This is a genomic window from Macrococcus psychrotolerans (assembly GCF_038095555.1).
GTDB lineage: Bacteria > Bacillota > Bacilli > Staphylococcales > Staphylococcaceae > Macrococcoides > Macrococcoides psychrotolerans.
In genome coordinates, this window is record NZ_CP124591.1 from 1 (window position 1) to 57,671 (window position 57,671).

Sequence of the window (57,671 nt, forward strand, 5' to 3'; positions counted from 1 at the left end):
ATGAGCGGAATAGATACCATTTGGGAAAAAGTACTCGCAAATATAAAGCATAGGCTTGCACCTGCAAGTTATGATACATGGTTTAAAGATACAAAAATTAAAGTGTTAAATAACCATCAAGTAGTGATTCAGGCACCTACTTCTTTTATTTCAGAATGGCTGCAAACAAATTATATTGATTTTATTCAAGAAGCATTTATCGAAGAGATCGGAGAAAAACTCAATATAAAAGTGATTTCTTCTGAAGATGAACTTACGAATAATGAAAAAGAAGTCCCTGTAAGAAAGATGCAGCAAACAAATCAGGAACTATTACCAAATCAGTTAAATACAGATAATACATTTGATACGTTCGTAATCGGCAGTGGAAATCGATTCAGCCATGCAGCAAGTTTAGCTGTCGCAGAAGCGCCCGCAAAAGCTTATAACCCCCTATTTATCTATGGTGGTGTAGGACTTGGTAAAACGCACCTCATGCATGCAATTGGACATTACGTGATGGAGCATAAAGAAAATGCGAAAGTTGTTTATATTTCTAGTGAAAAGTTTATGAATGAATTTATTAATTCGATTAAAGATAACAAGACTGAAGAATTCCGATCAAAATATCGAAATGTGGATGTTCTTTTAATTGATGATATTCAGTTTCTTGCTGGTAAAGAATCTACCCAAGAAGAATTCTTCCATACTTTCAATGAGTTACATCAGAACCATAAACAAATTGTTATTTCTAGTGACCGTGCACCGAAAGAAATCCCAACATTAGAAGAGCGCCTTCGTACCCGCTTCGAGTGGGGATTAATTACCGATGTAACGCCACCTGATCTGGAAACTAGAATTGCTATCTTAAGAAAGAAATCAGAAGAAGAAAATATTGATATCCCGAACGAAGCAATGCTTTATATCGCTACGCAAATTCAGTCCAATATTCGTGAATTAGAAGGTGCTTTAACACGTGTCTCTGCATATTCAAAACTTGTAAATCGTGAACTTAATTCCGATCTTGTCGCTGAAGCATTAAAAGATATTATTGCTACTAGTAAGCCTAAAAAAGTAACGATTAAGGATATTCAACTTGCAGTCGGAGAATATTATAATGTGCGTCTCGAAGATTTTAGTGCTAAGAAACGTACGAAATCGATTGCTTTTCCTAGACAAATAGCAATGTATCTTGCACGTGAACTAACAGACTTCTCTTTACCAAAGATTGGTGAAGAATTTGGTGGACGAGATCATACTACAGTGATACACGCACATGAAAAGATAAAAAATCAACTGGAAACAGACGAGAGCTTAAAGAACGAACTGAAAAATATCGAAAAAGATATCACCAGCTAATTGTGGATATTGTGGATAATAGTGCTGAGCTTACACACAAGTTATGCACATGTGGATACTTACAGACTCTAATCATTTATCCACTTATCCACCTATTCACAGCCCCTATTACTATTATTACTATTTTAAAAAAGATATTATATACTTATAAATATCAATTAAGGAGATTTATCTATGAAATTTACAATTCAAAGAGACTACTTTATAGCACAATTAAATGACACATTAAAAGCAATCTCACCAAGAACAACTTTACCTGTCTTAACCGGTATTAAATTAGATGTGTTTGATAACCGACTTGTCTTAACCGGTTCAGATTCTGAAGTATCTATCGAAATTACAATTCATTCAGAACTCAATCATGAAGAAATTCTTACAGTAGAAGATAAAGGATCAATCGTACTGCCAGGTAGATTCTTTGTTGATATCATAAAAAAACTTCCTGCTGACACAGTAACCATTGAAACGAATGATCAATTCCAGGCAAAAATCACATCAGGGCAATCAGAGTTCAATGTTTCAGGAATTGATTCTGATCAATATCCACTTCTACCACAAGTAAGTGAAGAAGAAGCAATCACATTACCTGTAAAAGTTCTTAAAAACATTATAAAGCAAACAAATTTTGCAGTGTCCACGTCAGAAACACGTCCAGTATTAACAGGTGTTAACTGGCTGATAAGAGATAATATATTAAACTGTACTGCAACAGATTCACATCGCTTAGCTTTACGTAAACTAAAACTAGAAGATACGAATATCGACGAAATTAATGTCATTATTCCTGGTAAAGCTTTAAGCGAACTCAATAAAATTATTGGAGATAATGAAGATACGATTGATATTTTCTTTGCAGCGAACCAAGTTTTATTCAAATTTGGACATATTAACTTTATTTCTCGTTTACTTGAAGGAAATTATCCAGATACATCGAGATTATTCCCTGAAATCTCAGAAACAGCACTTTCAATTAATAATGGTGACTTTTTCCATGCTATAGATCGTGCATCGTTATTAGCGCGTGAAGGCGGAAATAATGTCATTAAGCTATCTGCAACTGACAATGCGGTAGAATTATCATCTACGTCTCCTGAAATAGGTACTGTAAAGGAAGATGTAAAGACATCTAAATTCGATGGAACTGGAATTAAAATCTCTTTTAACTCTAAGTACATGATGGATGCGTTGCGTGCAATCGATGTTGATGATGTACGTGTTGAATTCTTTGGAACGATGAGACCTTTCATTCTAAAACCTGACGAAGACGATAATTTAATCCAATTGATTTTACCGATTAGAACATATTAAAACTGAGCGATTGCTCAGTTTTTTTTATTATATTTTGAAATTTTTATACTAAAAATTGTATAATATTGTTAGTAAATACAATAAAGGAGATGTCTATGTTAAAACTTGAAAATGTATCAAAGCAGTTTGAAGAGTTTAAAGCTGTGGATAATGTCAATATTGAAGTTCCTCAAGGAGAAATGCTCGGATTTCTTGGTGGGAATGGTGCAGGTAAGACAACAACTTTCAGGATGATTCTTGGTTTGTTAGAAAAGTCATCAGGGACAATTACGTTTGATGGAAAACCGATTAATTATTCAATGACAGATAATATCGGATATTTACCTGAGGAGCGTGGTTTAAATCCGAAATTGAAAGTTTCGGAACAAATTCAATATTTGGCACGTTTAAAAGGTATGAAAAAGTCAGAAGTTGATCAAGCGTTAGATTACTGGTTAGAGCGTTTCGAAGTACCGGAGAATAAACATAAAAAAATTGAAGAATTATCAAAAGGTAATCAGCAAAAAATTCAATTAATCGGAGCAATTATACATAATCCTAAATTATTAATACTAGATGAGCCATTCAGTGGATTAGATCCAGTAAACGTTGAAATTCTTAAATCAGCAGTAAAAGAGATGAACGACAATGGAGCAACGATTGTGTTTAGTTCACATCGTATGGAACACGTAGAAGAAATGTGTGATTATGTGTGCATATTAAATAAAGGCAAGACGGTTGTTTCGGGTAATATTAAGCAAGTGAAACACGATTTTGGAAAGAAAGAAATTATTATCGAAGGGGACCATGATTTTAGTCATCTCGCTGAAATTGAGGGTGTTATAAAGTTCAAACAAAATAAAAATGATGTAAGATTAACGATTAAAGATCAATCGATTGCACCCATTGTTTTTGAAGCGGTAAAAAACATAGGTTTTGTAACAAGATTTCAAGTTGATGAACCTTCTCTGAACGACATCTTTATTGAGAAAGTGGGTGGTGCGATTGGATAAATTTATACCGACATTCTGGCTGACATATTGGAAGAAAATATCAAGTAAATCCTTTATCTTCTCGACGCTATTCATGATTATTATATTCGTTGGATTAAGTAATGCTGATAAAATTTATGACTTCTTTGATAGGAGTGAAGATGAAATTACTGTAATTTCAAGCTCGGATAAAGCTTTGGCAACAGCTTTTAAAGAAAGTTATCATAATCTTGACAAGAAAAAGAAACTAAAAATTGTGGATTTTAAAAAAGGTGAAGAAGGGATTAAAGATGAAACTTATAAATATTTAATTGACATAAAGGAAAACGAAGATAAAACAATTGAAGCAAAAGTATATTCAACCGAATACGCAAGTGACAGTGTGATGGGTGCAGTGCGTTCAACTTTAACAGCATTTCAAAGTAACAATATTGCACAATCATTAAATTTATCACAAGATGATTTAAGCCGTGTGATGAGTGAAGCAAAAGTTACAGATAAAGTTATTAAGCCTAAAGATGCGAACAATAACGTATCAGAACAAAGTAAAGCGCTAAATACGGCACTAGTTTATGCAGGCTTATTTTTAATTTTTATTATTACGATTAATTACGGAAGTCAAATTGCTACCGAAATTGCTCAAGAAAAATCTTCGCGTGTGATCGAAATGATTATTACGAGCATCTCTCCGATTACCCACTTAATGGCTAAAATATTAGGTGTAATCGCTGTGGCAGTGACGCAGATGATGATATACGCCATTGCTATTATCATTTGTATATATGCATTTAGCCTGGAAGAAACCGTCAGTGAATTAGGGTTTACCTTTGGTCCAGAAAATATAAGGATATTAATATATACAATCATCTTTTTAATATTGGGATTACTTATCTATATAAGTTCTAGTGCGATTGTTGGATCTTTGACAAACCGTATCGAAGATATAGGACAGGCAATTATGCCCATAACGATGCTAAATATGATTGCTTTTTATATTGCGATGTTTAGTTTATCTAAACCAGATACATTACTTGTAAAAATTGCAAGTTATATTCCGTTCTTCACACCTCAAATCATGTTACTCAGAACGATTTCAACTAAAACGAGTGATATCGAGATTATGATAGGTATAATTGTTTGTATTGTTACAATCATTTTGCTACTCTTTATCGCCGCTAAAATATATAAAGGAAGTGTGTTCAGTACAGATAAAAGTATGCTTAAAAACTTCAAACGTGCACTTAAAACTAAATAATGTCACAAAATCTTAATGATTATTCACGTGCAAAATTTGGTTAATTAATATAAAATTTATACTATCAATTAATTTTATAGGAGATAGTTATGAAAAATAAAGGCTCACTGATTTTTACGATGATAATGACTCTGCTTGTTATTGGCGTCATTGCTGCATTGATCATTTTTAACCAGAATAAGAAAGAAAGTTCCGTAGATACGGAATCATTAGGTACTGCAGATACAAACAATCAGCAAGGATTAAAATTATTAGATCAAATCGATATTAAAGATCAACCAATGATTGGTAAAGATGATGCAAAGGTGACCATCATAGAATTTGGAGATTTTAAATGTCCTGCATGTAAGGTGTTTGAATTAGATATCAAACCAGATTTGAAAAAGAAATACATAGATAGCGGAAAAGCTAAGCTGTATTTCATTAATACACCATTTCATGGTGAAGGATCGATGCTTGGGAGTCTGGCCGCTGAAACATTGATTAAACAAGAACCTGACAAGTATAGTGCATTTCAACAGGCATTATTCGAAATGCAACCTGATACAGAAGAAGAATGGTTGACGATTGATGCTGTTAAGAAAGCAGCAAAAACTGCCGCTGTCAGTAATGTAGACCAACTTGTAAAAGATGTTGAAGCTTTAAAAGAAAAAGCAGCAGTTAAAAAGGATATCAATCTCGTTGAAAAACATAATGTGACAATGACACCGACGATCGTTGTAAACGGAAAAGAAGTTAAAAATCCAATGGATCCTGCTGAAGTGGACAAAGTAATCGATGAGGCAGTTAAACAATGAAAAATACTACATACTTCTATATTTCCTGGGTAATTGCACTTGTCGCCACATTGGGAAGTCTGTACTTTTCTCAAATACGTCATTTTATTCCTTGTGAGATGTGCTGGTATCAGAGGATACTTATGTATCCTATAGTGATTATTGCAGGGTTTGCAGTATTTAATCACACTTATCATTATAAATATTTAATAATGACTTTCTCTATCATAGGTTTCTGCTTCTCATGTTATCATTATATGGAGCAGAAGATACCAGGATTTGCAGAGGTTAAACCTTGTGTTGGAGGAGTGCCTTGTAGTGCTCAGTATATTAATTATTTTGGATTTGTCACGATTCCTTTTTTAGCGGGCATCGCATTTCTACTAATTACAATAACTATGTTGTGTGTAAAAAAAGAAAATTATGCAAATTAAACTTCAATAATTATGATTTATGTGTAAAAGCGTTGGAATATCTTATTCCAACGCTTTTTATTCTTTTAAAACACATGCATTTTTTGTGAATTAACGGTATAATTATATAATGACTGAATGATAGGAGTGAGCCGTGAAATGATAAATATTATCGAACTTGATAAAGAAATTACGCTAGGACAATTTCTGAAATCAGAAGGCATTATTTCTACAGGTGGACAAGCGAAATGGTATTTGCAGGATCATCCTGTAGTTTTAAACGGAGAACCGGAAAATAGACGTGGTAAGAAGTTGCTTCAGGATGATTTACTGGAAGTTGAAGGTGAAACATATCAGATCACGTATAAGACGACAGAATGAAATTAAAGACGTTAACGCTAACTCATTATCGAAATTATGAAACTGCGGAATTAAATTTTAGTGATGAAGTAAATATTTTCATAGGCATTAATGCACAAGGAAAAACAAACTTACTTGAAGCAATTTACTGTCTCGCAATGGCTAAAAGCCATCGCACTTCTAATGATAAAGAGCTGATAGGATGGGGACATGAATTTAGTCATATCGAAGGTATGTTGTCTTACAAACATGGCACTATGCCATTATCTTTATCCATCTCTAAAAAAGGAAAAAAAGCTAAAGTAAACTATTTAGAACAGAAACGATTAACGGAATATATTGGCCATATGAATGTTGTACTCTTTGCTCCTGAAGATTTGAATTTAGTCAAAGGGAACCCACAAATAAGAAGAAGATTTATCGATATGGAAATAGGTCAGATATCTGCCGTTTACTTAAATGACTTATCAAGTTATCAGCGATTATTAAAGCAGAAAAATCATTTGTTAAAGCAAATGAAATTATCGAGTAGTAATGATAAAACAATGCTTGAAGTTATCAATGAACAGTTTGCCCAATATGCAGTGAAGTTAACATTGAGACGAAAAAAGTTTATCGAACAGCTAGAAGCATTAGCAATACCGATTCATACAGGCATTACAAAAGATAAAGAACACCTCTCTTTACGATACAATGCAAGCTTGAACTATGAATTAGCTGAGCAGGAGATGTTTGAGGAAACGATTCGTATATTAAATGTGCATATGGACAAGGAGATTGAAAGAACTCAAAGCTTATATGGACCGCATCGTGATGACTTAAGCTTTAAAATAAATAATATTGATGTACAGACATATGGTTCGCAGGGCCAGCAGCGTACAACTGCATTATCTATCAAATTAGCAGAGATTGAACTTATTAACCAGGAAATTGGAGAGTATCCAATTTTATTGCTGGATGATGTACTAAGTGAGTTGGATGATGATAGACAGACGCACCTGTTAACGACAATACAACATAAAGTTCAAACATTTGTGACGACAACGTCAGTAGAAGGTATTGAACACGAAACAATCAATAGAGCGAAATTATTCAATGTATTAGAAGGACAGATTTCGACTAACTAAAGGATAGGTGAACATAGTGGAACAACAAAATTTAGATCAGTATGGTGCCGATCAGATACAGGTACTAGAAGGATTAGAAGCGGTAAGAAAACGTCCTGGTATGTATATTGGTTCTACGGCATCAAGGGGGTTACACCATCTTGTCTGGGAAATTGTTGATAATAGTATTGACGAAGCCCTTGCTGGATATGCAGATCATATTGAAGTGACGATAGAAGAAGATAACTGGATAAAAGTTACGGATAATGGTCGTGGTATTCCGGTAGATATTCAGAAAAAAATGGGTCGTCCTGCGGTTGAAGTCATTTTAACTGTACTGCATGCTGGTGGTAAATTTGGTGGTGGCGGATATAAAGTTTCAGGAGGACTGCATGGCGTTGGTTCATCAGTTGTTAATGCCTTATCGTCTACATTGGAAGTATATGTTCATAAAGATGGCAAGATTCATCATCAAGCATATCACCGTGGTGTACCAGCATTTGATTTAAAGGTAATCGGAGAAACCGATAAGACTGGAACTGTCATTCGTTTTAAAGCGGATTCAGAAATATTTTCTGAAACAACAGAATATGAATACGAAATTCTTCAAAAACGAACTAGAGAGCTTGCCTTCTTAAATAAAGGCATCAAGATTGAAGTTAAGGATGAACGAGATAAAGAAGAAATTCGTCATGATATATACCACTATGAGGGTGGAATTAAATCGTACGTTGAATTACTGAACAAATCTAAAGAAGTCCTATTCCCAGAACCGATTTATATTCATGATAATCGTGATGAGATTGAAGTAGAGATTTCAATTCAATATAACAATGGCTATTCAACAAATCTTCTGAGCTATGCAAATAATATTCATACTTATGAAGGTGGTACACATGAAGATGGATTTAAGCGTGCATTAACTCGTGTAATTAATAGTTATGGTGTAAAGAATAAATTGATTAAAGAAGCCGATGAGAAGTTATCTGGAGAAGATGTACGTGAAGGGATTACTGCAATCGTCTCCATTAAGCATGGAGACCCGCAGTTTGAAGGACAAACGAAAACAAAACTCGGTAATACAGAAGTACGTCAAATTACTGATAACTTGTTTGCAGAAAACTTTGAACGTTTCTTATTAGAAAATCCACCAATTGCACGTATTATCGTGGAAAAAGGGATTATGGCATCGCGTGCCCGACTTGCAGCGAAGAAAGCGCGTGAAGTGACACGTCGTAAGTCAGGACTTGAAATTTCCAGTCTTCCAGGAAAACTTGCGGATTGCTCAAGCAAAGATCCATCCCTTAGTGAATTATATATCGTAGAGGGAGATTCAGCGGGTGGTTCAGCGAAATCAGGAAGAGACTCTAAGACGCAGGCTATTTTACCGTTACGTGGTAAAATTTTAAATGTTGAAAAAGCAAGACTTGATCGAATTCTTGGAAATAATGAAATCCGTTCTATGATTACAGCAATGGGTACAGGTATTGGTGGAGAATTTGATATTTCTAAAGCTAGATATCATAAGATTGTTATTATGACAGATGCTGATGTGGACGGTGCACACATTAGAACATTATTGCTTACATTCTTCTACCGATTTATGAGACCTCTACTGGAAGCAGGATATGTTTATATCGCACAACCTCCATTATTTAAAGTGGAACAAGGTAAGAAAAAATATTATGTATATAACGAACGTGAACTTGATAAATTGAGAAAAGAATTGCCGACGACACCGAAATGGCAACTTGCCAGATATAAAGGTTTAGGAGAAATGAATGCGGATCAGTTATGGGAGACGACTATGAATCCAGAACACCGTTCAATGTTACAAGTGACATTAAACGATGCGATTGAAGCGGATGAAGTTTTCGAGATGCTGATGGGAGATGTTGTAGAACATCGTCGTACGTTCATTGAAGAGAATGCAGAATACGCAAACGTTGATGTATAAAGATAGTATTTTAAGGAGGCGCCATCTATGACTTTAGACCATGATTCAAAATTGAAGGAGCAAAATATCGTCAAAGAAATGAAAGATTCATTTCTAGATTATGCAATGAGTGTTATTGTTTCTCGTGCATTACCGGATGTACGTGACGGCATGAAACCTGTTCATCGTCGAATACTTTACGGTATGAACAACCAAGGAATGACACCAGACAAACCATACAAGAAATCTGCGCGTATTGTCGGAGATGTAATGGGGAAATATCATCCGCATGGAGATTCATCTATATACGAAGCAATGGTGCGTATGGCACAAGATTTCAGCTACCGTTACATGCTTGTCGATGGTCAAGGTAACTTCGGGTCTATGGATGGCGACGGAGCGGCTGCAATGCGATATACGGAAGCGCGTATGTCAAAAATTGCAATGGAACTTATGCGTGATATTAATAAGGACACAATTGACTTTACAGATAACTATGACGGAAATGAACGCGAACCTGTTGTATTACCATCGAGATTTCCTAACTTACTTGTAAATGGAGCTTCTGGTATTGCAGTAGGTATGGCAACAAATATTCCTCCACATAACTTAACAGAAGTCATCAATGGTGTATTAGAACTAAGTAAAAATCCTGATATTTCTATTCCTGAATTAATGGAGTTCATTCAAGGACCAGATTTTCCTACGGCTGGTCTTATATTGGGACGAAGCGGTATACGTCGAGCATATGAAACAGGACGTGGATCTGTAATTATGCGCGCAAAGACATTGATCGAGATGCGTCCGAATGGTAAAGAGACAATTATCATTTCAGAAATTCCCTACCAAGTAAATAAAGCGAGATTAGTCGAGAAAATTGCTGAATTAGCACGTGATAAAAAGGTGGACGGCATTACAGATCTTCGTGACGAAACAAGTTTGAAAGAAGGGGTACGTATTGTTATCGATGTACGTCGTGATGCAAATGCAAGTGTAATCCTTAACAATTTATACAAGCAGACACCACTTCAAACATCATTTGGTGTGAATATGCTTGCCCTTGTAAATGGTAAGCCACAAGTATTAAATATTAAACAGGCAATTTATCATTATCTCGAACATCAAAAGACTGTTGTTCGCCGACGAACTGCTTATAATTTAAAAAAAGCAGAAGATCGCGCACATATTCTGGAAGGATTAAGAATTGCACTAGATCATATCGATGAAATTATTGCTTTAATTAGAGCCTCTAGTAACGATGCTGAAGCATTACAAGGATTACAAGATCAATTTAAATTATCAGAGCGTCAAGCACAGGCAATCCTTGATATGCGTTTACGTCGATTAACAGGTCTGGAAAGAGATAAAATTGAGTCTGAGTATCAAGAACTGTTGAAGTATATCGACGAACTCCGCGCCATATTAGCAGATGAAGAGAAGTTACTGCAAATCATCCGCGATGAATTAATTGAAATTCGTGATAAATATGGAGATGAACGCCGTAGTGAAATAGTTGCTGGAGGATTTGAAGATCTTGAAGATGAAGATTTAATTGATGAAGAAAATATCGTGATTACATTAAGTAGTAATAACTATATTAAACGTCTTCCAGCTTCAACTTATCGTGCACAGCATCGTGGTGGAAGAGGAATTCAAGGTATGAATACTTTGGATGAAGACTTCGTCAGTCAAATGGTAACAACTTCTACACATGATAATGTCCTGTTCTTTACGAACAAAGGGCGTGTGTATAAAGTAAAAGGATACGAAATACCTGAACTTTCAAGACAGTCAAAAGGTATTCCAGTTGTTAACGTAATTGAATTGGACAAAGATGAATCCATCAGTACGATGATTGCAGTGAAAAATCTTGAGCGTGAAGATGCTTATATTATATTTGCGACGAAACATGGAGTGATTAAACGTTCTAATTTATCTCACTTCTCGCGTATTAACAAAAACGGTAAGATAGCTATTAACTTTAGAGAAGAAGATGAACTGATTGCTGTTAGACTAACAGATGGTAATAAGCAACTGATTATAGGAACAAAACACGCTTCACTTATTCGTTTCGAAGAGAATAAATTACGTCCTTTAGGTCGTACAGCTGCAGGAGTTAAAGGTATCAGTCTGCGTGAAGGTGACGAAGTTATCGGATTAGATGTAATAGAATCTAATGGCGAACATGAAGTGCTGGTGGTTACTGAGAATGGATACGGAAAACGTACGAAAGAAAGTGAATATCGAATTTCAAATCGTGGGGGTAAAGGAATTAAAACAGCCACGATCACTGAGAAGAACGGAAATCTTGTCTGTGTCACTACTGTGAATGGTAACGAAGATATTATGATTGTAACAGACCATGGTGTAATTATTCGACTTGATGTTACAGAATTCTCACAAAACGGTCGTTCTGCACAAGGAGTACGCTTGATTCGACTTGATGAAGGACAATTTGTTGCTACTGTCGCTAAAGTGGAAAAAGAAGAAGTGATGGATGCGGATAAAGAACCAGGAGAAGTTATTGCAGAACAAGGTGCAGATTTAACTGAAGTAGCCAAAGAATCGGTTGATGAAACTATAGAGGTTGAAGATGGTCATGTGATGGGAACCGTTGATGTGTCAGAGCAAGGTTCGTTAGAACGTTCTGAATTTCAATCAACATATAATGACAGTGAAGAATAAAGATTAAATTTATGAAATAAAATTTCTTAACCATTAAAATTTTAGAAAATTTTAATGGTTATTTTCTTACCATAAATAGCTTTAAAATAATGTTTTTTTATAAATAAATATCTCAGTTTAATTATTTGCCATTAAAAATGTTTAGTATTATTATAAAAATGTAATAAAAAAAAGTAAAATTATATTTAGGAGAGATGATAATGAAAAAATCTGGTGGAGATTTATTTGTTGATACTCTAATTAATCATGGGGTCACTCATGTTTTTGGTATTCCAGGAGCTAAAATTGATAAAGCGTTTGATGTACTTGAAGATAGAGGACCGAAAGTCATTGTGACACGCCACGAACAAAATGCAGCTATGATTGCACAAGGTATAGGACGTATTACTGGTAAACCTGGTGTTGTGCTTGTGACAAGTGGACCAGGCGTAACGAACTTAACTACTGGACTGATTACTGCAAACTCAGAAAGTGATCCGATTGTAGCCATTGGCGGTAATGTAAGACGAGAAGATAGTTTAAAACGTACACATCAATCACTTGATAATGCTGGATTAATGAAGCACGTTACGAAATATTCTGTAGAAGCGCAAGATGCGAAAAGTATTTCTGAAGCAGTGACGAATGCATTTCGTGAAAGTGTGGAAGGTCGTAAAGGTGTAGCGTTTGTAAGTATTCCTCAAGATGTTATTTCTGCTGATAATGTAGAAGGAGAAGCTATTAAAGTAAAAGAAGCTCCAATACATGGACCTGCACCAGTTCACGAAATTGATGCATTAGTTGAACGTATTAAATCAGCAAAATTACCTGTGCTTCTTTTAGGGATGAGAGCTTCTTCTGAAGCATGTACAGCATCTATTCGCGAATTACTCTCAAAAACACCAATGCCAGTTGTAGAAACATTCCAGGGTTCTGGTATTCTATCTCGTGAATTAGAACATAATTTCTACGGCAGAATTGGTTTATTTCGTAATCAGCCTGGCGATGAGTTATTAAAACATGCTGATTTAGTTATCACTGTTGGATATGATCCTATTGAATATGATCCATTTATATGGAATGCAGAAAATGAAAAAACAATCATTCACATTGATGAAGTACAGAGTGATATCGATAACAACTATGCACCAGTTACTGAATTGATCGGTAACACACCTTTAACAATTCAACGTTTGAATGAAAAACTTCAAAAAGATGATGTGGAATTAGATGATACAACTAAAGAGATATTAGAAAAGATTCAAAAGTTAATTGAAAAAAAATATGAGCTTCCTGAAAACTATAAAGACAGTGAAAAAGTTAACCCTAGACACATTGTTAAAGCAGTACGCGACATAATAGATGATGAAACAACTGTTACTGTAGATGTAGGTTCACTCTATATCTATATGGCACGTTATTTTAGAAGTTATGCACCAAGACATCTGCTCTTTTCAAATGGAATGCAGACGTTAGGTGTTGCTCTACCTTGGGCGATTGCCGCGTCTATTGCACGTCCTGGTAAAAAAGTAGTTTCGATGGCAGGAGATGGTGGATTTTTATTCTCAGGACAAGAATTAATAACAGCTGTTGAAATGAAAGCACCAATCGTTCAATTAATCTGGAACGATGGCTACTATGATATGGTTAAATTCCAGCAAGAAGGTAAATATGGCAAAGGTGCAGCCGTGAGATTACACCCAGTGGATTATGTTAAATATGCTGAATCGATGGGTGCTAAAGGATATCGTGTGACTCATGCTAGTGAATTAGAAGAAATTCTAGAAAAAGCAATGAAAGAAGAAGGACCAGTTGTAGTAGATATTCCTGTAGATTACAGCAATAACTCTAAATTAATGGCAGAACTTTTACCTGATAGCACAAACTAAGGAGGAACTTATGAATCATTTATATCAATATTCAACTATGGGTGCGTTAGTTGGTGGTTTATTTGAAGGCACGTTCAAGATGTCAGAAGTACTGAAATCAGGTAACTATGGTATTGGAACGATGGACGGTCTAGATGGAGAATTGATTATTATAGAAGGTAAGCCTTATCTCATCGAAAGTAATGGAAATATACGAGAGGTGGATGCTGAAGAGCGCACACCTTTTGCGAGCATGATTGAATTTAAACCTACACACACATTAAATTACAAAGAGATATTAAATAAAGAACAGATGGATGAGATTATCCTAGAAGAAATAGAGGGGATGAACTATTTCCATGCGGTTAAGATTACGGGTAAGTTTAAGCTTATCAAAGCACGTGCCGTGAAAAAGCAGAAGAAACCTTATCCAAAATTAGTGGAGGCAGTAAAAGAACAAGGATACTTTGACTATACTGACACTACCGGAACATTGTTTGGTTTCTACACACCACACTTCATTCAAGGCGTTGGTGTTGGTGGCTATCATGTCCATTATCTGAGTGATGATGGTAAAGAAGGCGGCCATGTATTTGATTATGAAATCGAAGATGTATCTGTAGAGATGGCATTAGCAGAAGATTTAATATTAAAGATGCCAGAAACAGAGACATATCGCCAGAATGACTTGAACAACCCTGACATGCTTAAAGATATAGAGGCAAGTGAATAATCGTTTTAGAAGAGGATGAGGCATTATGCCTCATCCTCTTCTAATTCTTTCATCATATAAGGTAGCTGATCTATAATAGCAGATGGTGGTACTACATACATATCACGAGCAAGTTTATCTCCTATAAGACTATGGATATAAACAGCCTGCTTTATCGCTTCCTCTGTATCGAATTGTCCAATAAAGCTTGCAATGATGCCTGCCAAGGCATCACCCATACCTCCTGAGGCCATGGCGGGATCTCCTACTGTAATCTTATAATCACCGCTTTTAAGGTATAGTTCTGTTTCATGTTGTTTCAATATAACATGTGCTCCAAATTCATTAGCTTTTATTCGATTGAGTTCTGGTGTCTGTTCATCGATGCTGATGCCGCTGATACGCTCCCACTCCATCTGGTGTGGCGTAAGTATTACATTACATTTAGGAAATGGATGTTTTAGTTTGCTTAAGATCGTTATTGCATCCCCATCAATAATCAAGCTCTGTTCTTCTTTAATGTGTTGAAATAGTAGCGTTAGAACATTATTTCCTTGGAAATCTAAACCGAGTCCTGGTCCGATGAGTATACAATCAGCATTTTCGATAAGTTTTGTTAAACGTTTAATATCATTAATATCTGAAACCATAGCTTCTGGGCAACGGGAATGCAGAGCAGTATGATTTGAATGATGGGTAGCTACTGTTGTTAAACCACCACCGCTATATACACATGCACGAGCAGCAATCATAATTGATCCGCCCATATTTTGATTACCACCGATGAGTAATATACGTCCGTAATCTCCTTTATGACTATAAGGTTTACGTCTAGGTATACGTATTTCATTGATTAACTGCATAACCATTCTCCTTTTATGTTTCAATGTCCATATAACTATAACAGATATAGTTGAAATTCTAAAATGAATTTGATAATATGAAATTAAATTTAAATATATTATTTGTCTGTTTGGGATAAGTAGTGAATACATTTTTATAAGAGACGTAACGGCTGGTGGAAGTTACGAAATGTATTGATGAATTTCTACCCATTGCATTGAGGATAAATCGGCTTAACCGTTATTTAATTGAGAGAATAGTCGTACTGACTATTAATTAGGGTGGCAACGCGTAAATACCACGTCCCTTTCAAGGGATGTGGTATTTTTTGTTACCCACATATAAAAAATATGAGGAGGCAATACAAATGTTAGACATTAAATTATTTAGAACAGAACCAGAATTCGTTAAGAAAAAATTAGAAATGCGTGCAATTGATACTTCCATCGTTGATGAAATTTTAGCGCTTGATACAGCAGCACGTGAACTTACAGCAAGAACTGAAGAATTAAAAGCAAAACGTAATAAAACCAGCGAAGAAATTGCACAGAAAAAACGTAATAAGGAAAATGCAGACGATGCAATTAAAGCAATGCGTGAAGTGGGTGAAGAAATAAAGCGTATTGATACTGAGTTGAACGAAGTATCTCAAACGTTGAAGGATAAACTTGTACGTTTGCCGAACTTAGTAAGCGATGAAACACCATTTGGCAAAGATGAGGATGAAAACGTTGAAGTCAAGAAATGGGGAACACCACGTACATTTGATTTCGACGCAAAAGCGCATTGGGATATCGTCGAAAATTTAAAAATGGCTGATTTTGAGCGTGCTGCTAAAGTTTCAGGTGCACGTTTCGCATTTTTAACGAAAGATGGTGCGCGTTTAGAACGAGCATTAATGAACTTTATGTTAGATACACATCGTGCAAACGGATACGAAGAAATGGTGACACCACAACTCGTAAATGCCGCTTCTATGTTTGGTACAGGACAACTTCCTAAGTTTGAAGAAGACTTATTCAAAGTTGAAAAAGAAGGTTTATATACAATTCCGACTTCAGAGGTACCACTAACGAACTTCTATCGTGACGAAATCTTAACAAATGATATGTTACCTACGAAATTTACTGCGATGACAGCATGTTTCAGAAGCGAAGCAGGTTCAGCAGGCCGTGATACACGTGGATTAATTCGTATGCATCAATTTAACAAAGTCGAAATGGTGCGCTTTGAACGCCCTGAAGATTCTTACGCTGCGTTAGAAGATATGACACGTTCAGCTGAAAGTATTCTGGAGAAATTAAATATTCCTTATCGTACGATTGCTTTATGTTCTGGAGATATCGGATTTGGTGCTGCAAAAACTTATGATGTTGAAGTGTGGCTGCCAAGTTATGATGCCTATAAAGAAATTAGCTCATGTTCTAATATGACAGACTTTCAGGCACGACGTGCAAATATTCGCTTCAAGCGCGATAAAAATGCAAAAGCTGAACTTGTAAATACATTGAATGGTTCAGGACTAGCTGTAGGACGTACTTTTGCTGCAGTAGTCGAAAATTATCAAAATGAGGATGGATCTATCACAGTTCCAGAAGTACTCGTTCCATATATGGGTGGACAAACTGTAATTAAATAATAAGCAGAGGCGGTTCAATGTTATCATTTGAATCGTCTTTTAATATGATGTTATAATAAGACAGAATTATCAGAATATAAAAACTTTTATTATATAGTTTTTATAGTCGAATATAATTTTTATATTTGATATATTAATTATAACGAAATGGAAGGTCATAATTATTTAACGATATAAACTGGCATTTCTGAATCGGTATAAAAAACTTAAAAGGTGGAACTTAATGATGACAAACTTTAAACTAGACCCAGTACACAGTAACGTAGAATTCTCTATCAAACATTTAATGGTATCAAAAGTGAAAGGTGAATTTACTGAATTTGATGGACAAGCTACAGGAGACATCAACGATTTAACATCTCTACAATTAACAGCTTCTGTAAAAGTAGATTCTATTAACACGAACAATGCAGACCGCGACGGTCATTTAAAATCTGCTGATTTCTTCGATGTAGAAAAATATCCGGAGATTAAATTTGTATCTAAGTCTATTACTCAAAACAAAATAACAGGAGACTTAACAATTAAAGATCAAACGCATGAAGAAACATTTGATTTAGAATTTAACGGTGTTCATAAAAATCCAATGGATGGAAGCAGTGTAACTGGATTTATCGTAAATGGATCAGTTAACCGTGAAAAATATGGCATCAACTTTAATCAAGCCTTAGAAACAGGGGGCGTTATGATTGGTAAAGAAGCTAAATTCGAAGTTAACGCTGAATTTGCAATCGAAGAATAATAAATATAATTGTAGCTGGGGCAAAATTGCCTCAGTTTTTTATTTTGTTCTGAAAAATTGAGACTTGAGAAAGAAAGTTGTAAAATAGAGTAGTTATCGAAATTTTTGTTTTAAGAAAGTGAGATTTTAATTTGAATATTGATATAAGAAAAACAATTGTAACTTCTATTATTATGCTATTAGCAACAATAATCATTCATTTTGTACCAGGGCTATTCTTAATTATTGCACCTTTTTTGCTTATTCCTGCAGTGACTTTGTATTATCACTCTAAAGAAAGTTACTATGTGATGAGTTTTGTAATTCTTATCGCTGTTATATTTGCTTCGATATTCACAATGCAAATTATGTTAAGCGTTATTTTTGGAGGTTATATTGTAGGCCAATTATTAAAAGAGAAAGCTTCTAAGGAACGTATACTATACATTTTGACTGTGTTTTATACCGTTTTTTCGTTAATCGCTATAATTATATTGCAAATGGCTGGTGTTATACCGAAAATGGCGGATATTTTTGCCCCTGCTACAGATGCTTACTATAACTTATTAATGGCAGAGGTTGAAAAAGGCACAGTTACTAAAACATACGCTGATTTATTTTTAACGAGTATGGATGCATTAGTGTTACAAATACCAGGGTTATTAATTTTATTTTTATTTATATTATCCCTTATTCAAATCAGCATTACTTTTCCATTTGTAAGAAAGTTTAAAGTATCGACACCAAATTTCCGACCGTTATATATGTGGCGTATTCCAAAAGTAGTGCTATATCTATACTTTCTTACGCTTTTTATTGCACTCTTCATTACAGATACGGATGTCGTGCTGTTAGGCATAGTCACAAACTTTAAGTATGTGTTAGAATGGGTTATATTCATCCAGGGACTCTCGCTGTTTAGCTTCTTTATAAAAGTAAAACGTACACATCCAGTATTAAACATTTTAATATACATATTTGCATTTATTTTCTCACCAGTGACACAAATCTTTGGAATGATAGATATGATATTGAATTTAAAATCTAATATTAAGCGCAAGTAAGATTATAAATTTAACGAAGAGGTGTCAACATGAACAGAAAGTATAACAGGCAGACATTGATCATACCCTTTATTGTGATGACGCTTGCTGCTATCATCGTGACAGGGATTTTGTATACTGAAGATGCGATGTTAGCTGGAGTGACCAGTGTGATTCTATTTATTATTATCTGCATTTCCTACTCTTACTTTAAACATAGTTTGAGACAAAATGAACGTTATATTGAGAATTTGTCCACTGTAATTGGTAATGGAAAGAACTATGCGATAAGTGAGTTACCAATAGGGATTCTGCTGCTAGATGAAAATGAGCATATTGAATGGTATAACCATTTTATGAATGAAAAAATTAGTGAGCCTATTATTTCAGAATCTATTCATGATATTTTTCCGAACTTGCTGAACCAACTTAAGGTAAGCGCGGTTAATGAGGCGAATGCTCAATACAAAGACTACAAATTTAAAGTGATGTTTTCTGAAGAGAATAATGTACTATATTTCTTCGATATTACTGATAAGATTGAAACACATCAATTATTTGAAGATGCAAAGCCTGTAATTGGTATTATGTTTTTAGATAATTTTGACGAAGTCACTCAAAACATGACCGACGCCCAACGTACCGAGATTAATAGCTTAATGTCTATGGAAATCAATAAGTGGGCAGAACTTAATAATGTTTATATCAAAAGATATCAATCGGATCAGTTTATGATGTTCTTTAATCAAAAAATATTGCACTCAATCGAAGAAACAAAATTTAATTTACTTGATAATATTAGAGATAAAAGCCGTGAAATTAAGACACATGTCACTTTGAGTGTAGGGATTGGTGAAGGTGCTGATAACTTAATTGAATTAGGTACACTTGCGCAATCAAGTTTAGATTTAGCCCTTGGACGTGGTGGAGATCAAGTAGCGATTAAACATATAAATGGGAATGTGAGATTTTATGGCGGCAAGACAGATCCTATGGAAAAACGTACACGTGTCAGAGCTCGTGTAGTATCACATGCATTGAAGGATATTCTTGTTGAAGGAGATAATGTGATGATTATGGGGCATAAACGCCCTGATATGGACGCTATTGGTGCTGCAATCGGTGTGGCACGATTTGCGAAGATGAATAATCTAAAGGCAAATATAATACTCAATGATCATGATATCGATGATACGTTATCGCGTGTAATGACAGAGATTGCTGAAAAGCCAGAGCTAAACGAAATCTTTATTAGTTCAGAAGATGCTTGGAATCTAATGACGAAACGCACAACTTTAGTCATCGTGGATACACATAAACCAGAGATGGTTATAGATGAAAATATATTAAACAAAGCTTCCAGAAAGGTTGTTATTGACCATCATAGACGAGGAGAAGAATTTGTATCAAACCCATTACTTGTTTATATGGAACAATATGCTAGTTCGACAGCTGAACTGGTGACAGAGTTACTAGAATATCAACCGACCGATTATAAATTAACGCGACTGGAAGCGACTGTAATGCTTGCAGGTATTATTGTCGATACACGCAACTTCACATTACGCACAGGTTCCAGAACATTTGATGCAGCAAGTTTCTTAAGAAATCATGGTGCAGATACGATATTATGTCAGCATTTCCTAAAGGATGATATGGAGACTTACATTAAGCGCTCAGAAATTATTCAGACAGTGGTTCTTGAAGATAACGGTATTGCGATTGCGCATGGTCCTAGTGATGAAGTGATTCATCCTGTTATTGTTGCACAAGCAGCAGATCAGCTACTTAACATTGAAGGTGTTGAAGCTTCATTCGTAGTAGCCAAACGTAAAGATAATGTTGTCGGAATATCAGCGCGTTCATTAGGTGAAATCAACGTACAGCTTGTAATGGAAAAGATGGGCGGTGGTGGCCATTTATCTAATGCAGCAACCCAAATTGAAGACATGACTGTTGAAGAAGTTATCAGTCAGCTTAGAAATATTATTCATGATGAAGGAGAGGAATAAAATGAAAGTTATATTTACACAAGACGTTAGAGGAAAAGGTAAAAAAGGTGAAATTAAAGAAGTACCTGTAGGATATGCGAATAATTTCTTATTAAAGAATAAATTAGCTGTTGAAGCAACACCAGGTAATTTAAAACAGCTAGAAGCGCAGAAGAAAAGAGTAGAGGCAGATAAGCAGCAAGAACTTGAAGATGCACAAGCATTAAAAGAAAAATTAGAAGCACTAGAAGTTAAAGTGACTGCAAAGTCAGGTGAAGGTGGTCGTTTATTTGGTTCAGTCAGCTCTAAACAAGTTGCTGATGCATTAAATAAACAACATGGTATTAAAATTGATAAACGTAAAATGGATTTACATGATGGTATCAGAAGTTTAGGCTATACAAATGTGCCTGTTAAACTTCATAACAAGGTAAGCAGCACATTAAAAGTGCATGTAACTGAAGCATAATAGATAAGGAGGATAATATGGCAGATTATCTTGAAGGTAAGAAACTCCCGTTTAATTTAGTTGCGGAACAGTCAGTTTTAGGCGCTATCTTTATCGATAATGAAGTATTATCTTCCGTTCTAGAAGTACTCGTTCCTGGGCATTTTTACAGACAGTCGCATCAACATATATTTGAAGCGATGATGACATTGTCTGAGAAAAATGAAATAGTAGATATTGTAACTGTAGTAGATCAGATGACATCAGACGGGACATTAGAAGCGGCTGGTGGAGAGATGTATCTTGTAGACTTAGCTGCAATTGTACCGAGTGCCCGTAATGTAGATTTTTACGCGGATATCGTCTATAAAGATGCTGTAAAGCGACGATTAATTCATACGGCAGACACTATTATGGCGGATGGTTATAATGAGACACTAGATCTCGAAACGTTACTTTCTGATGCCGAAAAGCGCATTATGGAAGTGTCTACTTCTAGAGGGTCAGAAGGTTTTCAGGAAATCAAAGATGTATTGACGCAAGTCTTTAATAATGCTGAAGAACTTGATAAGAACCAAGGGCAGACCCCAGGTATCCCTACTGGATACAGAGATCTTGATCAAATGACGGCTGGGTTCAACAGAAATGATCTAATCATTATTGCAGCACGTCCTTCGGTAGGTAAGACCGCTTTCGCCTTAAATATTGCAACACAAGTAGCAACGCATGATCGAGGCGATGAGACGCCTTATAGTGTGGGGATATTTAGTCTTGAGATGGGTGCTGATCAGTTAGCAACACGTATGATTTGTAGTACAGGGAACGTAGATTCTAATAGATTACGTACAGGAACAATGGATGGAGAAGACTGGAATCGTTTCACAGTAGCAGTGGGTAAGCTATCTAAGACAAATATATATATAGATGATACACCAGGTATCCGTATTACAGATATCCGTTCTAAGTGTAGAAGACTAAAACAAGAACATGGATTAGATATGATACTGATTGATTATCTTCAACTTATTCAAGGTTCAGGAAGTCGTTCCAGTGACAACAGACAACAAGAAGTATCAGAAATCTCGCGTATGCTGAAAGCTTTAGCTAGAGAACTAGAATGTCCTGTAATTGCGTTATCACAGTTATCTCGTGGCGTGGAACAAAGACAGGATAAACGTCCAATGATGAGTGATATTCGTGAATCAGGTTCGATTGAGCAAGATGCAGATATCGTTGCATTCTTATATCGAGATGATTATTACAATCGTGGTAATGGTGAAGATGGTGAAGAAGAAGTAGATGCAGGGGCTCAAGAGGAAAACGGGGAAATAGAAATTATTATTGCGAAGCAACGTAACGGTCCGACAGGAACAGTTAAACTTCATTTCTTAAAGCAATATAACAAATTTACAGATATTGATTATGCACATTCAGATGTATATTAATGAGTAAAGTGTATAAAATGAATAAAAACCGTACATTAATTTTTTTTATTAATTAATTGTACGGTTTTTATATTATATATGACTAGGAAATGACAAGATAGTTTGTGAAAAAATAAAATAATAAATGATCAATTATTAAATTGTTATTTAATAAAATGCTGAAATATCAATGTTTTTTTAAAAGTCAGATGTTCATAATCTCCATTTCTATGTCTTTTAGTGAAATAAGTGAATATTTATTAATGTTCGTTTTTTAGTTGATTTTCCCCGATTTCATTGTTAAAATGTTTAAGGTTAGTGAACAAAATTTGGAGGTGCACTCATGTCATCAATCGTAGTTGTTGGGACTCAATGGGGAGACGAAGGTAAAGGTAAAATCACGGACTTTTTAGCAGAAGAAGCAAACGTTATTGCACGTTTTTCAGGTGGTAATAACGCAGGACATACAATTAAATTTGGTGGAGAAACATACAAATTGCATTTAGTACCATCAGGTATTTTCTATTCAGATAAACTATCTGTTATTGGAAATGGTGTAGTAGTAGATCCTGTTGCATTATTAAAAGAATTAGATGCACTGAATGAACGTGGTGTAAAAACTGATAACTTACGTATTTCAAACCGTGCACAAGTTATTTTACCGTATCATTTAAAACAAGATGAATTAGAAGAAGAAAAACGCGGTGATAATAAGATTGGTACAACGAAAAAAGGAATCGGACCATCTTATGTAGATAAAGTACAACGTATCGGTATTCGTATGGCAGATTTACTTGATAAAGAAACGTTCGAAACAAAGTTAAAAGAAAACTTAGCAATGAAAAACGAAATGTTTGAAAAATTATTCAATGCTGAAGGATTTAAATTTGAAGAAATCTTTGATGAGTATTATGCAGCTGGCCAACGCCTAAAAGAATATACAGTAGATACTGCAAAAGTATTAGACGATGCATTTATGGCAGAGGAAAAAGTGTTATTTGAAGGCGCTCAAGGAGTGATGCTTGATATCGATCACGGGACATACCCATTCGTTACTTCAAGTAACCCGATTGCAGGGAACGTAACAGTTGGTACAGGTGTAGGTCCAACGTTTATAGATAAAGTTGTTGGTGTATGTAAAGCTTACACGTCACGAGTAGGAGACGGACCATTCCCGACTGAATTATTTGATGAAGACGGGCATCATATTCGTGAAGTTGGTCGTGAATACGGAACGACTACTGGACGTCCACGTCGTGTAGGTTGGTTTGACTCTGTTGTATTACGCCATTCTCGCCGTGCAAGTGGTATTACGGACTTATCAATTAACTCAATTGATGTATTAACAGGTTTAGAAACTGTTAAGATTTGTACAGCATATGAATTGGATGGTAAGGAAATTACAGAATACCCAGCGAATCTAAACGAATTAAATCGTTGTAAGCCGATTTTCGAAGAATTACCAGGATGGACTGAAGATGTGACTTCATGTAAATCATTGGACGAGCTACCTGATAACGCACGTCGTTACTTAGAACGTATCTCTGAGTTATGTAACGTTAAGATTTCTATCTTCTCAGTTGGACCAGATAGAAATCAAACGAACTTACTTGAAAACTTATGGGAAAAATAAGAGGCTATCACCTGAGCGATTAGCTTCGAGTAAAATCCCGTAAAGGTGCCAAAGAAGCGCTTTTTGTTTCGGCACCTTTGAGCGATTAGCTTTAAATTAAAAGCCATAAAACATTTAATGTTTTATGGCTTTTAAAATTGTTTTAATGTATATCTTTCTTTTTAAATCTGCCGCCTTTAACTTCAGAGACGTTCCCAATGGCAACAAATGCGCTGTCATCATAATGATTGACGATATCTTTAAGTTTAAATTCTTCTAATCGCGTAATGACACAGAAGATGACTTTCTTGTCATCACCAGTGTATGCTCCTTCCCCTTTCAAATAAGTAACACCACGACCGAGACGATCATTAATAGCATCTCCAATTTCTTCGTATTGATCGCTGATGATCCATACAGATTTTGATTCGTCGAGACCTTGCTGTACAATATCGATGGTTTTAGATGCGATAAAGTAAGCAATAACAGAATACATGGCAGATTCCCAAGTAAATACAAAGCCTGCAGCGGTGTAGATAAAGAAGTTAATGACCATGACAATTTCACCTACTGAAAAGGGAGTCTTATTGTTGATAAGTATCGCAAGAATCTCTGTACCATCAAGAGAACCTCCGTAACGGATAACAAGTCCAACACCGAGTCCAAGAATGACACCACCAAAGATAGTGACCAAAAACTTTTCATCTGCAAATGCGGGTACTGGATGTAATAGTGCTGTACCGATGGATAGTATACCGATACCATAGAGCGTAGAGAGTGCGAATGTTTTACCAATCTGTTTATAACCAAGGTAGAAAAAAGGGATGTTTAATAAGAAAATAAAGAGTCCAATAGGCAATTTTAAGAAATGGCTTATCATGATCGATATACCAACAATACCACCATCTAATAGATTATTAGGTACGAGAAATAATTCAAGTGCAATGGCCATTAGAATCGCGCCAATTGTAATGATCATAAACCGTTTTAATTTTTCTTTTAACGGAAGTTTTTTATGGGTTTTAAAAGGTTTTGCGGAAGTTATATCCATGTTGTGCACTCCAATCTAATATATATAAATAATTATACAGAAAAAATCAAAATTTATTTAAAAATATGCTTGATATTTATAAATTTATCATGCTATAATCAATCTTGTGTTAAAAAAATTCGGCCCCTTGGTCAAGCGGTTAAGACACCGCCCTTTCACGGCGGTAACACGGGTTCGAATCCCGTAGGGGTCACCATTTTTCAATTACATATTTATACATGGTCCCGTGGTGTAGCGGTTAACATGCCTGCCTGTCACGCAGGAGATCGCGGGTTCGATTCCCGTCGGGACCGCTCAAAAGAAGATACGTTTACGTATCTTCTTTTTTTGTACTTGTCAGCAGTATAGAAAAAGATGTTGAACAGTGGTAAATTATAAGATAGATACTTATAAAAATTTTTATGAGATGAGGGAAATGTATGTCGAGAAAAATCGTAGTTGTAGATGATGAAAAACCGATTGCAGATATATTAGAATTTAACTTAAAAAAAGAGGGTTATGAAGTTCATGTCGCTTATGATGGCGATGATGCAGTGGAACTAATCTATGATATTCAACCAGATATCGTATTGCTAGATATTATGCTTCCAGGTCGTGATGGTATGGAAGTCTGTCGTGAAGTGCGTAAGAAATACGATATGCCGATTATTATGCTGACAGCTAAAGATTCTGAGATTGATAAAGTGTTAGGCCTGGAACTTGGTGCTGATGATTATGTGACAAAGCCATTCTCTACACGTGAACTGATTGCGCGGGTTAAAGCCAATTTACGTCGTCATTACTCACAAACACAATCTGAAGAGAAGGAAGAATCCACAAATATTGTCATTAAAGATATTGTAGTCTACCCTGAAGCTTATTCAATAAAGAAACGTGGTATAGATATCGAACTGACACACCGTGAATTTGAACTTTTTCATTATTTAGCAAAGCATATCGGGCAGGTCATGACACGTGAACATTTACTGCAGACAGTATGGGGCTATGATTATTTTGGTGATGTAAGAACTGTAGATGTTACAATTAGACGTCTAAGAGAAAAGATTGAAGATGATGCAAGTCATCCAGAATATATTGTGACACGCCGTGGTGTAGGATATTTCTTGCAGACGCAGGAGTAATAGAATGAAAGCGATTTTTAAAAAACTTCAGTCGTTACATATAAAGCTCGTTGTTATTTACGTCTTATTAATTATTATTGGGATGCAAATTATCGGACTTTATTTTACAAATAATCTCGAAAAAGAGCTTACAAAGAATTTTAAAACAAATATTAATCAGCAAATAAAGTCTATCAACTATGATATTAGGACTGTATATAACGAAAATAAATCTTCACCAAATAAAATACAAAAAGAAGTCCAGAAAGTTGTAGATGAATATGCATTAAGAACAGAGATAGATACCATTCGTTTTATTAATGATTCCGAAGTTATCCTTGCGACAAGTAACGATACAACTAAAGAAAATATTAACCAGAAGATCAATGATAAACAGATACAAAATTCTTTATCACTTGGGAAAACGAATGATCGTATTAAGCTGCGTGATGATCCTAACGGTAAGGTGAGGGTCTGGGTAAAGAATTTTCCAATTAAAGATGACAATAAAATCCTTGGTGTTATTCATATTGAAGAATCTATTGAGCCGGTGTATGCGCAGTTGATGAAAATCAATAGCATCTTTATTATCGGTACAGGTCTGTCATTGTTAATTACAATTATTCTTGGGTTCTTTATCGCAAGAACTATTACTAAACCTATTGCAGATATGCGTAATCAAGCGCTAGAGATGTCTAAGGGGAACTACACAAACCGTGTTAAAGTATACGGTAACGATGAAATTGGTGAGCTCGCACTAACTTTTAATAACTTATCTAAGCGTGTGCAAGAAGCGCAGGCGAATACAGAGAGTGAAAAGCGTAGACTTGATTCAGTAATCACGCACATGTCAGATGGGGTTATTGCGACAGATAGACGTGGTCGTGTACGTATTGTTAATGAAATGGCACTAAAGATGCTTGATATGAATAAAGATGATGTAGAAGGACGTCATGTTCTAGACATCCTTGCAATCGAAGCGCATTATTCATTGGATGAACTGCAGGATATTGCAGGTGGTATTATCATCGATATTAATGAAAAAGAAAGGCTTATTGTAAGAGCATCGTTTAGTACCATTATTCAAGATACAGGGTTTATTACGGGTTATATCGCAGTGCTGCATGATGTTACCGAACAACATCACGTTGAGAATGAACGACGTGAGTTCGTTGCGAATGTTTCACATGAATTACGTACACCACTAACAAGTATGCGTAGTTATATTGAAGCATTGGAAGAGGGCGCCTGGAAAGATGAGAATTTAGCACCGCAATTCTTAAGTGTGACGAGAGAAGAAACGGATCGTATGATTCGATTAGTTAATGATCTGCTCCAATTATCTAAGATGGATAATACAGATGATAATTTAAATAAAGAGTTGATTGATTTTAATATGTTTATTCACAAAATTATCAATCGCTTTGAGATGTCAGAAGGAAAGAATGCGACATTCATACGTGATATCCCTAAAAATGGTATATTTGTTGAAATAGATCCAGATAAGATGACGCAAGTATTTGATAATGTAATTACGAATGCATTGAAGTACTCTAAAGGAAGAAAGAAAGTTGAATTCCACGTGAAACAAAATACGTTATTCAATCGTATGACAATACAAATTAAAGATAATGGTATCGGTATTCCTTTGAATAAAGTAGATAAAATCTTTGATCGTTTCTTCCGTGTAGATAAAGCACGAACACGTAAAATGGGCGGCACTGGATTAGGTCTCGCAATTAGTAAGGAAATTATCGAAGCCCATAATGGGAGAATCTGGGCTAATAGTAAGGAAGGGTACGGCACTTCGGTGTATATAACGTTACCTTGTGAAGTGCTAGATGACGGTGAATGGGATGTATAAAAGTATATTTAAAGGGCTAACACTTTTCATCCTTGTTTTGATGAGCGTTATATTGACATATAAAATATGGAACTTCAAACCTAATCTTGTGAATGTAGAAAATTCCATTACTAAAAGTTCAACGGCGTTAAGTCCTAAAAATTTAGATAATATTCACAGTGCTTTTTTGCCATATCAAGCGGTAAGTTATGCGAATAATAATATTTATGGTACGACAAACAAAGATATATTGCTGGAATATATTAATAGTCTATCTAATAAGAAAATAACTGCCATAAGTACAAAGCAACTCAATATTAATTATATGCCTAAAGGAATGAAAGAACGATTTCTAATATTAGATTTTGCAAGCGACTTTCCATTGTCTATGTATTTATCGGATATTTTAGATAGTACTTTTAAAGGTGATGTCGATGAAACATTTAATCGCCTCATTGTGGACAGTTATTCAAAAGATAATTTAGTCCTATATGTCATTACTGATCATCAGACAATGGTGGCAATTGAAATGGATGCTTCGAGCAATAATTTTAATGAATTCGTTAAACATAGTGAAAAATCGATGGAATCCTATACAGGAATAATAACAAATGAACAATCGACAGACGAAAAGACAAGTATCTATGTGCCGGAACATCCTTCAGAGACTAAGAGATATAGTTACCTTGCAGATATAATTAGTGTAGATGATATTAATAAAGCAGTGCTTGGTGATAAAAATAGTATTATCGAACGTAAAGATAAAAATGACTCAAAAACATACAACTCTAATACAGGTATTGTGAAAGTAAAAAATAAATCAACGTATAAATTCAATAATTTATCAGAAGTCAATCATGCTAAACCTCGACCGCTTGAACACTTAATCAGCAGTTTCAATTTTATTAGTGAACATGGCGGATTTACTGATGATTATCGTTATTTTGATATAAAATCATCTGATAATGCAATCAGCTATCAAATGTTCTTTAAAGGATATCCAGTATTTCATGAAAATCATCTTAGTGAAATTGATATTGTATGGGGAGATAAAGATGTTTATGAATATAAACGTGGTTTATATTCAACAAGCGTAGCAGTCCCTTCAACAAAAGATATTGCTAAACTTCCTTCGGCTGAAGAGGTCCGTTATAAACTCGCATCAAATCAGGAATATCATTTTGATCAAGTCAGTAATATGATGGTCGGCTTTAACATGGTCTATTCAGATCAGGATACAATTCAATCTACATTATCTTTCGAGCCGGAGTGGTATGTGAAATACAATAATGAGTGGAGATTGTATCAAGATGGGAGGCTCGTATAATGGATTGGAAGCACGCAACGTCATTGTTTATATTTGTATTTCTCATCATTAATATAACATTAGGCTATATATACTATGAGAAAGTACAACGTGCGAATATTGTAGAGGATACGAGCAGTGAAAAATTAGATTTTAAAAAAGAAGGTATTAAATTAACGAAGCTTCCTTCTGCAGAGAATGTAAAGATGAATATCGTATCAGGTAAAAGTGCTGGGTTCACACAAAGCTCTTCTGATTTAGAAAAAAAAAGTGAAGAACTGAGCACAGTGACAAAAGTAGAAATTAAACCGGCAATTAAATTAACAGCAATTCAAGAAGATGATATTATAAAAGGTATTAAAAATTATTTACTTACTGAGATTGATAAAGGAAAAGAATATACTTTAAGCGGTATTGATCGTGCTAATAAAAAGTTATATTTCGATCAGATGTATGGAGAATATCCAATATTAAATAATGATAAAGCACAGATAAAGTTTTCATATAACGAAAAGAATGAAGTAACATCATTTGAACAAACATATTTGAAAGACATCCAAGAAGGATTAGGAAAAAATAATGAAAAGAAAAAAGTAATCCCAGCGATAGAAGCATTAGAGGTACTTTATTATCAAACAAAATTAGAATGCGGCGATGAAGTTATGAGCGTACGTTTAGGATATTATTCCATTGTGCGTGAAGTAAGAGGACAAGTATTAAAGCCGACCTGGCAAGTCGCAGTTCGTAAGGTGGATTCGTCTATTGAAACGTACTATGTAGACGCGGTGAATCCAGAACAACCAATATTGTAATTTAAGTGAGTGATAGAATGATTAATATGTCAGTATTAGCAAGTGGAAGTACAGGAAATGCAGTTTACGTAGAAAGTGAAAAGGGATCACTTTTAGTAGATGCAGGACTAACAGGTAAGAAGATAGAAGGATTATTCGATCAGATTGATCGTAAAGTAGAAAACTTAAACGGGATACTTGTAACACACGAACACATCGACCATATTAAAGGACTCGGCGTATTGGCACGTAAATATCAATTACCAATATACGCGAATGAGAAGACATGGGAAAGAATTGAACATGCAGATAAGAAAATACCGAGTGATCAGAAGTTTATCTTTAATCCATATGAAACAAAATCAATCGCAGGCATGGATATTGAGTCGTTCGGTGTGTCACACGATGCGGTAGATCCGCAATTTTATATCTTCAATAATAATTATAAGAAACTTACAGTTATTACGGATACGGGATACGTATCTGACCGTATGAAAGGTATGATTCACGGAAGTGATTGTTATGTGTTTGAAAGCAATCATGATGTAGATATGCTGCGTATGGGCCGTTACCCATGGAAAACGAAACAGCGTATATTAAGTGATATGGGACATGTTTCCAACGAAGATGCTGCGTATGCAATGCGTGATGTGATTACTGGTAGTACAAAGCGTATATATCTTTCACATCTCTCTCAAGATAATAATATGAAAGATATTGCACGTATGAGCGTACAACAAATATTAAATGCACACGATATTGATACTGAGAATGAAGTGGTGATCTGTGATACAGATAAAGCCGTGGCAACACCAATTTATGAGATTTAAGTATTCACATGTGTATAAGTATAGAAAATTCACAAAATATGTGCATAACTATGGATAACTTTGTGCATAAATAATAAGTTATACACAAAAAAGAAAAGATGTTCGGTAAAACGGGCATCTTTTTTATTTTTATGCATTGTAATTTTACAAAAATTATATGAATAACCTTTAAAATGTGATTATAATAGGATTGTGAAATGTGAATATGTGATTAACTTGTGGATAAGTAGGATAACTTTTATAAAAGGAATGAATAAACATGAAAATAACAATAATAACTGTGGGTAAGTTGAAAGAGAAGTACTGGAAGATGGCTGTAGATGAATATGTAAAAAGACTTGGTGCATATACTAAATTGGAACTCGTTGAGGTAGCTGACGAGAAAGACTCGGATAATATGAGTGAGAAAGATATCGAGATTGCGAAGAAGAAAGAAGCGGAAAGAATATTGAGCAAGGTGAAGGAGGACAGCTTTGTATATACGTTAGAAATTCTTGGCAAGCAGCTCGACTCTGTGCAGTTATCAAAAGAGATGGAGCAAAAGATGAACACCGGTAAAAGTCACTTAACCTTTATCATTGGAGGATCAAACGGTCTGCATCAAAGTGTTATGAATCGCTCTAACTACGCCCTATCATTTAGTAAGATGACATTTCCGCATCAGATGATGAAAGTGATACTGCTGGAGCAAGTGTATCGAGGGTTTAGAATAATTAGGAATGAATCGTATCATAAGTAATGAGGTTTACCTTTTCGATTATTTAAAGAATAATTTCTAATTAGTTGTATACATTTCATTATGGTATAATATTGATAATATGTTACTTGAGCGGAGGATGAAATTTGTCTAATTTATATATTTTATCGGAAGAAAGACCTAAAAAGAGTGTTATCACGCAGTTAATATTATTATCTGAGGAAAGACTGAAAAAAGATAGTAAAAAAAAACATAAAGATTCTGATGATTTGGAAGGAAAGGTATTATCTGCATCAGAGGAACCATTAGATATTAAAATTATCCCTGAAATAATAAACGGAAAATTTACTTTTAATTATTATGTTGATGGATATTCATCAAAATGGTTTGATAAAATAATAATTAAGTTATCTAAAGGTTACTCAAGTTTTATGGATTTTTTAGTTTTTTATCAAGATAAGCAGCCAGATCCTTCAAAGAGTAATAAATTATTATTTGCGGTTGAAGAAACTAAAACTAGAGATTCTGAAAGTAGAAATACAGGTGTATATCAACGCGGTACAAAATTTATTTTTTTCAATCATTATTTCCCTGATACTCCTATTTACATGTTATACAACGATAGTAATGAGGATTCTGAAAAACAGCCGTCAGACACTAGCATATTTGGTACTAATTTATATAAAAATTTGGAAGTTGAAATATTGGGCAAAGATGATAGATGGTTTAGTAGCTTCAGTAGTATAGAAGATTTAATCAATTTTAAATCTAATATGCGTAAACCACCAAAAAGTAATGTGCCTATGGAAATAATGAAAAATAATGATGTAATATATATTTCTGGTATTTTGAGTAAACCTAAAGATAAAGGTAATGTCGGACATGATCCAAATATTGGTGCACTATCTTTAATAAGTGCAGTTCTTCGTAAGTTGGGGTGGTGTGGTGATATTATAATTACGAAACATGGTGTTAGGCAGGAATATGTGAATGCTAATAAAAAAAATAAGTTTTTACTTATGTGTTGTATTCTTAATATTAAGCTCGAAGGATTAGATTTAAATTATAAAGAAATTCAGGCAAATATGCCAAGAAATTATTGGAAATACGAAGAATCTAGTGAAAAAATAGCTGATATATTCTTACATTTAATCTGTGATATGCATGGTATTCCAGCAATATATGAGAATCATGCTGGTAGTGAAAGAGGATATTTTGTCGATAGTAAAATGAAGAATATTGTAATTTTAAAAAAAAATATTCATAAAGAGTTATACTATATACCTGATGTATTAATTGCTAATCATCAAGGAAAAGAACTGCTGCTAATTGAAGGGAAAGTTTATGAAAAATATCATCAAGGGGTTTTAGAACTTGAAAATTACACAACTTTTGAAGAAGATTATTTAAAAAAGTATTATAGTGAGTATAAATATGAAAAGTGGGTTACTCTATATTCAAGTAAAGGAATGCAAACCCTTCCACATGAAAAAGTATTGTTGCTAATTAATAGTGAAGGAACCATTGTTTTGAACGACAAAGCACCTGAATGGTTAAAGCATATATTCACTCTTGAAAAAATTAAATTCTAAATATTATATAAAAAAAACAACTTTTTACTTTGTTAATACAGTAAAAAGTTGTTTTTTTTATTTTAAAATTTTGAACGTTACTGGATCATAATTAGTGACTAAGACTTCTTCACTTTTTAGTCTTTGTGTATTATATGAGGAGTTCTTATAAGTATGAGTTAAATAATGTATTTGCACATTGTTTTCGTTAGCAAATTGTTTTAATAAGTGATGCTCTTTGCTCTTATGTGTCAATACGTTACTAAGTGCGTATCGAATATTATTATTCGTTAAATCGCACATTAAATTGTACATTTCTATTTCTTGATTCTCATTCCAATTTGTAAAGCCCCTATTACCATCGTTATAACTTCCAGTCGTTATTATATAAGGAGGATCCAAATAAACGAAAGATTCTTCATCTAAACTTGAAATATCAAAATCTTGGAAGTACATATCTAAAAAAGTATAATCTAAGCTTTGTAACTTACTTACAAAATTTAATAAATTGTTTTTCATATTTTCGCTAAAATGACTTCTATTTTTACCGAAAGGATTATTGTATATCATATTATTATTAAATCTTATTTGATAATTATAAGAATATGATATTAGAACATATAAATCCAATGGATTGGGATTAGTATTATACATTTTTCGAAAATTAATATAACTTTCTTCATTTGTTTTACTTAAATTAAACTCTGCAATACGATTTTCTACCATTTTTATTAATTCATTAACGTCCATGTTAGCAAAATATCTAAACATTTCATTTATTTTATCGTTCATATCAACAAAAATATGCTTATTTGCTGTGACATTAATTCCTACATTAGCTCCACCGGAGAATAGGTCTACAAAAGTCGTAATGTTTCGAGGAAATAAAGGTAGGATTTGATTCAATAATCGATGTTTTCCTCCAATATAATTTAATGGACTTTTTATTAGCTTACTTTTATTATTAATATTTTGAGGAGGAGTATAGCTTTTCTTTTCATATTTTTTTATATAAAAGAGATACTCATATAACTCTGATTTTTGAGAAGTAATTTTAGATTTGTATTTTCGATAGGGGATTTTAACAACGTCGACATTTCCATCTATAGAACTATTTTTTAATAATGAATATATATCTTCAAATGGAATTATTCCCTCATCATTATAACTCAATATTACATGCGTGGATTTAAGGTTAGTAATAAGATCTTCTAAAGCTTCGTATGCATTTTTTGTCATTGAATATTTACTTTTTAATGGTGACCATTCAAAAATTTTAGTTTTTCCACGTAATTCTGGTTGCTCGTCTCTTGCTATATTTTCGAGTAAGTGATAATTTGACGCATACTGTCTTTTATTGTATGGAATATCTATATAGCAAATATCTACTTCTAGTTCTCTCACTAACAAATTGGAGTCAATGTTGTATGCCTTATTATTTTTATAATTATCTTTTACTTCTAAGGGTTCTAGAATTAATTTATTTAAAGCTCTTTTATCCCAATGTTTTAAGAAGGCACCATATGTCCCGGTGATATTACTGATATAAGGTATTGCTTCGATTAAACATGAGAGTAAATAATAATATTCTGTGTTATTTATCAAATTATCATTTAACCAAGAATTTATTGTATATCTAATAAAATCAATACGTGACCCATTTTCTTCTGTAATATACATAGCATCACCCAAAGGTGTGTAATTATAACTATAATAATTACTTTCTTTAAAAGTCATTGCGTTAAAATCATTATTTAAATATTCAAAAGGATCGAATTTTAAATTTTTAAAAGTCGGACTTATATTATTTTCTATTGTAGCTTTTGCATTAACAAAGCTAAAATACAATAGGTCATTAGTAATAATCTCATACTCATCTTTAAAATACCTACCAACTGCGTTAGTTCCTGCAAAAAGGTCTAAAAATACTTTTTCATCACCTAGTACATGTTTCTTTAATAAAATGTCAATTTCTTCTAACAAATTAGTTTTTGAACCAATATATCTCATCTTTTAACCTACTTTCTAAATTATAATATACACTAGTTTGAAATAAAACAATATAATAACTCCATCTTACTATAGCAATAAAGTAAGATGGAGTCTGTGAGATTCATAGAAAATAAATATTTAATAAATATTTATTGATATTTCAGTATGATTTATTGATTGTATAATAATTGTATAATTATCATCAAGAATAATTGCTAGTTCATCATTTTCAACTAACTTTTTAATAGTATTTATAGTATCTTCTAACTGTTTAATAACCGCTTCAGGCGACACACGAGCAGACTTCTTCTCATCGAAACGTTCGTAGGTAATATTTTCTGGATCGTCAGCGTTATAGCCCACGATGAAACGAAATCTATTGCTATCATTAAGGACTTTTAATGCTTTATGCAACTCGTTGATATCTTGTTTTCCGATGTAACAACTGCCACAGTCTCTTAGGTCTTGGTTGAGTTTATAATCAATATAGATAAGCTCTTTAATTCTATCAGCAAGTATCATAAGTGGCTCCTGATGATTGATTTTGTCATTACTATTTTATAATGATATATACGCATTGTGTAAAATTATCCATGTGAATTTAGAATATTTACATATAGTTAAAAAACTAAAAAAATTTAAAATACGCTCATCTCTGCAATTAGAGATGAGCGTATTTATTATTTAATAACTTTATCTTTTTTCTTCTAGCGAGGTGCCAAGCAACCAACGTAGATAACCTTAAATAGTAAGTATGACCAGAAGAGATAGTTATTTCTATCTATCTAGTTGCTCTAGCAGGTACATAAACATCAGATATTTTATCAGTCATTATTCCATTCCATATTTCTACATTACCATCACTATGTACGATAATAGTATTGCTTCCAGAACCTGATTTGTTGTTTGCTGCAACTTTATAAACAATCTCATCATCATTATCTACAACTTTTTCAATGACTTTCATTGTTAATCGAGAAGAATCACCACCATCAATATCAACTGCTTCAGCAGCCTTTTGAAGTGCGTCTTCTTCACTGAATAGTATTTTTTTACCATTCTCTAGTTCATTAAACATTTGTTCACACCTAATGTTATTCTGCTGATTATATATTGACTCTTTTATTTGTTCTTTAATATTTCCAGGATCACCGCCTGGCTTACACCAACCATTTAATGTGCCTTCTTGAATGAGAGTAGAGTACCCTTCCATAAGCTCATCGGTATTATAGTTATCTAAGTTACATTGAGTATTTTGAAATGCTTCTTCCCATATGCATTCGGAAGCAGTCTTACTAAGATTATTATCGGTTACTTTATCTTCGGATGATTTCTCGCTTGCTTTAGATTCGTTTGATTGCGTTTTTTTATCTTGTTTAGCATCAGCTTTTTTATTTTTTTCTTCACTTTCTATTTTTGCCAGCTCAAGTTTGATTTTTTCTTTTTCTATTTGTGTTTCTTGATGTTTATTGTAAGCAAAGAATGATAATAGTCCGATCCCTAAGAGGATTAATAATGATAGTAATATAGCTGATATTTTTTTCATAATAGTTCTCCTTTGTTGTTAAATTACGGAGTGTGTTGTTCTTCAATTGCTGCTTCTAGTTCATCCATAATTTTTGTATATTCATCCGGTGTAACATAATGGCAGCCAATTTTTTGCACTATCATATGAACTAGCTGCATGTAAAGTCTTTAACTATCCTTCAGTGTAGATATTTAATGATAATCCAATCAAATTTGATAACTTTAGCTATGAATTTAGCCTAGCATAATCTTGCGGTGTAATATATATACCACTCCTAAATGGTGGGTCAAAAAACTCAGTTCTTAAGTCAGAAGGTTTACTAGGGTCAAACGGTAGATTAGAGTTTATTTGCCCATTAGGACAGAAAATACTTTCTTTAACTGATTCACATGTATTAGGAACAGGTTGATTGTCGTTGCTTTGTTGTTTTTCTTTTTGTTGTTTTTCATAATAACATCTACTGTTAACATTCGCACAATCTGATTCTCCATTTTCATCTAGGCCGTTCAGAGTTAGAACCATTTGTCTTGCTTGGTCATATTCTTCCGGCATGACGTAATAGACTCTGTCTCTTATTTTAAGTGCTTGAGTTCGAGATGCAGAAGGACTATATATATCAAATCCGAGGGAACCTGAATCACCCATCCATCCTCCATTTGCATCAAATACACTTTCTTTAACTATAGCCTGTTCAGTTGTAGCAGCTTCTTCATTTGAATCGGAATTATTATCTGTTATTTTCTTTTTATCTTCTTTATTCTTATCATTTTCAGTATCTGATTTTTTGTCCGCTTCGCTTTTAGCCTTAGCAGCCTCGAGTTTCAATTTATCTTTCTCTAATGATAAGCTTTGATTTTTTGAATACTGAGAATAAGCAAATAAGCTGATGAGGGCTATTAACAAAAAAATTAATACAGGGGTCAACCATTTTTTCATAAAATTTCTCCTTAAATTATATTTTTACTTTATTTGTAATTATTATATGTATAGATAATGTTGAAGTTATTTTTACAATAATCCTTAACCAATTAATCTTAGGGTGCAATGTATTATTTATAAGTATTTTAACTATAAAAAGGATTATAAAAATAACTCTATCCTTCAATATTGAAGGATAGAGATTAGAATTACTTAATGATTGGAAATGTTAGTGGAACAACATAATCTTCACCTTTATTAGTTTTGATAATACCTAAGATACCATATACAAATGCGGCAATTGAGAATGCAAAAAATGGAATGATACCTATAATAACAATTGTAAAAATATATGATATTAAGAGATATCCTGTATAACAAATTACAAAGTTTAAGTAGTTTTTACCCTGCTGATTAATATATGCGGATTCATCTTTTTTCATCAACCATATAATTAATGGACCAATAAAACTTGTTAAAAAATTTAAGATCCAAATAAGCATAGCCATATTTTTTTCTTCACTTGTTACATTCGGAAAAGCATGAGGATTTTTAGAGTTGTTTTGAAAATTCATAATTAACCACCTTAATATAATTTTATTTTTTGTTACTATATAGCTTGTTCTTTCAAAAATACCTTCAAATACTTCGAAACATTCTTCTACGTTGCTCTTTCCAAGTTGATACATAGCGTGATAACTATTCGATCTAGCGAAAGGAATATACTTTGATACTTGCTTAGCAGTTACTCCAAAGTTGCGATTATTTTTATCTATTTATTCAATAATCAGACTGATGTCAGTAGCAACGTCTACACCACTTACTGCTGAATGTTTCTAACAATATTCATAGTGACATTTTTGTTTTAAGTAAGTGCTTTTTATTCTTGATCTTCGTTGTCAATCTCCTTACTTTCATTATTAATTTGTATCTGTTGGTTCATATATACAGCGTTTATTGCCAATATAAAATTGACTAAGGGTAGATACATATAAGAAGGTGAGATTAACATGATATGAGGGCTATACATCATACATACAGTTAAGACTTCTGGATAGGTCATGTAGAAGCTAACCGTAAACTGATTGTCTGATATAGACTCTATTACGTCTACGCTGTACTGATCTTTAAGTACATGCCAAACATCTTTAGTCATCTTCAATATTACTTTTTCCGGATTTGATATTTCAGCATCTGTTGTTTGTAAACTTTTAATATTTTTTATATGAAATTGTCGGTTGCTCTTCTTTAACCACAACTTATATTGATTGTGAGTACTTGTAATCTGTATGGGAGTTCCTACAATTTCTTCTCCATGATATTTGAATTTGATTGTGTTCTGTTGGTGTATTGCTCCTTGTAAAATAGATAACACTGTTAGAGTGCTTTTTTCTTCTTCTACCACGTGAAACATGTTTATCTGTTGTAAAAGTTGCTTTGTATCATGACTATAGAACTTGTAAATAATTGATTTTAATAGTTCGTACATATCACGACTTATTACAGATGAATGGTTTTTGAGATGCATAATGAGTATTGATAAGACATTACTATCCAGCAATGCATTATGTCTTATTAATCGGTACTCATTTGATTTGTGCTGATACGTAACTTCCATTCTCTGTTGAAAATCATCATTATCAAATAGATAATTTCTAATATCGTCTATATCACGTTGTATTGTCCTCTCATCGACTTCTAACTCATCAGCTAGATTCATCTTGTTGACTCCTTGATTGTTAAGGAGGCGAGTATATATCGTTAGAAGACGTTGTGCTTTGTTCATGAATCCACCCCTTATCGCTGTATCTTTATTTTATAAAAACGATTAGACATAAAATGTCACTACCAAAAACTTTTGTATAGTTTTTACAGATATTAGTGATGAAAATTCTCTTTGTTTTTATGAGAAAATTATAACTCATCCATAAAAAAAATAAAGGTCAGACACATAATGTCTAACCTTTAGAGATGGCCACTTTCTTTTAGTGAATAGAATGAATCATCTGTAAAGATGATATGATCGAGGACATCTATTCCGATTAATTTACCCACTTCATAAAGACGTTTTGTAGCTTCAATATCTTCGTATGAAGGTTGAGGATGACCACTTGGATGATTATGTCCCAATATGATGTTGGCGGCATTTGATAGTATGGCTGATTTGAATACTTCTCTTGGGTGTATGATAGAAGCATTAAGCGAACCTACTGATACCTTTTCGATGTGTGTCGGTTCATTTTTAGTGTTGAGTGAGAGGGCCACAAATACTTCTCTGTCAGAACTTCCTACAAATTCTCGCATAATCTTTGCAGCATTCTCAGGAGAGGATACCTTTCTTTCTGAATACCACATGACCTTCTCTTTAACCATTTGTATTGATACGATATTGATTTTCTTTTTATGCATTTTAATAACTCCTTTACATTTTTATTTTAGTACCCATTCCTGTCGAGCGATTGGATTTAATGGATGGATGATATTACCGTTCATCGGATTGATAAGTCTCTTTGTCTTTTTTGCATAAGGTTTAATCATCTTTTCAATTTCTTGTACACGAGGAAGTATTGTAGGTCGTTCTGCGTACGCTCCCCAGGCAATGATTAACTCATCGGATTCTTTGATACATTTCATAATTTGAATATCTGTATGCTTGTCATAGCCGTTTTCCAGATGTCGTTTATTGTCTGGACTTTTTATGTTGGAAAAGATATTGACGAAATGGATGGTTCCGTAACCAAGCTTTGTTAGTGAATTGATACAGAGTTGTGTCGTTAGGTCTAATGTAATGACTCCATCGTAATGTGGAAACATTGTTAGAATCGTGACAGTGGGTTTATCTTCATCTATGATTTTCTTTAATGCATAGCGATGGTTACCATCCTTGCTGAATATCGCTTCTGTGATTGTCGTATTTGAACGTGTTTCTAACATGGTGTAAACCTCCTAATATTCTTCTGGTAAAAGCATGACAAAATAAGAAGAGTCTATGTCATTACGATCTTCACGAATGACATAGACCTTTCTTTTTTTGAAGGTTTCTTTAGTTTTTATACGATATTTATAACTGTAAGGTGGTTCTTCCTGTAGAAGTTTAATACAGGATTCATCCTTATTTTCAGTATCTCTGATGTGAAATACACTCAGATAATCGGGTTTAATTCCCTGTTTCTTTGCTTCTCTTTCTCTCTGCATGACAATGTTCCAAAGTACCTGTTGGACAGGCACTGAGAAGTGTTCTTGTATCCCTCTAGTAATGTACACATCTGTGTTAATCATTAGTCATCATCTCCAAACTTAATAATTATTTCGCTTACTACAATGACCGCAATCTGAGCAATCTTAACCCACGTTGACAAATTCCAAATCCTCCTCTGTAAGATTTAATAAATGTAGCTCACTGTGCAGTGTCTTGTCCGTATCATTGATGTAGAAGAAATGTTCGTATTCACCTTTTGTGTAACCCAGTAAGATTATCTTGCCTTGATAGGTACCGATGAATGAGTAGATGTAATCTTTTATAAGTGAGTGGTTGTAAAAGGTGTATGTGTCGATGATTGCACCTTTTAGCTTCTCTGGAATCTTTCTCTCTCCCCAATTTAATTCTTCGATACCTAGCTGTATGAATTCAGTAAGATATTCTTGAGAAGAGAGGTTCAGTATTTCTTCTACATAGTGAGTCAGATGCGCTTTGATTTGTTTCATGATGTTGTTCCCTCCAATTGATTTAATTTGATGCATGATGTACATCATAATTAGAATATATATTTGAAGGTGGATTTGTTACATGTGAAACAAGTCCCCCGTTTTACCGTAATTTTTGACGAACAGTATCGATTTCATTAACGTGTAATTTGACTTTTTCTCTTAATAAGTAATATATTTTTATAATTTAACGGGATAACGGGGGATAATAATTTCACCTATTTTTATTGGACAAAGGATTAATTGAGATAGATGCTAGGCTATAATGATTTTTATATGTGAGTTTTTACGGGGAAACGGGGAGTGTTGTTTATTGATGAAAATATAAGCATTATATTTAGCGGTGTGTTCTATTAATACGTTCACGCATGTAGCGATGAGCGTTATTTTCATACAATAAACAGAACGGTCTATATGCGAAGGTAATATGTTTCATGCTCTGTAAATAAAGAAGAGGAAGCACTAAGCAGTGCTTCCTCTGGTTCGATACCGTTATATACTTCTTTAAGAACATCTTCATTAATCTTTAACGTAATGAAGAAGTCATGTTTCTTTCCTGGCTCCTTGCATTTCTTGAAGTGAATTGAATCAACGACAGAGAGATACAATGCTTTTAATTGTTTCTTATCTAATCGGTCCATATCCTTGAATATTGCTTGAAGAAGGGGTTTAATCTCCTCAATCGTTAACTGTTTAATGTTATCCTCCTTATGCGCTTCCATTTCAGCTATTGTCGCCTTAAGTGCTTCAATAGTACTCGCATATTCATCAATCGTTCCTTTTAGTGTATGGATAAGGTCAGGGGATGTTGATAATGCGATATTAAGGTTATTGAGTTTGACTTGTGTTTCTTCAAGCTGCTGTTTCTTATTCACCAGTCTTTGTTTCATTTCCGTTGGCTTAGCTTCTAAGCTACTGTTCACATTCTCCAAAACCTGTTGAAGTACTTTATCGTTGAATATCACTTCTTGTATACGATTGAAGACATAGGCTTCAGCAACACCTGCACGTATTGAGTTTGCGCTGCATACAGAAGCACCTTTGTTTCTGAACTGAGAACAACTATAATAGCGTATACGCTTCTTCTCGCCAGATTTTAGGGTATTGGTCGTGTTGCTTGCTGCATGAGCAGCACCACATTCAGGGCAGCGTACAATGCAAGATAATAGGTTTTCACCTTTACCGTTAAGCATTGGATTCTTACTCGCTTTTTCCATTCTAATCTGTACTTTATCCCATAAGTCTTGATCAATGATCGGAGTATGCTTACCGTCTGCGATAATAGGATTAGGGTTAAACCCACGACGTCTCTTTTCATTCCATCCGGTATATCTTAGATACCTTATCTTACCAATGTAAACGATATTGGTTAAGATATATTTAACGGCATTGGTGTCGAAAGTGTTATTTTTCTTAGTACGATATCCGTCCTTATTTAATGCATTTGCAATCGCTCTGTATCCTTTTCCAGAAGCATATTCCTCAAAGATACGTTTTATAATTAGCGCTTCTTTTTCAACAATTGCGAGCATTCTTTTGTTTCCAGGTACTTGTTGGTATCCAAGTACCTGTCCACCATTGTAATAGCCCGAATTAGCTCTAGAGACTAATCCAGCGAACATATTTTCTAAGATTTGATTCCTATCATACTCTGCCATAGACGCTAGTATTTGGAGCATCAATCGACCTGAGGCTGTGCTTGTATCGAACCTTTCCGTATCGCTATAGACCTCAACGTTGTATTTGTTGTAGAAGTCCACCATATCAATCATATGCTTGGTATTACGAGCAAGACGATTAAGTCTGTAGATTAAGATAATATCGAATTTTCCATTCTTAGCATCTTCGTTCATCTTTAATAATGCTGGTCTGTTCATATTCTTCCCTGTTAAGCCGTTGTCCGTGTAGACCTCATATATCTCCCAATCGTTTTTTTGGCATACCTCTTCCAGTAATTTCTTTTGTCCTGCAATTGAGAAGTTATCACGTTGTAATGCACTTGATACTCTTGTGTAAATAGCAGCTCTTTTCTTAGTCATAATAATACCTCCGTTATTGTTTTTGTAAAATTTGTATAAAACTTATCATTATCTTTGATTTACTTTATCCAATCGCTTTGTGTAGTTGATTCGTTTCTGTTTTCATTGGAACTATGTTAAGAGGATAGTCCGTAATAAATAGACCAGTTAAGTCGTTCTCTTCATCGATGATGACTTTTTCAATTATATGGTTGATGTCCTTTAGCTTTAAGAACGAAACATGTGTAGATACTATATTATTCAGCTTCTGCCTTGAGAAGTTTTTACTTGCTTGTACAGAATCTTCATCGGATACGTAGTTTGATTGGAACTCTTGTGCGCTGATTTTACCTTCTGCAAGTTCATTAATCAGCTTGGCGTTGGCTTGACTGATTTTTCTCTGGTCCTTCTTATGAATTCTAATAACTTTGTTAACAGCTTGTTCGATACGCTTAGCGCATTCTGTATCCTTTAAGAATGTCTTTAATGCATACAGAACTTGGTCTTCGATATGATCAGCATTTATTGACGTAAAAGGGCAGCGTTCATTTAATCCTGAATAATCCACGGTATGATTGCGACAGACGTACATTGTATAGGTCCTATTATTCTTTTTTACTTTGTGTGAATGGAGCCTTGCGTTACAGTAAGGACAATGTATCTTACGTTTCAGCAAAGTGTTTATCGGCTTACGTTCTATTCCTTTTGAAAGACGAATACGTTCAGCTTCTTTAAAGATTTCCTGGGTTATGATTGCTTGATGATGTCCTTGATACTCCCCATACTTTGAAGGTACGATTCCTGTATATATTTTGTTTAGCAATATATTTCTAACACGAACGTTTGTAAGTGATATATAACTTGTATCTTCAGAAATAAGCTTGCTGATGGCTTTGTAACCATAGCCATCACAGTAAAGCTGGAATATCCTTTTAACTGTCTTACTTTCTTCAGGATGCACAAAAAAGTTACCGTCTTCATATCTGTATCCGAAAGGTGCGTTTGTTGTAATCAGTAAGCCTTGTCTTGCCTTTTCACGTGCTGCTTTAGAGACATTATCTCGTATGTTTTCGAGCTCATTTTCGGCGAATGATAAGAACAGTTGAAGCTTCATTCGATCAAATGCCTTCGACAGGTCGAAGTAACCATCTGAGACACTGACCAGTTTCACATGGTATTTCTGTAATAACTCTACGAAATCAAGTGCATTTTTTAAGTTCCTACCAATACGACTGATTCGATAAATGAGTAGGGTGGTCACTTGATTGTTCTTAATTTCCTGTATCAGGCGTTGATAGTTTGTTCTGTTAGTATTTCGTCCAGAACCGATATCACTATAGAAATTTATTTTATCAACATCGATATCATATTTTGCAGCACATTTACATATCAGCTCTTTCTGAGTGGGTATGGACTGTTGTTTCTTTGTTGATTGTCTTACATATGCGACGATCATATTTTCACCTCCATTAAGATAATATAAGTTTGATAACAAATTGAAATAACAAGCCAGCATCCTTTATGCTGGCTTAAGTTGTTACTTACCTTCATTTAATTCATTGATTACAAGTTCAGAAATAAGTTCGATAAGTTCATTCATTTGTTATCATCCTTTCCATTGATACTGTTATAAATCATAGACGAGGTCGTTCTAATAATTGTTCTACATTGAATCAAAAGTCCCATCTAGAGGACTTGATCCATTAGATGGACCTGTTGAAAAACCAAACGCTTCGGCATGTGATGTGTCTAATTTAATACTGTAGAAGGCTGCTTTTTTCTTTTGACCATTATTATCTGTGTATTCATGGCGTATACTATTTCGGTCTTTCTCTTGCGTAATAAGGTACCCTTCACTTAAGAGCGCTTTAATGACAACAGTTTTGTCCTGGAAGTTATTATCTATGAGCATTTTATTGAATACATCTTTTAATATGTCCGCTTTAATGTAATCATTTTTTGAGTCATAACTGATGAAACCGTAATTGCTAAAGTTATTATTTAACCATGAGTTCCTTGAGAAGTAAGCATTATTGGTCAGTATAAATTGCGTAATAGTATCCATAGCTTTATCGGCTATGTTTCGATTACTCACAGTATTCCAGTGATATTGAATTAATTCGTCCACTATCATAGTGGACTTTAACGTTCTTTTTAAAACGTGTTCGAGAATTTTAACGGATAACAGGATAATTGCATAATAATCGCTCATTCTTATGCCAGTATTAGACTTATCATCTTTGAGCTTTTGTATCATCATTGACTTGAAGTCATTGTATGACCTTACAAGACAGTCGAATTCCGACGTTATTAAAAATTCTGCGACTAGTGGAAGGATGTGTCCATAATGTTGTTTAACAATTCTTTTAATCTCATCCGAATTATGACTACTTGTCGTCCAAGGGTTATCGAATTCAATCACTCTGACGTTTAATCCATCATTTTTTGCGGTCTTATTACTGTTTAATATGGAATGTTCTCCAGTACTGATAATGACAGTATTCCACGTGCGAACTTCTTTTGGAGTACCATCTTGATTTAGACGATTTTTTTCTCTGCCATCTGTTAGACTGTATATTGTCGAAGTCAGATCATTTGTTTTCACCATTGAAACTTCATCAAACAGAATGGGAATACCATGATTATCAGCTACTGAAGTAATGATGCTATTAAGCGTAGCATTCCAGTTCTTGTATAAGCTTGTAGTTTCATTGTTCGGCGATCCAGCTGTAGATAAAGCTAGCATTGCACTGGTTGTTTTACCGCTAGAACTATTACCGACAAAGTGAAACATCAAAGATTTTAATGGACTAATGCCTTTATTGTTCATAAAAGCATTAACAAGACCGGATATACCGATTGCAGCTGCTAATTCAAGCTTGTGATTGCCTAGTACATGGGTATCGAACATCTTCATCCATTCATCGAAAGAACCACTTGGTTGTATTTTTAATTGACTCGATGATTCGGGCGGATACTGTAGTTGTGACGATGAATATGGCTGATTAAGCAAAATCAGCGGTTCATGATGACCTGGAATAAAGCCAATTTCTTTGTACTGTACTATCGGTTGAATTGAATTACGCATTATTTGAAGGGCAAGCGATAAATCTGCAACGTACTTTTGATCTATAATGAAACCTTTCTTGATAAGGTTGGGTAAGTTGCTCGTCGATAGAATATCGCTGGATTCTTTGACTGAAGTGCCATGAGCATCTACTAAAACAATTACTTCGTCACTGTTTGAAACGTCCTTAAAGCGTTTAGTGACTGCGATGTAAGGAGCGAAGTTGATGCGTTTTTTTTCGCTTTTTGTTATATGATATTTATGCCATCCTTCTTGATCCAGTGTATAATTTCCATACTTTTTTTCATTGTTCATATTTACACCATTCCTTTAAAATTGTGTGATACTGATTTTAATGTGTACAATCAGTACCACACCGAGTTTTATTTAACGGTTGCTATGTTGCTTATGATACTTAAAAAATGGCTATTATTAAGCAGTGCTTATGTCAATTGAATTCTTATCGTTGGATTCCTATCAGCACTTCCATAATCGTCATTTTGCTTTCGAATAAATACGGTATAAAGGTAAGTATTCTCCACCTTGCATTCCTGACTCACTATATGGATAGTTAAAGAAGGTACAATAAAGGTTAAAAACATTTAATAATGATTCAAAATTGGGTTCATATACTTCTTCATTAAAGCGGCTTGGAATATGATCCCATATAGAACTCTCGTCAAAAATTTCTCCCTCTGGTACCTGGTGAACAGCTTCGAGCATATCTTCTAGCATTACAGCACCCTCTTTATCTAAGTAAAAGTCAAAACGTATACTTACGTTTTGCGCACCAGATGAATAAGTTTCAACTTCAAGTTGCTTATTTGAACCATAAAAATTATTTAGCTGCTTTGAATCATTGTTGATATCTACAATTTCATAGATGTAGGGGGAGTTGCTGTATAAACCTTCTAAAAGTCTTAGCGATAGGGTTTTTGCATCTAAAGCAAACTTTTCAAACGATTTTTGTACTGCCCAGACATCATCTGAAGTCCAAATATCATCAAAATTCTTATTATTTTCCTCAACCTGATCTACCAATCTGTAATATGTGAATCTGTCACCTGGTTTCATTTTCTTAGCTTCTGATATGATTGCTGTTAATAATTCGACTTGAGTTGTATTTAAATTTTCCATTTTATTTCTCCTTTGTTTTAATTGATAGAATTGAAGTTACATCAAGAGTGACAAACAATTTAGGGTGCTAATCTATAGCATGGGATTATTGAGTATACCTTGTGATTTTTACTGTTTTTCCCATGGCATTTAAATATATCCGGATACATATTGGCAAGATCACTAAACAATATCCCCAAGCTCCTCATATGCTTAGGTTGTAAATTACTCATAAATGGACTAATTTGTTTAAAATCAGCCATCGTAAATTTATCTGTACAACCGGATTTCGACCACTGCTTGCACTTAGGTAATACAATAGCGTTAAATGCGTTTTGTACTTCAGGTGATTGCTTTGCAACCTTACGTAACTAAATCGACGGATGTGTCATGTTAATACCTCCTTTCATAATAAAGTGCTTACTAAATATTCAAGGTATTGGATCCAATAACTTTTAAACATTCGTTATTGCCAATAATCTGGGCAATAACTTAACCGGTATAAGAATCATAACAACTACTAATTCATTTTTGGATGAGTGTGAAATAATAAAAAAAAAATTTAAAACCACTTCATCCCTTGATAGACATGGATGAAGTGGCTTTAAAATTAATTATTTTTTGCCCTTTTTTATAATTCTTTATTTGATTGGCTATTACTTGTTCTAAAATTCTCAAGTTCTTTTTTGTAAGAATTTGTGATTATATTAATGTGAAATATACGATTTCTATTGTTAGATGGTATGTTCTTGGATAGCTCTTCAATAATTTTTCTCTGAATTTTTAGATATCTCTTAGTAAATACGATTGGTCTATTCGTAATTTTCATTTGTATATTTGGATAGTATTTGCTCACTATTTCAGGATCAATATAACCGTCTATTTTTTTTAAAATCAAATTTATGTCTTCGATCATATACATAAAATACTCTTTAGGAATTAATATTGATTTACTAAAATTCATCTTATTATAAATTAAAAACGAATGTAGCTTTTCTAACTCATATTTGGTTTTCAAAATTTGTTCAGTTAGTGCTACATTTTGATTTGCTCTTCTTCTATAGAATTTCATAATTTTAATTTTTTTCAAAATAGAGCTTTTTTTCTCAGCGGCATAGATTTTGTTTACGTAAGAAAAAGATTTTAATTTTTCTTTTCTACTTACTAGATGACTGCTCATTCTTAATAAATATTCTCTTAAAAATTCATCATAATCATAAGTTTTTCCAGCATGCATCAATTTATTATCAGTCATTTTTGCTAAAGCGTTTATAGAAGTGCGCTTAAGCTCTCTATTCTTATTTTGAGCTCCATATTTCTTTTCTATTTCTAATGCAGGGTTATCGACAAATTTGGAATTAATCAACATTTTAACAATGAGTAAATCTATGCTTTTGTACTCTGTCGTTTCAAAAAGTTGAGAGCTTTCTATGGGGCTGTCTATAGGTATAAGCGATTTTTCGTACAAATCATAATCTATTTCCTGCACCTTTTTATATGCTTTTTTATTAATTGGAATTTCGGAATCTACTGTTTTACGTTGTTCTACATATTCTTGAAGATGAAAATTATATATTGTTTCATCTATTGCTTTGAAAATTTGTTTTTGCAGTTCGATTTTCTTTTCTACAGAAAATTGATTCATGTGGCTATAAATCTCTTGTAACTTTTGCTCAAAAGCATCTCCCGTTTGCAACCATTGTAAAGTATTTTGAAAAATATCTTTGCTAATAATATCTATTTTTAAAGGTAAGATATCTATTTTATCTATGTCCTTCATTATTCCTCGGATAAATTTTATGTATTCAGCTCCATTAATATCATTTGTATTAAATGAGTTTTTATTATTTGATTGATTCAAAGGTAAGTTATCGATATTTTTTAAAAGTACAATCAACAATTCTTTAGATATACCATTAAAGGTGTATTGATTATTTTTTTCTTCCCCATTAAAGTTATGAAAATGTTTAAAATCAATGTTGTAAAACTTCTCTAACTTTTCAAGTTTTAAATTCAAAGCGTAAGATGAAATTTTTAGTTCCTCATAAATATCTTTTTTTGAGTACATCTTATCTAATACTTTTGTCTTCATTGACGTTTTCCTCCTATTTCTCTTATCAACGCAGCTATTGAATAGATAGAACCATATAGGTCTTTGACCTTAATTTTCGCATAAACGATTTTTCATCTATAAAGCTAAGAAAATTATTAATATTCTTTGCAACATAATCCATACATCTTCTTATAGTTAAGTATTATAATAATATCAAATAAGCATCAATGTGAGATAATAGAATTAAAAATAATTGTTACAAATATTAACTTATTGAATTAATAACAAGAGAGGGAAAAAGATGAAGAAAAAGATTTTTATTTCATATGCATGGGACGAAAATGAGGATAAAAAAGTAGTTGATTTAGCAGAAATGTTGGAAGAGTATAAAGAGATCGAGGTAGTATTTGATAAATGGGATGTAAGTAAAGGTAAAGAATTACCGCATTTTATGGAGCAGGGCATTCAGCAATCAGACTTTGTACTTGTAATTTGTAGCAAACGTTATAAAGAAAATACAGATAAAAGAGTGGGTGGTAGTGGCTACGAAGCAAGATTAATGTCAGATGAAATTTTAAGAAACGTTGGTGAAGATAGATTTTTACCTATATTATTGAATGAAACTGACAAAGATTCTATACCTAATTTTCTTAAAGGCAGAGTTTGGACTGCTCTATACCATGATAAAGAATCTAAGCAATTCAGTAATGAAATGAACGATTTATTGGCAACAATAGTAGGACATAAAAAGAAAGTAAAAGAGAAGACTAAGAGTGTCTTTGATCGTTTAGCAGAAACTAAGACTATTATCGATAACTATGATGAAATCAAGATTTTAGGAATAAAACAAGAGGAAGTTACTGTTCCTAAAATGGATGGAACAAGAGGCTCAGCCTTATATAGCATCCCCTTTTTATTAAATCAACAGCCTAGTCGTGAATGGAGCGAGATTTTTATTTATAAGTGGAACAATCCAAGAGTTTATTCAACGATGCATAGGTTCGGAAAAGCTCGTGTAGTTGCAGATAAAATTATTTTAGATGGAACAACAATTGAAGAGGTAAAAAATTATCATCGAGATACACTTATTATGTGTGTGAAAGATGCAAATAAGGATTATAAGAATATGATAGAGAAAAAAGCAGAACAACAAAAGAGGGAAAGATCTAGAATAAATGAGTTTGAAGAAGCACTAAAAAGAAATATAGATGATATTACATTTTAAAAAATAGGAAAAGCTTGTTAATGTCTTTGACAGGTTAACTGTTAAATTATATAGATAAAATTAAGCGTCGAACTGCATTCAGTTGTAGTTCGACTTTTATATAATCACATGCTACATTGATTGTAATAATACAATGTGTTAGAGGTGTGAAATATGGAAATGAATCGTTTTGATATATATAAAGAGCTATGGACAAAATCACGAACTGCGTTTGCTGAGGAACATAATATCGAGTTTACTAACCTGAAGAAAGTCATAGAGGTACATAATATTCCATTACCTGATTCTAAGTATCTATATGATTACAGAAGAGGTGTTATTGGTACACTAACCCCTATAGAAGGTGAAGATTATATAATTAAGATAGATGAGAAACTCAGTGAAAAAACTAAGATAACAAATAAATGGTCATACTTTGATGATGATAAAATAGAAGAGATTTATAATGTATATACAGAATTGAAGATACCAGACAAGGTTAAGCGTCATCATAAAATCATTACTAAACATAAAGATTACCTGACATCTGAAAGAAGAAGAAAAAGGGAAGCGGAAATGAATCCTTGGGGTCATAGTTATTACCGCCCGGAATCAATGAAAGTTTTGAATGCCTCCCATATTTCAAAAGAAGCATTGCCTGATTTTTATAAACTCTGTGATACTTTATTTAGAGCGGTCGAGAGCTTAAAATTTAAGGTCAGTGTTGATGAAGAATACATAAATTTTCAAATACATCGCAAAGACAAACAAGTGAAGAAAAACGATATAATGTTCGAAAAAATGAATGTGTTCCAAATAAAGTTAAAATTTAAAGAAAAGACGAAAAGAGTCAAAAGAGATGATGATCGATATTCTAGCTATGATTATATCAATACGGGTTATTTCAAAGCGGAACTCATCGGAGTATATCCATGGAGTAACAATGTTCATGGAATAAATAGAGAGTATCCTGGCACAGATGACCATGACAACTTACTCAAGAAGATTTTTGAGAGAATTTTTGAATTACCTCAGTTATTGCATGATGCAGAGATCGAATATATCGAAAAGCAAAATGAGGAAAAGCGCAAACGTATAGAAGCTGAACAATTAAGAAAAAGTAGAGAATCTGAATTTAATAAAATTAAATCATTAATCAGTGAATACAAGTTACATAAAGAAATAAAGGCATTGACCGAGTATATTAAGGAATACAAGTTAAAGAATGCAACAATGGAAGAGATGATGTGGTATAAAGAGACGCTTGCTTGGTTGAAAGATGCTGATAAAGTTGATAAATCATTAGGTGATAGAAACCATGAACAAATAGTAAAATACTTATTAAATGAAATAAAAGAAAACGATGTTGATTTCTATGATCCATCTAATTATAGATGGTGGTGAGTAAAGAAAAAACTTAGAGCAATATATTGATTATGCAAAGGAGATAACAAGATGGATGTACAGGAAATATGGGATAATAAATTATCTGAAGGACAGAAATTAGAATACAAAGAATTCAGTTTTAATAATGGTAAATTTAAAGATTTAAGTAATAATCATAAAACCAAATTGATGCAAATTATTAGTTCGTTTGCCAATACAGAAGGCGGAATAATAGTATTAGGTATTGGTGAAGATGAGGATCATAATCCAAATAGATTGAATGATGTTGGAATTTCAAAAGACGGATTTGAAATGTGGGAACAGTCTTTTAGACAGTTGTTATCTAGTAAAATCAAACCAGTAGTACATGGTATTAAATGTACTCATGATACTATTGAAGATAAAAACGTGATTAAAATTGATATTCCTATGAGTCTTAATAAACCTCATGCAGTCAATAATGGTAGTAAAGATGAACTATTCATTCGATATGGAAATCTAACAATTCCAATGTCTTATCAGGACATGAAAAATGCGTTTGAAAATAAATCTTATATTGAAAACAAGATTAATGATTTCAAAAATGAAAGAATTAGCATGTTATTAGGTGGAGAAATCATAGGTGATTTAGAGGGACAGTCAGTTATGGTTATTCATATAATACCTGAATTGAGTATGAGAGGAAATAATTATGTAAATATTCGTGACGTAGCGAATAATAAAAAAATTAAATTATTCAGTCCAGTCGACATGGATGGTCAATATATATACAACATGGATGGAATAATGAATGCACATCATTCTTATGAAGAAAATTTAAATGCATACACTCAACTTTTTCATAATGGAAGTATAGAAGTTGTTGAATCAAGGATGATGAATTATAAACCACTGTATGCGAATGAAAGTGGGATTTATGATTGGAAGGAATTTGAAAAATTACTTTTTGATAATCTTATCAATTATATCAAGACGCTTGAAACGCTTGATGCTCCAAAACCATTTCATATATTTGTGACATTATTAAATATAAAAAATAAAAGAAGTATTGGTGATTTTGAATTACATCCTGTCAAACCATTCCCAAGATCAGTAATTAACTCTTTACCAGCGTATATAACGGAAGATATTGATAATGCTGATTCGTTATATCCATTAATGGCTAGTCTTGCAAATGCATTTGGGTTTAAGAATTCAGGTATTTATACAGATGAAGGTAAGTTAATAGATAAAAATTATTAAAATAAATACTTTTTGGGAGAAAATTTATCATGAGTAACTATATATTTCAACAATACCATAGCAAAGAGAACGTCATTACAGCTAACTTCATATTTTTTATAAGTAATATAAGAAGGATTTCTGAAAGAGCATATATGAATTTTATATGGAACATACAAGGAGAGGGCATACCGGAAGATAATAATTTTGTGACTCCGTTATTTAAAAATCAAATCAAGTTAAGAGGTTACAATAGTGTTCCTGACGGTATGATTCATCAATCTTCTAACAAAATAATTGTTGAAACTAAGGGTAATGGTGCAATATTTAGAGAGGAACAGATTAAGGGTCATTTAAATTATTTTGATAACGAAGATTTAATGATTTTTTTGACTTTAGATAAATATAATCTTAGTGTGTCAGATAAGTTGATGATAGATAAAGTGGTTGAGTTGAAGAATAACACATTAGATGATCAAAAAAAGAATAGAATTAAACATGTCCATTTAAGATTTAAGGATATTATTGATAAGATTTATGAAGTAATAGACGAAACAAGAGAATTTGAATTGATAGATTTAATTGAAGCATACTCTGAATACCTTCAATCGGAAAATTTATTAGATGATATTGAGGGAAGAATGAGAATGTGTCTTTCAGGTAGCTCATTTGATGATAACCTTAAACATAATATTTACTTTCATCCTGCTGAAAAAAGAGGTTACAGTTTCAAGCCGATAGAATACATCGGGCTATATACAGACAAAGCAATAAAAGCTATCGGAAAAGTAGACAAAGTAATAGTGACGGAAATAAATGAGAGCTCATTATCCTTGAAGACAGTTTATCCTGTAGGTACTGAGTTATCGATTGATGAGTATGAAATAGTTAAAAATAAAATAATGGTGCTTGGGAAAGAAAAGTGGACTAATCTATTGAACGAACCACATTATTATTACTTAATTGAAGATTTTATAGAGACAGACTACAAGAAAACATCTAAAGGTGGATCAATGGGGGTTAGGTATTTTAATGTGAATGAACTTTTGAATAGGGATAACTTAACCACTGAACAAATTGCTAATTTGTTAAGTAGTTTATATTGGGAATAAAAATATTTATAAATCATTTTACTTGTTTATATGACTTTATTTTATAGAAACAATAAGAAAGGTTATGTAGATTCTTCGTTATTATTTGAAATATTCACTTATGTATAGGTTCCAAACTATTTAAATTAAAACTAAAAATGAATAAAGAAAGATTTAGAGAGGTATAACTTTGAAAAAAATAATTATAAATGATGAAATTATTATGGCATTATCATCGGCAGTAGATGATAGCGGAATGAACATAACTAGGAGAGACCCATCACATTCACAAATTGATTCATTAATTGAAAGGTTCGGATTGGAGACTTTAGATCCTTCAAACAAAAGTAAACCAGTTGGAAAAAGAAAAAGAGTATATAGTGTATTATCTGCTGCATTAGATACGTCTATGGAAGTATCGGCGGAACACTTTGCATATTCTCTAATTAATGAAATTAGAGGTTTGGGAGGTTTTAGAGAAAGTTCTCCTAACTATATAGGAAATGAAGCGATATTAAATTTAAAAGAAGCTCTTAAAAATGCTGGCTATGTATTAAGTTCTACGGGAGTTATTACCGTATCATTATTAGATAATTTAAATGAGTTAGAAAAAGAAGAAGTACTTAATGGCTATGTAAAGAGAGCGAAGAAAGGATATGAAGATGCAGCTTTAGTTGTAGGAACCAGTAAGGATTTATTGGAGGCTACTGCCATTCACGTTCTTGTGAAAAAGTTTAATTATGATGAAGATTATTATAGGAATTTTCCAACCCTGTTAGGTCAAGCTTTTATGGCAGTGGGATTATGTTGTGATAAAAAAGAAATTAATAATGAAAATAAATCTGTGAGCGCAAGAATGAAAGTAGAGTATTCCTTATATAAGTTAGGATGCTCAATAAACTTATATAGAAATAAAGTTGGGGTAGGTCATGGTAGGCCATTCCGACCTGAAATATCAGAAGAAGATTCTAAAGTTGCTATAGAATCAATGGGAATGATTGCAGAACTATTATTATCACGATTAAAACAAAATAAAGATATAGTTTAAGCTATGTCTTTATTTTGTTAGAAAAAGAGGATGACATTTCTTCATTCTCTTTTAATTTTAATTGTAATCAATCTTGAAAGTAATTTAGATACTGCATTGCTATTACCTTGATTTCAAAAGTTTGGATAATTAATAAATATGAGAATAGAAATCTAAAATTGGAACATTCTTTTTTATCAAATAATTTCCTATTGCTTTTTCTATATCATGTCTACTATATCCATAAGGAATATTTTTCAAAGGAAAAACTAAGACGAATGAATCATCCCACTGTTCTCTTAATTTATGAATGATAATTCCTGATGAATTATGTTTCCATTCGCTCTTTTTACACTTTTCATAAGGGTCCCAAACTTCTACTTTTAAGTCATATTCAGAGGTGTTATTAGGTACATCAAAGTTAATATCGTTACTGACGGCAACAACACCCAGATAACCACTCGTTGTAAATTTCATCCATACTATATCTTTTTCATTCTTTAAAGAATAATCATTTTTTATTTTCTTATAATCGACAACTGTTGGATTCATTTTCGGATTTTTAGTTGTTTTAATATCTATTTTTGATAAAAATTCAAGTACATATTCTTGTATCTTTTCAACTGCAACGGTTGGTAAGGCTAATTGTTCTTTAGCCTTCTGAAAGCGAGTATATGATTTATAATGTACTGATTGACAATATCTTTTTCCTTCGTACTCATAAAAAGCATCATCCAGATCAAAAATGTATTTTTCAATTATTTCATTCATAATACTCTCCATTCATTGATTTAATTTATTCATATTCATTATATAATAAAAAGATTAAAAAAGTATTATGTTTCTATTATTAATTTATCTTTTAATAATTAACCGTACTTTTAACCGATACACTCAAGTATATCATCGTTAATGAGGTTAATGGACTATTTTGGAATCTCAGGATTAACCGATACACTGAATCGTATCACAAGTAATGAGGTTTATTTAGAACTGTGCCTAATCACTGAGGTAAAGACATGTCGATTTGATATGTCTTTTTTTATAATTAGTCAGTATTATTCAAAAGAAAATATTATTAATGTTATTTAAATTAGTTAACAGTGTAACAATGTTATGTTACGATATTTTCGAGGTGATGATATGGAGGATTTAATATCTAAAAAAGAGTTGCTGAAAGTATGTGATATTAGCTACGGGCAGTTGTATCGCTGGAAACGAAAGAAGCTGATTCCTGAAGATTGGTTTGTAAGAAAGTCTACTTATACAGGCCAAGAAGCATTTTTTCCTAGAAATAAGATGATTGAGCGCATAGAAATGATAAAAACTTTAAAAGATGATCATGCTTTAGATGATTTGTATCAAATTTTTAAAGAAGATTGTGAGGTAATTGAACAAAGAGACTATGATAGTAGTTTGTTTGAAGAACATTATTGGGAAATTGCAGACTCCATTTTTACGAAGCGTAATAGTGTTTCACATAATGAAGGTATGACATTGATGTTTATAGAGCTTGCTTTAAATTCAGGGTATTTTTCAAAAGAAGAAGTACTAGAAAGTGCAGTAATATATCACCAAAACGAGATGAAAGATGTAAATTATTATTTTGTGCGAGCTATGGGTGTGTTCATGCTTATTTGCGCAAAAGAGATATTAAAAATAAGTGAAAACGCAAAGATTATTTACGAATTAGATGATACAGAAATTCAATTAGCTATACAACAAAAA

General features: G+C 33.2%; 50 protein-coding genes, 2 tRNA genes and 1 other annotated feature (1 of these 53 running past the window's edge). Of the genes, 34 read left to right on the forward strand and 18 right to left on the reverse strand.

Annotated elements, in window-relative coordinates; translation table 11 throughout:
* The 12 genes from dnaA (at position 1) to budA (ending at position 14,728) form a co-directional block, all read left to right on the forward strand.
* Positions 1-1,338, forward strand: a complete 1,338-nt coding sequence (dnaA, locus tag QA539_RS00005) for a chromosomal replication initiator protein DnaA (RefSeq protein WP_219493429.1) — start codon at positions 1-3, stop codon at positions 1,336-1,338.
* 174 nt (positions 1,339-1,512) lie between these two features.
* A complete protein-coding gene (dnaN, locus tag QA539_RS00010) occupies positions 1,513-2,646 on the forward strand; it encodes a DNA polymerase III subunit beta (protein WP_219493430.1) in 1,134 nt (377 codons plus the stop codon).
* A gap of 89 nt (positions 2,647-2,735) precedes the next feature.
* Entirely contained in the window at positions 2,736-3,638 is a 903-nt protein-coding gene (locus tag QA539_RS00015; RefSeq protein ID WP_419895213.1) for an ABC transporter ATP-binding protein, read from the forward strand.
* The gene (locus tag QA539_RS00020; protein WP_219493431.1) at positions 3,631-4,872 is read left to right on the forward strand and encodes an ABC transporter permease; all 1,242 of its coding nucleotides are present in this window, start codon (positions 3,631-3,633) and stop codon (positions 4,870-4,872) included. The genes QA539_RS00015 and QA539_RS00020 overlap by 8 nt, the downstream gene beginning before the upstream one ends.
* Before the next feature lie 89 nt (positions 4,873-4,961).
* Positions 4,962-5,669, forward strand: a complete 708-nt coding sequence (locus QA539_RS00025; protein ID WP_219493432.1) for a DsbA family protein — start codon at positions 4,962-4,964, stop codon at positions 5,667-5,669.
* On the forward strand, positions 5,666-6,082 hold the full coding sequence (locus QA539_RS00030; RefSeq protein ID WP_219493433.1) for a disulfide oxidoreductase: 417 nt from the start codon (positions 5,666-5,668) through the stop codon (positions 6,080-6,082). Before QA539_RS00025 ends, QA539_RS00030 begins: the two co-directional genes overlap by 4 nt.
* Positions 6,083-6,220: 138 nt before the next feature.
* Positions 6,221-6,442: a S4 domain-containing protein YaaA gene (yaaA, locus tag QA539_RS00035; RefSeq protein ID WP_041635745.1), complete on the forward strand. Its 222-nt coding sequence runs from the start codon at positions 6,221-6,223 to the stop codon at positions 6,440-6,442.
* On the forward strand, positions 6,439-7,548 hold the full coding sequence (recF, locus tag QA539_RS00040; RefSeq protein WP_219493435.1) for a DNA replication/repair protein RecF: 1,110 nt from the start codon (positions 6,439-6,441) through the stop codon (positions 7,546-7,548). The genes yaaA and recF overlap by 4 nt, the downstream gene beginning before the upstream one ends.
* A 7-nt stretch (positions 7,549-7,555) precedes the next feature.
* Positions 7,556-9,484, forward strand: a complete 1,929-nt coding sequence (gene gyrB, locus QA539_RS00045; protein ID WP_423245792.1) for a DNA topoisomerase (ATP-hydrolyzing) subunit B — start codon at positions 7,556-7,558, stop codon at positions 9,482-9,484.
* A gap of 27 nt (positions 9,485-9,511) precedes the next feature.
* The gene (gyrA, locus tag QA539_RS00050; protein WP_219493437.1) at positions 9,512-12,148 is read left to right on the forward strand and encodes a DNA gyrase subunit A; all 2,637 of its coding nucleotides are present in this window, start codon (positions 9,512-9,514) and stop codon (positions 12,146-12,148) included.
* 200 nt (positions 12,149-12,348) lie between these two features.
* Positions 12,349-14,016: an acetolactate synthase AlsS gene (gene alsS / locus QA539_RS00055; RefSeq protein WP_219493438.1), complete on the forward strand. Its 1,668-nt coding sequence runs from the start codon at positions 12,349-12,351 to the stop codon at positions 14,014-14,016.
* Between the two features lie 10 nt (positions 14,017-14,026).
* Positions 14,027-14,728, forward strand: coding sequence for an acetolactate decarboxylase (gene budA, locus QA539_RS00060; RefSeq protein WP_419895215.1), 702 nt, complete (start codon positions 14,027-14,029; stop codon positions 14,726-14,728).
* Positions 14,729-14,751: 23 nt separating this feature from the next.
* Here budA and QA539_RS00065 read toward each other — a convergent pair whose 3' ends face one another.
* Positions 14,752-15,570: an NAD(P)H-hydrate dehydratase gene (locus QA539_RS00065; protein WP_283722029.1), complete on the reverse strand. Its 819-nt coding sequence runs from the start codon at positions 15,568-15,570 to the stop codon at positions 14,752-14,754.
* Positions 15,571-15,667: 97 nt separating this feature from the next.
* Positions 15,668-15,861: a binding site (T-box leader), on the forward strand.
* Between the two features lie 56 nt (positions 15,862-15,917).
* Between QA539_RS00065 and serS the strand changes: the two genes are divergently transcribed.
* From serS to QA539_RS00100, 7 genes are all read left to right on the forward strand, one after another.
* Positions 15,918-17,189 (forward strand): serine--tRNA ligase, encoded by a 1,272-nt coding sequence (serS, locus tag QA539_RS00070; protein WP_219493441.1) that lies wholly within the window; start codon positions 15,918-15,920, stop codon positions 17,187-17,189.
* Positions 17,190-17,415: 226 nt separating this feature from the next.
* Positions 17,416-17,931 carry a YceI family protein gene (locus tag QA539_RS00075; protein ID WP_413475473.1) on the forward strand — a complete coding sequence of 172 codons (516 nt, stop codon included), beginning with the start codon at positions 17,416-17,418 and terminating at the stop codon, positions 17,929-17,931.
* 131 nt (positions 17,932-18,062) lie between these two features.
* Entirely contained in the window at positions 18,063-18,974 is a 912-nt protein-coding gene (locus tag QA539_RS00080) for a DUF2232 domain-containing protein (RefSeq protein ID WP_419895216.1), read from the forward strand.
* A 29-nt stretch (positions 18,975-19,003) separates the two neighbouring features.
* Positions 19,004-20,965 (forward strand): DHH family phosphoesterase, encoded by a 1,962-nt coding sequence (locus QA539_RS00085; RefSeq protein WP_283722031.1) that lies wholly within the window; start codon positions 19,004-19,006, stop codon positions 20,963-20,965.
* 1 nt (position 20,966) lies between these two features.
* Complete coding sequence (gene rplI, locus QA539_RS00090) at positions 20,967-21,413, forward strand: 50S ribosomal protein L9 (RefSeq protein ID WP_419895217.1); 447 nt, start codon at positions 20,967-20,969, stop codon at positions 21,411-21,413.
* A gap of 17 nt (positions 21,414-21,430) precedes the next feature.
* Positions 21,431-22,837 (forward strand): replicative DNA helicase, encoded by a 1,407-nt coding sequence (gene dnaB, locus QA539_RS00095; RefSeq protein ID WP_413475470.1) that lies wholly within the window; start codon positions 21,431-21,433, stop codon positions 22,835-22,837.
* Positions 22,838-23,159: 322 nt separating this feature from the next.
* On the forward strand, positions 23,160-24,449 hold the full coding sequence (locus QA539_RS00100; RefSeq protein ID WP_283722033.1) for an adenylosuccinate synthase: 1,290 nt from the start codon (positions 23,160-23,162) through the stop codon (positions 24,447-24,449).
* Between the two features lie 142 nt (positions 24,450-24,591).
* On the opposite strand, the gene QA539_RS00105 is transcribed toward QA539_RS00100, so the two are convergent.
* Positions 24,592-25,479 (reverse strand): YitT family protein, encoded by an 888-nt coding sequence (locus tag QA539_RS00105; protein WP_283722034.1) that lies wholly within the window; start codon positions 25,477-25,479, stop codon positions 24,592-24,594.
* Between the two features lie 121 nt (positions 25,480-25,600).
* On the opposite strand from QA539_RS00105, the gene QA539_RS00110 reads away from it, so the two are divergent.
* From QA539_RS00110 to QA539_RS00150, 9 genes are all read left to right on the forward strand, one after another.
* A tRNA-Glu gene (locus tag QA539_RS00110) sits at positions 25,601-25,675 on the forward strand.
* Between the two features lie 24 nt (positions 25,676-25,699).
* A tRNA-Asp gene (locus tag QA539_RS00115) sits at positions 25,700-25,772 on the forward strand.
* Between the two features lie 126 nt (positions 25,773-25,898).
* A complete protein-coding gene (gene yycF / locus QA539_RS00120) occupies positions 25,899-26,600 on the forward strand; it encodes a response regulator YycF (RefSeq protein ID WP_012655932.1) in 702 nt (233 codons plus the stop codon).
* A 4-nt stretch (positions 26,601-26,604) separates the two neighbouring features.
* The gene (gene walK, locus QA539_RS00125; protein WP_413475471.1) at positions 26,605-28,443 is read left to right on the forward strand and encodes a cell wall metabolism sensor histidine kinase WalK; all 1,839 of its coding nucleotides are present in this window, start codon (positions 26,605-26,607) and stop codon (positions 28,441-28,443) included.
* A gap of 52 nt (positions 28,444-28,495) precedes the next feature.
* A complete protein-coding gene (locus QA539_RS00130) occupies positions 28,496-29,749 on the forward strand; it encodes a two-component system activity regulator YycH (RefSeq protein ID WP_241427465.1) in 1,254 nt (417 codons plus the stop codon).
* Positions 29,749-30,540, forward strand: coding sequence for a two-component system regulatory protein YycI (locus tag QA539_RS00135; RefSeq protein WP_419895218.1), 792 nt, complete (start codon positions 29,749-29,751; stop codon positions 30,538-30,540). Before QA539_RS00130 ends, QA539_RS00135 begins: the two co-directional genes overlap by 1 nt.
* A gap of 17 nt (positions 30,541-30,557) precedes the next feature.
* The gene (locus QA539_RS00140) at positions 30,558-31,349 is read left to right on the forward strand and encodes an MBL fold metallo-hydrolase (RefSeq protein ID WP_219493451.1); all 792 of its coding nucleotides are present in this window, start codon (positions 30,558-30,560) and stop codon (positions 31,347-31,349) included.
* Between the two features lie 259 nt (positions 31,350-31,608).
* Positions 31,609-32,088 (forward strand): 23S rRNA (pseudouridine(1915)-N(3))-methyltransferase RlmH, encoded by a 480-nt coding sequence (gene rlmH, locus QA539_RS00145; protein WP_219493452.1) that lies wholly within the window; start codon positions 31,609-31,611, stop codon positions 32,086-32,088.
* A 104-nt stretch (positions 32,089-32,192) separates the two neighbouring features.
* Positions 32,193-33,638 carry a hypothetical protein gene (locus tag QA539_RS00150; RefSeq protein ID WP_101144144.1) on the forward strand — a complete coding sequence of 482 codons (1,446 nt, stop codon included), beginning with the start codon at positions 32,193-32,195 and terminating at the stop codon, positions 33,636-33,638.
* Positions 33,639-33,695: 57 nt separating this feature from the next.
* On the opposite strand, the gene QA539_RS00155 is transcribed toward QA539_RS00150, so the two are convergent.
* The 15 genes from QA539_RS00155 to QA539_RS00225 all read right to left on the reverse strand — a co-directional run bounded on the left by QA539_RS00155 (position 33,696) and on the right by QA539_RS00225 (position 50,053).
* The gene (locus QA539_RS00155) at positions 33,696-35,627 is read right to left on the reverse strand and encodes a Dam family site-specific DNA-(adenine-N6)-methyltransferase (protein WP_101144143.1); all 1,932 of its coding nucleotides are present in this window, start codon (positions 35,625-35,627) and stop codon (positions 33,696-33,698) included.
* A gap of 120 nt (positions 35,628-35,747) precedes the next feature.
* Entirely contained in the window at positions 35,748-36,131 is a 384-nt protein-coding gene (locus tag QA539_RS00160) for a hypothetical protein (protein ID WP_101144142.1), read from the reverse strand.
* Positions 36,132-36,390: 259 nt separating this feature from the next.
* Positions 36,391-37,155, reverse strand: coding sequence for a hypothetical protein (locus tag QA539_RS00165; protein ID WP_419895219.1), 765 nt, complete (start codon positions 37,153-37,155; stop codon positions 36,391-36,393).
* A 207-nt stretch (positions 37,156-37,362) separates the two neighbouring features.
* Positions 37,363-38,073 (reverse strand): hypothetical protein, encoded by a 711-nt coding sequence (locus QA539_RS00170; RefSeq protein WP_101144140.1) that lies wholly within the window; start codon positions 38,071-38,073, stop codon positions 37,363-37,365.
* 191 nt (positions 38,074-38,264) lie between these two features.
* On the reverse strand, positions 38,265-38,630 hold the full coding sequence (locus tag QA539_RS00175) for a DUF4870 domain-containing protein (protein ID WP_101144139.1): 366 nt from the start codon (positions 38,628-38,630) through the stop codon (positions 38,265-38,267).
* Between the two features lie 305 nt (positions 38,631-38,935).
* Complete coding sequence (locus tag QA539_RS00180; RefSeq protein ID WP_419895220.1) at positions 38,936-39,841, reverse strand: helix-turn-helix transcriptional regulator; 906 nt, start codon at positions 39,839-39,841, stop codon at positions 38,936-38,938.
* Positions 39,842-40,020: 179 nt separating this feature from the next.
* The gene (locus QA539_RS00185; RefSeq protein ID WP_419895221.1) at positions 40,021-40,464 is read right to left on the reverse strand and encodes a JAB domain-containing protein; all 444 of its coding nucleotides are present in this window, start codon (positions 40,462-40,464) and stop codon (positions 40,021-40,023) included.
* Positions 40,465-40,485: 21 nt separating this feature from the next.
* The gene (locus QA539_RS00190) at positions 40,486-40,989 is read right to left on the reverse strand and encodes a DUF1643 domain-containing protein (protein WP_133454731.1); all 504 of its coding nucleotides are present in this window, start codon (positions 40,987-40,989) and stop codon (positions 40,486-40,488) included.
* A gap of 12 nt (positions 40,990-41,001) precedes the next feature.
* Complete coding sequence (locus QA539_RS00195) at positions 41,002-41,334, reverse strand: DUF960 family protein (protein ID WP_101144136.1); 333 nt, start codon at positions 41,332-41,334, stop codon at positions 41,002-41,004.
* Between the two features lie 63 nt (positions 41,335-41,397).
* A complete protein-coding gene (locus tag QA539_RS00200; protein ID WP_101156358.1) occupies positions 41,398-41,760 on the reverse strand; it encodes an SAUGI family uracil-DNA glycosylase inhibitor in 363 nt (120 codons plus the stop codon).
* A gap of 410 nt (positions 41,761-42,170) precedes the next feature.
* Positions 42,171-43,799: a recombinase family protein gene (locus QA539_RS00205; RefSeq protein WP_419895222.1), complete on the reverse strand. Its 1,629-nt coding sequence runs from the start codon at positions 43,797-43,799 to the stop codon at positions 42,171-42,173.
* A 64-nt stretch (positions 43,800-43,863) separates the two neighbouring features.
* Positions 43,864-45,234, reverse strand: a complete 1,371-nt coding sequence (locus QA539_RS00210; RefSeq protein ID WP_419895223.1) for a recombinase family protein — start codon at positions 45,232-45,234, stop codon at positions 43,864-43,866.
* 207 nt (positions 45,235-45,441) lie between these two features.
* Positions 45,442-47,160 (reverse strand): DUF927 domain-containing protein, encoded by a 1,719-nt coding sequence (locus QA539_RS00215; protein ID WP_419895224.1) that lies wholly within the window; start codon positions 47,158-47,160, stop codon positions 45,442-45,444.
* Positions 47,161-47,340: 180 nt separating this feature from the next.
* On the reverse strand, positions 47,341-47,982 hold the full coding sequence (locus QA539_RS00220) for a hypothetical protein (RefSeq protein WP_419895225.1): 642 nt from the start codon (positions 47,980-47,982) through the stop codon (positions 47,341-47,343).
* A 610-nt stretch (positions 47,983-48,592) separates the two neighbouring features.
* On the reverse strand, positions 48,593-50,053 hold the full coding sequence (locus tag QA539_RS00225) for a DUF6038 family protein (protein WP_419895226.1): 1,461 nt from the start codon (positions 50,051-50,053) through the stop codon (positions 48,593-48,595).
* A gap of 262 nt (positions 50,054-50,315) precedes the next feature.
* Between QA539_RS00225 and QA539_RS00230 the strand changes: the two genes are divergently transcribed.
* The 5 genes from QA539_RS00230 (at position 50,316) to QA539_RS00250 (ending at position 55,964) form a co-directional block, all read left to right on the forward strand.
* On the forward strand, positions 50,316-51,239 hold the full coding sequence (locus QA539_RS00230; RefSeq protein ID WP_232755807.1) for an SEFIR domain-containing protein: 924 nt from the start codon (positions 50,316-50,318) through the stop codon (positions 51,237-51,239).
* Between the two features lie 153 nt (positions 51,240-51,392).
* Complete coding sequence (locus QA539_RS00235) at positions 51,393-52,622, forward strand: hypothetical protein (protein WP_419895227.1); 1,230 nt, start codon at positions 51,393-51,395, stop codon at positions 52,620-52,622.
* 51 nt (positions 52,623-52,673) lie between these two features.
* A complete protein-coding gene (locus QA539_RS00240) occupies positions 52,674-53,846 on the forward strand; it encodes a helix-turn-helix domain-containing protein (RefSeq protein WP_419895228.1) in 1,173 nt (390 codons plus the stop codon).
* A gap of 29 nt (positions 53,847-53,875) precedes the next feature.
* The gene (locus QA539_RS00245) at positions 53,876-54,937 is read left to right on the forward strand and encodes a hypothetical protein (RefSeq protein WP_419895229.1); all 1,062 of its coding nucleotides are present in this window, start codon (positions 53,876-53,878) and stop codon (positions 54,935-54,937) included.
* A 169-nt stretch (positions 54,938-55,106) separates the two neighbouring features.
* The gene (locus QA539_RS00250) at positions 55,107-55,964 is read left to right on the forward strand and encodes an abortive infection family protein (RefSeq protein WP_101156391.1); all 858 of its coding nucleotides are present in this window, start codon (positions 55,107-55,109) and stop codon (positions 55,962-55,964) included.
* Positions 55,965-56,093: 129 nt separating this feature from the next.
* Here QA539_RS00250 and QA539_RS00255 read toward each other — a convergent pair whose 3' ends face one another.
* Entirely contained in the window at positions 56,094-56,714 is a 621-nt protein-coding gene (locus tag QA539_RS00255; RefSeq protein WP_101156394.1) for a hypothetical protein, read from the reverse strand.
* Between the two features lie 372 nt (positions 56,715-57,086).
* Between QA539_RS00255 and QA539_RS00260 the strand changes: the two genes are divergently transcribed.
* A protein-coding gene (locus tag QA539_RS00260) for a DUF4004 family protein (RefSeq protein WP_219493453.1) crosses the window boundary here: on the forward strand, positions 57,087-57,671 show its 5' portion. 42 nt of this gene lie beyond the right edge of the window; 585 of the gene's 627 nt are visible here — the first part of the coding sequence; it begins with the start codon at positions 57,087-57,089; its stop codon lies off the right edge, out of view.

Excerpts from the sequence above, each read along its gene's own strand:
- dnaB (WP_413475470.1), top strand. The coding sequence starts at position 21,431 with ATGGCAGATTATCTTGAAGGTAAGAAACTCCCGTTTAATTTAGTTGCG.
- QA539_RS00135 (WP_419895218.1), top strand. The coding sequence starts at position 29,749 with ATGGATTGGAAGCACGCAACGTCATTGTTTATATTTGTATTTCTCATC.
- QA539_RS00085 (WP_283722031.1), top strand. The coding sequence starts at position 19,004 with ATGAACAGAAAGTATAACAGGCAGACATTGATCATACCCTTTATTGTG.
- QA539_RS00185 (WP_419895221.1), bottom strand. The coding sequence starts at position 40,464 with ATGCATAAAAAGAAAATCAATATCGTATCAATACAAATGGTTAAAGAG.
- budA (WP_419895215.1), top strand. The coding sequence starts at position 14,027 with ATGAATCATTTATATCAATATTCAACTATGGGTGCGTTAGTTGGTGGT.
- alsS (WP_219493438.1), top strand. The coding sequence starts at position 12,349 with ATGAAAAAATCTGGTGGAGATTTATTTGTTGATACTCTAATTAATCAT.
- QA539_RS00190 (WP_133454731.1), bottom strand. The coding sequence starts at position 40,989 with ATGTTAGAAACACGTTCAAATACGACAATCACAGAAGCGATATTCAGC.
- rlmH (WP_219493452.1), top strand. The coding sequence starts at position 31,609 with ATGAAAATAACAATAATAACTGTGGGTAAGTTGAAAGAGAAGTACTGG.
- QA539_RS00170 (WP_101144140.1), bottom strand. The coding sequence starts at position 38,073 with ATGAAAAAATGGTTGACCCCTGTATTAATTTTTTTGTTAATAGCCCTC.
- serS (WP_219493441.1), top strand. The coding sequence starts at position 15,918 with ATGTTAGACATTAAATTATTTAGAACAGAACCAGAATTCGTTAAGAAA.
- QA539_RS00205 (WP_419895222.1), bottom strand. The coding sequence starts at position 43,799 with ATGACTAAGAAAAGAGCTGCTATTTACACAAGAGTATCAAGTGCATTA.
- QA539_RS00165 (WP_419895219.1), bottom strand. The coding sequence starts at position 37,155 with ATGAAAAAAATATCAGCTATATTACTATCATTATTAATCCTCTTAGGG.
- QA539_RS00240 (WP_419895228.1), top strand. The coding sequence starts at position 52,674 with ATGGATGTACAGGAAATATGGGATAATAAATTATCTGAAGGACAGAAA.
- QA539_RS00245 (WP_419895229.1), top strand. The coding sequence starts at position 53,876 with ATGAGTAACTATATATTTCAACAATACCATAGCAAAGAGAACGTCATT.
- QA539_RS00140 (WP_219493451.1), top strand. The coding sequence starts at position 30,558 with ATGATTAATATGTCAGTATTAGCAAGTGGAAGTACAGGAAATGCAGTT.
- QA539_RS00215 (WP_419895224.1), bottom strand. The coding sequence starts at position 47,160 with ATGAACAATGAAAAAAAGTATGGAAATTATACACTGGATCAAGAAGGA.
- QA539_RS00100 (WP_283722033.1), top strand. The coding sequence starts at position 23,160 with ATGTCATCAATCGTAGTTGTTGGGACTCAATGGGGAGACGAAGGTAAA.
- QA539_RS00105 (WP_283722034.1), bottom strand. The coding sequence starts at position 25,479 with ATGGATATAACTTCCGCAAAACCTTTTAAAACCCATAAAAAACTTCCG.
- QA539_RS00255 (WP_101156394.1), bottom strand. The coding sequence starts at position 56,714 with ATGAATGAAATAATTGAAAAATACATTTTTGATCTGGATGATGCTTTT.
- QA539_RS00220 (WP_419895225.1), bottom strand. The coding sequence starts at position 47,982 with ATGGAAAATTTAAATACAACTCAAGTCGAATTATTAACAGCAATCATA.
- QA539_RS00210 (WP_419895223.1), bottom strand. The coding sequence starts at position 45,234 with ATGATCGTCGCATATGTAAGACAATCAACAAAGAAACAACAGTCCATA.
- yycF (WP_012655932.1), top strand. The coding sequence starts at position 25,899 with ATGTCGAGAAAAATCGTAGTTGTAGATGATGAAAAACCGATTGCAGAT.
- QA539_RS00030 (WP_219493433.1), top strand. The coding sequence starts at position 5,666 with ATGAAAAATACTACATACTTCTATATTTCCTGGGTAATTGCACTTGTC.
- QA539_RS00195 (WP_101144136.1), bottom strand. The coding sequence starts at position 41,334 with ATGATTAACACAGATGTGTACATTACTAGAGGGATACAAGAACACTTC.
- QA539_RS00075 (WP_413475473.1), top strand. The coding sequence starts at position 17,416 with ATGACAAACTTTAAACTAGACCCAGTACACAGTAACGTAGAATTCTCT.
- QA539_RS00015 (WP_419895213.1), top strand. The coding sequence starts at position 2,736 with ATGTCTATGTTAAAACTTGAAAATGTATCAAAGCAGTTTGAAGAGTTT.
- QA539_RS00160 (WP_101144142.1), bottom strand. The coding sequence starts at position 36,131 with ATGATACTTGCTGATAGAATTAAAGAGCTTATCTATATTGATTATAAA.
- QA539_RS00235 (WP_419895227.1), top strand. The coding sequence starts at position 51,393 with ATGGAAATGAATCGTTTTGATATATATAAAGAGCTATGGACAAAATCA.
- QA539_RS00025 (WP_219493432.1), top strand. The coding sequence starts at position 4,962 with ATGAAAAATAAAGGCTCACTGATTTTTACGATGATAATGACTCTGCTT.
- gyrA (WP_219493437.1), top strand. The coding sequence starts at position 9,512 with ATGACTTTAGACCATGATTCAAAATTGAAGGAGCAAAATATCGTCAAA.
- QA539_RS00065 (WP_283722029.1), bottom strand. The coding sequence starts at position 15,570 with ATGCAGTTAATCAATGAAATACGTATACCTAGACGTAAACCTTATAGT.
- rplI (WP_419895217.1), top strand. The coding sequence starts at position 20,967 with ATGAAAGTTATATTTACACAAGACGTTAGAGGAAAAGGTAAAAAAGGT.
- QA539_RS00200 (WP_101156358.1), bottom strand. The coding sequence starts at position 41,760 with ATGAAACAAATCAAAGCGCATCTGACTCACTATGTAGAAGAAATACTG.
- QA539_RS00230 (WP_232755807.1), top strand. The coding sequence starts at position 50,316 with ATGAAGAAAAAGATTTTTATTTCATATGCATGGGACGAAAATGAGGAT.
- walK (WP_413475471.1), top strand. The coding sequence starts at position 26,605 with ATGAAAGCGATTTTTAAAAAACTTCAGTCGTTACATATAAAGCTCGTT.
- dnaN (WP_219493430.1), top strand. The coding sequence starts at position 1,513 with ATGAAATTTACAATTCAAAGAGACTACTTTATAGCACAATTAAATGAC.
- QA539_RS00155 (WP_101144143.1), bottom strand. The coding sequence starts at position 35,627 with ATGAGATATATTGGTTCAAAAACTAATTTGTTAGAAGAAATTGACATT.
- QA539_RS00225 (WP_419895226.1), bottom strand. The coding sequence starts at position 50,053 with ATGAAGACAAAAGTATTAGATAAGATGTACTCAAAAAAAGATATTTAT.
- dnaA (WP_219493429.1), top strand. The coding sequence starts at position 1 with ATGAGCGGAATAGATACCATTTGGGAAAAAGTACTCGCAAATATAAAG.
- QA539_RS00180 (WP_419895220.1), bottom strand. The coding sequence starts at position 39,841 with ATGAACAAAGCACAACGTCTTCTAACGATATATACTCGCCTCCTTAAC.
- yaaA (WP_041635745.1), top strand. The coding sequence starts at position 6,221 with ATGATAAATATTATCGAACTTGATAAAGAAATTACGCTAGGACAATTT.
- recF (WP_219493435.1), top strand. The coding sequence starts at position 6,439 with ATGAAATTAAAGACGTTAACGCTAACTCATTATCGAAATTATGAAACT.
- QA539_RS00175 (WP_101144139.1), bottom strand. The coding sequence starts at position 38,630 with ATGAATTTTCAAAACAACTCTAAAAATCCTCATGCTTTTCCGAATGTA.